This window comes from Solibacillus sp. FSL K6-1554 (assembly GCF_038005185.1).
GTDB lineage: Bacteria > Bacillota > Bacilli > Bacillales_A > Planococcaceae > Solibacillus > Solibacillus silvestris.
Window position 1 is genome coordinate 295172 of the sequence record NZ_JBBOSS010000001.1, and the last position, 57671, is coordinate 352842.

A 57671-nucleotide genomic window follows, 5' to 3' on the forward strand; every position below is an offset into this window, starting at 1 on the left:
GAAATAATGCCGATGCGATCGGAACAGATATTTCAACTGTAACACCTTATGTGAAGAGCGGTGACGTTCGAGTATTGGCAGTTACATCACCGGAAAAGATAGCACTTGAAGGTTTGGAAGAAATCCCGACATTATATGACTTAGGGATTGAGGCAGAGTTCACAATTTGGCGCGGTATTTTCGGACCTAAAGATATGTCTGATACTGCAAAGGATTATTGGATCGAAAAACTAACAGAGTTAAACGATAAAGAGGAATGGAAAACAGAATTAGAGCGTAACGGCTGGGCTCAAGATTTCCGTGTAGGTGATGATTTCGTGAAATTCCTTGAAGAACAAGAAGGAACGATTACTGAAATTTTAACAGCTTTAGGTATGCAAAAATAATGAAATCTTGATGTGGGCATATTTATTGCCCACATCTTCATTACAGGAGGTGTACAACGTTGAATTTAAAATTTGACCGTGTTGCTAGTGTTGTATTTTTAGTGCTAGGAATATTAATTATCGTCGAATCCCAAAAAATATCTACAAGTGCGTACGGCTCTCAAATAGGCCCGAGTACATTTCCGTTTGGATTAGGAATAGCTCTAATTATATTAAGTATTTTGCTATTTTTTGAAACGATTCGTCATCAGGCAATGTATAAAATTGCTGAAGATAAGGAAGGGGAGAGCTTCTCTAATTATAAGCGATTCCTGATTATTTTTGTTTCAGCGGTTGCTTATGCATTTTTGCTTGAAAAACTAGGTTATTTAGTTACGACCTTTGCATTTTTATTAATCTCATTTCAAACACTTGAACGAGGAAAGTGGGTTAGCTCCATCATAGTGGCAGCCGCATTTTCTGTAATTATTTACTTCGGCTTCGTCAACGTATTAGGCGGATCATTGCCTAAATTCCCACTCTAAATAGAAAGGAGGAATTTATTTGTCAACGATACAGTACTTACTAGATGGCTTTGCAATTGCTTTTCAATGGCATAATATTTTATTCGCATTATTAGGTGTAATTATTGGAACAGCTGTAGGCGTACTACCAGGAATTGGCCCAATGAGTGGGGTTGCATTATTAATTCCTGTTACGGCTACATTAACGTCAGGTTTACCAATAGAAATGGCTGCAACTAGTTCAATCATATTACTGGCGGGAGTATACTACGGTGCAATGTATGGTGGATCTACAACATCTATTTTATTAAATACACCAGGCGAATCTTCTTCAGTTGTTACGACGCTGGACGGATATCAAATGGCACGGCAAGGAAGAGCTGGAGCCGCCTTATCGATTGCGGCAATCGGATCTTTTGTCGCGGGTATTATTGCGTTAATCGGATTGGTTTTATTAGCCCGACCATTATCTAAAGTAGCGATAAATTTTGGTCCGGCAGAATATTTTTCACTAATGCTGTTAGGATTGGCAGCGGTAAGTGGTTTAGCGGGTAAATCGATTACGAAGGCATTAATTATGACGGTTCTGGGCCTATTATTAGGAACGATTGGAATAGATGCTGTTTCAGGAATTGCCCGATTTACATATGACCAACCGGTTTTATTTAGTGGAATTGAATTTTTAACAGTTGCAGTAGGTTTATTTGCATTAGGTGAAGTATTTAAAACGATTTTCGAGAAGGATGGCAACGATGAACCAATCGCGAAAATTAATCGCATTTTACCTACAAAACAGGATTTAAAAGACAGTGCGGCACCAATTACACGTGGCTCATTCCTTGGTTTCTTTTTAGGGGTGCTACCAGGTGCAGGAGCGACGCTTGCTTCATTCTTTGCTTATATTACAGAAAAGAAAATCAGCAAAAATCCGGATTCATTTGGTAAAGGAAACATTGCCGGGGTTGCTTCTCCGGAATCTGCAAATAATGCGGCGTCGGGTGGAGCGATGATTCCGCTTTTAACATTAGGAATCCCGGGATCAGGAACGACAGCTATTTTAATGGGTGCGTTCATTATGTACAATATTCAGCCAGGTCCATTACTATTTGAGGAACATCCGGATGTAGCATGGGGATTAATCGCGAGTATGTTCCTTGGAAACTTAATGCTGCTTGTATTAAACATGCCGCTAGTTCGAGTTTTCGCTAAAATCATCCAAACACCGAAAAGATTTTTACTGCCTATTATTATTGCCATTTCATTCTTTGGTGTATATGCAGTTCAGTATACGACGTTTGATTTATTCCTATTATTAGGATGCGGTATTGCAGGTTATTTCTTTGCGAAAAATGATTTCCCTGTGGCCCCATTAGTTTTAGCGCTTGTGTTAGGACCAATGATTGAGAACAACATGCGTCGCGCATTAACAATTTCCAATGGAGAATACAGTATTTTCGTAGCAAAACCACTTTCATTAGTCTTTTTAATTATTGCAGTTTTATGGATACTGATTCCAATTCTTATGAAATTACGTGGGAAAAATGTAATTATTAATGAAGAAGGATGAGTTAAGCTACTAAGTGTTGTTTAACGAAGAGTTGCCGTCCGAATCCGGGCGGCTATTTTATTTGAAATAAATAAAGGGGAGTGCGTGAAATGAAAAGTGTGCGTCAATACAAAGCAGGAACGGCAGATGTTTTAATTTTGGAGGATGTAGAAATACCTGCCATTCAACTGGGAGAAGTATTAATACAGGGGCTATATACGAGCGTAAATTATGCAGATATTAAAACGCGCATGGGGAGTAAAGGTCAGAGTACATTTCCGATTACATTAGGCTTAGATATTGTAGGGCACGTCATCGAAAGTAAAAGTTCTGCATTTCAGAAGGGAGATTATGTTTTCGCATTCCCTAATGGGGGTTCTTATCAGCAAGTAGTAGCCGCGAAGGAATCATTAACCTTTAAAATTCCCGAAACAATCGATCCATTACAAGCCGCAGCACTTCCAACCGTGACAATATTATCTGAGATATTACTTAAACAAATTGGAGATGTACAAAAGGAAGATACAATTGTCGTACATAGCGCTGCTGGTGGTGTGGGGACAATGCTTGTGAAGTTGGCAAAACATTATGGTGTGTCAAACATCATTGGAACTGTCGGTGATTTAAGGAAGAAAGATTATGTTCTGGGTATAGGTGCTGATGATGTGTTTACTTACGACAGCTTTGTAGATGGCGTTAAGCAACATACTAATGGTAAAGGGGCACAAGTGATTTTTGATTCGGTCGCTGGTGATGTTACAAAGGCAAGTCTTGAATGCTTAGCTAATTTTGGCACATTAGTGCAGTTTGGAAACAGTAGTGGAAAAGCTGGTGTAATATCAACAAGCGATGTGCACAATAGCTGCCGAAACATAAAAGGTTTCAGCTTAGGTACAACTCGTAAGGAGGCTCCTGCTCGCCTTGCTCCTGTTGTTGAGCGGATTATTCCATTGTTCGAAGGTGGACAATTAAGCGTTCCAATTGCGCGAGTCTATGATTTAGAGGAAGTTCAGGAGGCGCATCGCCTAATCGAAAGTAGAAAGCATCAAGGTAAGATTTTAATTCGCCTTATAAAAGATGAAAATTAAAAGATACAAACATTATGAACAATTTTAGTCATATATGAAAAATACATGTTTTAACCGGTTGTTGTATTGTTGAGATTCCCTATCGAAGGCGCGAAAATGGGATTAGAAGGGGATGAAACAATGGCAACAACGACTACAGTATTGCATGAACGAATAGAATTCCTAACTTTATATAAAAAAGAAACAAAGCAGTCAGAAGAGTGGCTGAAAGAACGGAAGAAAGAGGCGCATCTTCCTGATTTCACCTTAACGACAGATGAGCTTACGCACGGTGCACGGGTTGCATGGCGCAACAGCAATAAATGTATCGGACGCCTGTTTTGGAATAGCTTAAATGTGTTTGATCAGCGCCATTTATTAAATGAGGTCGAAATTTATGAAGCGCTTCTATACCATATCGATTTTGCGACAAACAACGGAAAAATCAGACCGGCCATTACACTGTTTGACCCGAAACGTGTACGGGTGTGGAACCACCAGCTCATTCGCTATGCAGGCTATGAGACAGATGATGGGATTGTTGGAGATTCGGATTCGATTGAGTTTACGAAAATATGTGAAAATCTCGGTTGGCAAGGTGCACGTTCAAACTATGATGTTTTACCGCTTGTCATTCAAGTAGATAACCGGGAGCCAATGTTTTTTGAAATTCCTGAAAAGCATGTGCTGGAAGTGGCGATTACTCATCCGGATTATGATTTTTCAAAGTTAAATATGAAATGGTATGCAGTACCGATTATTTCGAGTATGCGTTTTAATATTGCGGGCGTTGATTTTCAGGCAGCGCCGTTTAACGGGTGGTATATGGGGACGGAAATCGGGGCGCGCAATTTGGCGGATACGTACCGCTATAATTTTCTGCCGAAAGTGGCGGAAGCAATGGGATTGGATACTGCAATGAATGCGTCGCTTTGGAAGGACCGGGCACTCGTAGAACTGAATGTTGCGGTGCTTCATTCGTATAAAAAAGCGGGCGTAAGTATTGTTGATCATCATACTGCTGCCCAGCAGTTTCAGCTGTTTCAAAAGCAGGAACATACAAGCGGCCGGGAAGTAACAGGGAACTGGGTATGGCTTGTCCCGCCATTATCCCCTGCAACGACCGACCTGTATCATGAACCGATTGCCAACACGATTAAAAAACCAAACTATTTTTATCAGCAGCAGTCCTACTAAAAATAAGGGTGGGACATAATCTAATTGATTTCCATTTCGGGACGTATTCCGCGGGCGTGAGTCCAACATGATGGTGAAGGTTTTAGCTTATGTTCCTTATAATCAGTGGGGATGAAGAACCCCCCCACTGATTGAAGTTTCACTTTATCAGCAACAGTCCTACTAAAAAGAGGTGTGCAGGAAGCGAAAGCCTCTGCACACCTATTTCTTACCTTTTATTTAACATAATTTGAATCAATTCATCTCGATCGATTAAATAAACGTCATTGATGTCGGCAAGTTTTTCGGCCTGGCGTGTAAAATGACTGTTTGTGACAACCCATGCCTCTGTTGCTTCATACATTTTTACTGCACCGATAATTTCCTGTACCGCTTTTACACCGACAGTACCGGAATAGCGTTTTGCCTGGACTGCAATAATATCTTTTCCGTCCTTTAAAATAAGGTCGGCACCGTAGTCACCGCTCGTAGCGGTATAGCTCACTTTAAATCCGCGGCGCTTAAATAATTCGCCTAAAAATCTTTCAAAATCTTCACCGGTCATTTTATCGACTTCGCGAATTCCGGACTTCCGCAATTTCCTCGTCTTCAGCGATTTCAGCCAAATTTTAAACGCGATATATAGAACGAAATAAGCGACAATTCCCATACCGATGCCTTCAGCTGTTTTCGTTACATAAAAACCAGCTGTACCAGCCGATGCGATGAAAAATAGCGGGATTACTGGCAGGCTTTTTTTATTCCGTCTTCTCTTTTTACGCAATAGTTCTGTACTCCTTTTATTTACTACGGTTATTATATCATAAAAGGGTACATATGTTTGGTTATATTGTACGATTGTCTGAGCTCATAAAGGAAGCCAAAAACAATAGAACAGAAATGAGAATGAACAGCACAATCGGGATTGTCCAGCTGTCCGTCAAATCATGTGCAAAGCCGAACAAAACTGGCCCGATTGCGGCAACAAAATAACCGATTGATTGTGCGAAGCCGGAAAGTTCAGCTGCATCATAGGCTGTCTTTGTGCGCAATGAAAATAACATCAGCACTAAACCAAACGAAGCCCCTCCTGCAAAGCCTAATAAAATCATCCATACGACAGCAAGACTTGTCCATTCCATTAAGACACCAGTAAAACCGACTAAGTAACAAATCGTAAAGAAAATGACGATCGGACGTTGAGAAGCGATTTTCCCTGCAAGAATCGGAATAATAAATGTCATCGGAATTTGTGCAAACTGCATAACGGATACCATCCACCCGGCCGCTGTAGCATCAAGGCCCTGGCTAATGAAGATTTCCGGCAACCATGCAGACGAGCAGTAAAATATGAACGACTGGAATCCCATTGCTCCAGCGACTGCCCAGGCAAGCGGCGACCTCCACATTTGCGTTTTCTTAGTCTGCGATGTCGGCATATTTAATGCAATTTTTTCCTGGCGCAAAATCGGCAGCCAGATTAGTAATGTAAGAATCCCTAAAATAATTGTAATACCTGCTGCGATTTGCCATCCTGCGTTTGCCGCTATAGGGTAACTGAAGCCTGCAGCAATTCCGGAAGAAATGTTCATTGAAACGGAATAGATCCCTGTTAATAATCCGATATGTAATGGGAATTTCCATTTGAAATAGCTAGGGATAAGAACATTCCCGAATGCAATTGCGACCCCAATTAATATTGTTCCTATAACGAGTAAAGACGTTGCCCCTAGCGAACGCAGTAAAATCCCTGCACAAAGTAAAATGACGGAATAAAATAATGTCCATTCAATCCCAAACTTACGGGCAATGCGTGGTGCAAATGGTGATACAACCGCAAAGGCAATTAAAGGAATAGTCGTTAAAAAGCCTGCAAGAAAGTTCGATATCCCAAGCCCTTCACGTATAAATGAAATAATCGGGCCGATCAATGTAATCGGTGTACGTAATGTGGTCGCAAATAAAAATACGGCTACCATAAAATAGATGAGCGGTCGGTTGGATAGTAGTTTTTTGCTATTTTGATTAACTTGTTGTGTGTCCATTTTCGATTCTCCTTTTGTATGTTGATATATATTAGAGTAGTGTGAATACTCATAAAAAACAGAATAAAGGTGAAGCCATTGCTATCAAAAAAATATTATGTTAGACTTTTAATCATTGATTCAATTAAATTAAATAAAACATTACCTCATGTAAATTATGAGGTAGAGGTCGCAATCATTAAGACTAGTATAGCTGAGATTAGGAAGAATCGGTGAAGCTTTATGAAAGGAATGGTTGCCGAAGTGTTATTTTTCTTCTTGAAAATAATGCTGGGGCTGTTTCCGATAAGGAACAGAACTGTCACATGTGTGAGCATGTGTTGAGCTATCTTTCAAGTTTGATGAGGTGTAACTATAACCATCACAAAAACTTGTGGTGGTTTTTCTTTTACACTTCACCAACAAAACAAAAAGGGAGTTTTATATTCATGAGTGAGATTAAAATAGATCAGCTCGGTAATAATAACGGGTTGAAAAAAAGTTTAAAAAGTCGCCATGTAACGATGATTTCGCTTGGCGGAACGATCGGTACAGGTTTATTCTTAGCATCAGGTGGTGCCATTGCACAGGCAGGTCCTGGTGGGGCATTGCTCGCATATGCACTGATCGGCGTGATGGTGTATTTCCTAATGACATCATTAGGGGAAATGGCTGCCTATATGCCAACATCCGGTTCGTTTAGTACGTATGCAACAAAATTTGTTGATCCTGCTTTAGGCTTTGCGCTTGGCTGGAACTATTGGTACAACTGGGCGATTACAATTGCAGCAGAAATTGCGGCCGTTTCGTTAATTATGAAATACTGGTTCCCGGACAGTTCTTCAATGTTATGGACCATTTTATTTATCGTAGTTGTTTTATCATTTAACTTAGCGTCTGTAAAAGCTTTCGGTGAAGCGGAATACTGGTTTGCGATGATTAAAGTCGCAACGGTAATTGTCTTCATCATTGTCAGCTTCTTAATGATTTTCGGAATTTTAGGCGGGAATGATCCGGTCGGTTTCACGAACTTCTTCAAAGATGATGCACCGTTTAATGGCGGTTTCCTGGCATTGTTCGGTATTTTCCTTGCAGCCGGTTTCTCATTCCAAGGTACAGAAATGCTTGGGGTAACGGCAGGGGAAACAGATGATCCAGGCAAAAACATTCCAAAAGCAGTTCGTTCTGTATTCTGGCGTATTTTGCTGTTTTACATTTTCGCGATTGGTGCAATTGGATTACTGATCCCGTATACGGATTCACGTCTTTTATCTGAAGATATTGCGACAAGTCCATTTACCTTAGTATTTGAAAACCTAGGTGTGGCGTTTGCGGCATCTGTTATGAATGCCATTATCTTAACGGCTATGTTATCTGCAGGGAACTCAGGATTATATGCAGCTAGTCGTATGCTTTATCAGTTAGCGGTAGATGGAAAAGCGCCGAAACTTTTCATGAAAGTAACATCGCGTGGGATTCCAATGTATGCACTTTTAGCTACATTAGCAGTCGGTTCGTTAGCATTCCTGGCATCGTTTTTCGGTGACGGTGTTGTCTACATTTGGCTGTTGAATGCTTCCGGTATGTCCGGCTTCATCGCATGGCTCGGCATTGCCATTAGTCATTACCGCTTCCGCCGTGCATATGTCGCACAAGGACATTCATTGAGCGATTTACCGTATGTATCTAAATTCTTCCCATTCGGACCGCTATTCGCGTTTGCCTTATGTATGATTGTCGTGCTAGGTCAAAACTATATGGCATTTACGGGCGGAACAATTGACTGGTACGGTGTCGTCGTTTCATATATCGGCTTACCATTGTTTGCCGCTTTATGGTTTGGCTACAAATTTAAACACAAAACGAAAGTCGTTCCTTTACAGGACTGCGATTTATCAAATAAATAATTAATTAATTTCTGAAACGCAATGTGAGCTTATAGGCTTTCATTGCGTTTTTTGTTGTATGAGGATTATTTGTCCTGGAGTGAGGAATATACAGAGGGAGTGAGGAATAAGTGAGAGTTATTGAGTATTATGCTAGACTGATTGAGGATAACCAGTATATAACTGAGGATTAAATTTCCCGAGTACGATTGCTGCAACAGTGGTATTATAAAAGAAATAAAAAACGAGTAACGCTGAAGAATAAGGAAGTGAAAACATGCCTATTTCAAAAGGTTTCTATAAAAAAGTCTATCCTTGGTTAACAGGGGAAGATAATAAAAAGGTGATGTATCGACCGTTTCTCACAAAAGGGAACCCGTACAAATCCCGTATTTTCCTAGTAAGCTCGCATGCGGTGCCGCTATTTAAAGTGGAAGACCGGAGTGAGCAGACTTTTGCAGAGTCATTAGTGAACAGAGATCTTTTCCAGGATCTATATTTAAGTGAAATTAAAGGGGCACCCCGTGAATTTAAAGGCTCATTGCAGTTTGAAAATTGGCTGGAAAATAATCATCACGAATCGCTCATTTATACGTCGCTGAATACATATCAGCTGGAATCAGCCGATGAAGCGAAAGTAGCGAAAAAAGAGGATACCGCTAATTTTGAGCGGGGAAATCTCATTTTTAAAGAAGTAATGGATGAGTTTCTGCCGGAAATTATTATTTTGCAAGGGACTGCCGCATACGAGCAATTTAAAGCGCGGTATGCTGACCGTTTAGTGATTTATAATGAAGATGTAACAAAAGTGCAATTACTCGAACAGACCGGACCGTTTGCGGAAATGGTTTATGAAGATGGCAAAAAGGTGTTGATTTTTGTTACGCGCAGCATGAGCTACTTCGGTACGGATGGTTCGAAGTTCGAACAATTCAAAGAAAATTTATCAAAAATTTTACAGAAAAATGCTTAAAACCGAACATTATCCCTAATAAAATTTACTTTTTAACTAAATTTCCGAAAAATAAGAATAATTTTATTATTTAAATGTTATTGCAAACTAGCATTTCCATGATTATAATTGGAACATTCATATTGTTAAATTAAATATTCGCCACTCATATAATAGCAAGGATAAGGCTTGCAAGTTTCTACCGGATTACCGTAAATAAACCGACTATGAGTGAAGCATGCTTAATGAATGTATTTGTCCAATTATTTTATATTTGCACAAAACATTTGTTATTACTTTTGAACTTACTCGGAAGTCTTGCTCCACTCATCGTAGGGAGCTTGCCTTTCGAGTTTTTTGTTTACATTCAAATGGGAAGGAGCTTTTATCATGAAGCTTTTAAAGGAAAAAATAGAAAAAGAGGGCCAAGTGCTTTCAGATACAGTGTTAAAGGTAGATTCGTTTTTAAATCATCAGATTGACCCGTTATTAATGAAAGAAATCGGCGACGAATTTGCGAAGCGTTACTCGGACCAAATCATTACGAAAGTATTGACGATCGAATCATCTGGTATCGCACCTTCAACTTTTTTAGGGTTAACACTAGGTGCACCTGTTGTCTTTGCGCGTAAACGCAAATCACTTACATTGACGGACAACCTGTATACATCAAAAGTACATTCATTCACGAAAAACGAGACGAACGAAATTTCGGTATCGAATAAGTTTATTACGGCGGATGATAATGTCGTAATCATTGATGACTTTTTAGCGAATGGCGAAGCGTTGAAAGGCTTAATCGACATTGCGAACCAGGCAGGTGCAACAATTGTCGGTGCCGGCATTGTAATCGAAAAAGGCTTCCAAGAGGGCGGGAAGATTTTACGCGAGCAAGGACTGCGCATCGAATCATTGGCAAATATTAAATCATTGGCAAACGGCAAAGTAGAATTTTACGATTAATTTAGCAGCTCACATTTTTAAAAGGTAATAAGTTCAGACGATGTAAATTGACTCAGCAAGAGTACACATATATTGGAGGAAAACTTTTTATGAATAACACGAAAGCAACAATGCTTGGAATTCAGCATCTGTTGGCAATGTATGCAGGAGCCATTTTAGTACCGTTAATTATTGGTGGGGCATTAGGATTCAGTTCAGCGCAAATGACGTATTTAGTAGCAATCGATATTTTCATGTGTGGGGTAGCAACACTATTCCAAGTATGGAAGGGTAAAGTAATCGGCATTGGGTTACCGGTTGTATTAGGCTGTACATTTACAGCGGTAAGTCCGATTATCGCAATCGGTTCTGGCGGCGGCTTAGGTGATGTTTACGGCGCGATTATCGCATCGGGTATTATCATCGTATTAATCGGTGGTCTTTTCGGGAAATTAATTAAATTCTTCCCGCCTGTTGTAACAGGTTCGGTTGTAACGATTATCGGAATCAGCTTAATTCCAGTAGCTATTAACAATATGGCAGGCGGACAAGGGGCAGCAGACTTTGCATCAGGTACAAATGTGGCGTTAGCGTTTATTACATTATTAATTATTTTAGTAATTTACCGCTTCACAGTTGGCTTCGTTCGTGCAATTGCTATTTTACTAGGTATGGTGTCAGGAACAGTAATCGGCATTTTCATGGGCAAGGTTGATTTTACGCCAGTTGCCGAAGCTTCTTGGCTGCACATTATGCAACCATTCTACTTAGCAACACCGACATTCAATGCTTCCGCTATTTTAACGATGACATTGGTGGCTATGGTATCACTAGTTGAATCAACAGGTGTGTACTATGCATTAAGTGATATTACAAAAAAAGATTTAACTTCAAAAGATTTATCTAAGGGGTACCGTGCAGAAGGACTAGCATCGATCATCGGTGGTATTTTCAACGCCTTCCCGTACACAACATTCTCACAAAACGTAGGACTGATCCAAATGTCAGGCGTACGCGACCGCAAAGTCATCTTCATTACAGGCGGTATGCTAGTAGCACTTGGATTCCTGCCAAAACTTGCAGCATTAACAACAATCATCCCAACACCAGTACTTGGTGCAGCAATGCTTGCAATGTTTGGTATGGTTATTACGCAGGGTGTAAAAATGCTTGCACCGGAAATCCAAAAATCAATGGAAAACGCAATGGTCGCAGCACTAGGCGTTGGTTTAGGAATCGGCGTTGCCACAGTACCAGGAATTTTCGAAAACCTTCCGTCATGGATGTCGATTTTAACATCGAACGGGATTGTGGCTGGGTCTGTAACGGCTATATTCTTGAACGTGTTGTTTAATATGGTTGGGACGAAGCGTGTTGATCCGATGCATGTCGGGGAAGCAAATTAAATAGAGGGTTTTAATGAGTACCCCACATTCTCGTTAGAATTAGAACGTAATCACCTACTTTGACTATTAATTTTGTCGAGGTGGGTGATTTTTTTGCGTAGAAAAGTTTATAAAACGTGATTTTGAAGAGGAATCAGAACTATCTAAGTTTACGTATGACCATTCGAATAGAGTATTTTTGAATGGAAAAAAGGCACTGAATGTTCGTAGAACGACAATAGTTTTACGAATGACCCCTATTTCGTCCCGTGATCAATGCTGCTTGCTATAAAATATCGTTCTCCAAACGCAGTTGCTGTAATTCTTTACGGAGACGCATTAACTAGATTTCTTCTTCAAAACGATTATCTACGGATTTTAACGAGCCTGTGTTCTGATGATTTTTTATCCATTGATCTAATGTTGAGGGTGTCAGGTCATATTCTCGAACGACGTCAGCTTGCTTATTTACATTTTCATACAGTTTTTCCGTTTCTAATTGGCGTGGAGGGTTTTGGTGATATATAATAATTAGTAATAATGCTTTTTTCATACCATTTATAATTCCTAAAGACTCAAATCACTTCTAACTTTAACGACTATATCACTAAAAATCTCTAGAATTTCACAATTAACTTTGAAAAGGTGATTTAATGAAAAAAACTATAGGTAATTTAATACATAACGAATCTGGAATTTCACTCATGGAAGTAATAGCTTCTATTATAATAATAACATTTATACTAATATCCTTTATCAAATTATTTCCACTAATGGGGTTAAAAAATAATCAAAATGAAGATAAACAATCCGCAGTTAATTTAGTAAAGAGTGAGCTAAATTATTGGAAAACTTTAATCGAAACAAGTAGTGATTTTAATGCTTTTTTACAAGACCCTAAAAATCCAACTTCATTTATTGATAGTTCAGATGTAGTTACACAAAGTACTAATAGTATTAAAATAGAAACTACTACTAAAACTAGAAGGTCCGACTTTAAATTAGAAATCATTATTTATGTTAATCCAGACATAAATACCAGTCCAAAAAAAGCATATCAAATACATACTAAACTATTAAATATTAAAAATACTCCTATTAGTGAAATTTATGGGTATATCTTTTATTAGGAGTGAAGATAGAATGGTTAAAAATCAACGGGGAATAACATTAGTGGAAGTTTTAGCAGCTATAATTTTAATCTCAATTATTTCATTTTTAGCATGGAATATATTTTTTCAAGGTAAAAATTATACTGAAAAATCTTTATCTAAAAGTCAAATGCAACAAGAGGCAAATATAATACTTTCAAGATTATCAAAAATTCATCAAAGTTCTGATAATTATGAAGTAAATATACAAACATGTAGTTTTACTATTAAATATTCTGTAAACGGTACTACAAAAAATGAGTCATTTAATAACAGTAAATTATGTATTAAACTTAGTAACATTCCTAACATTATAGATCCCAAAACAATAAATGCTATTGATTTCAATCTATATATCGAAGACATTAATAAACCAGATAATAATATATTAGTTAATTCATATTTATATAGATTAAAGGAGGCTCCATAGTGAAAAAAAACATACTTAGAAATGAAAGCGGATATACATTAGTAATTGTTTTACTTATAATCACACTATTTACAGTTTTCACTTTATCGTTTATGGGAATCTCTGCGAATACTACAAAACAAAATGAAGTAGTTGAAAGAAACATTCAGTCGGTTACATTAGCAGAAATGGGGATAACTTACTTTCAACAAGCTATTTCAAATTCTTTTGTAACACATAAATCAGGGGTTATTAATAATATTAAAAGTCAAAGAAATATAGATATAACAAATAATACACTAAAGACTGATGGGCACTATATTAATTTAGCTATTACGTTAATGAAAAATGAACTTGACAACACAATTAATTCCATATCCCATACAATCCAGATTAATTCGAAACCCTCAAGTCAGTTTACGATAACTCCCGCTATCAATTCTAACTTTTACATAAATAAAACTAATGGATTTGTCATTTCTTTTATTAGTATAGGAACTGAAAATGGAAAACAAGCATCAATAGAAGGGAAAATGGAATTTGACTTCTCTAAAGTCTTTTTACCATCACCACCTTCCTCTGAAGACAATACTTTTACCCCGATTTTACAAAACAATCTTATTGTAGACCCTGGACATTTACAAAATTGTCCAAATTTTAATAATAAATTTGAATTTTATGAGATTTCTTGTCAAACTACGGGTAGTATTACTTATCATCAAAATGATGGACTTTCTTTTGAAAAATCATTATATAAAGTAACTGGATCATTAACTACAGGTAATATGAATAAAGATATTATTAATTCTACACTTTATATTGTGGGGAGTATGACAGGTGGTAACATGAATAGTTTGAACTTCTCAAATATACATGTCGGTGGTTCATTAAGTGGGCTTAATTTTAATGGAAATGGATTTAATCATTCTAAGCTTCAAGTTTTGGGGGCTGCTAGTATAGGAAATTCTAAATTAAATAATTCACAAATTTATATTGGGGGATCTGCATCTTTTGGGAATATAAATGGGATTGAAGAATCTACCATTTTTATAAATTCAAGTGCAACGATCGGTGGCGTGGACTTCGGTAAAAACGCCACAATTTGTGTAAATGGACCATTAACAATCGGACATATAAACAATAACAGTAATGGAACTAGTAATATTTACGCAAAATCAAGCACTAACTCCAAGGTAATTACAGACACCTTGAAATTTAATAATGCATGTTCAAAGTCAAATCAACAATCAAATACTCAAGGGGGGGATATTAAATACAAGACTATTTTCAACTATATTTATTAAATTATTCTTGTTAAAAGAAATTTTTTCTACTGGTGTTACGAATAGTACTGTATCTTCAGACTCATTGATTTGCGTTGGAGGTAGTATTTCAGAAGGACTTGCTTACATGAAAATGGAGTGAACGCTATTTCTATGAAAAATTTCTCAAAAGTAAAGCGATAAATGTTTAGGAAGTAGTAAAACATCGCCATCATTAGGCCCTTTAAAGCAGCTAATTGCTAATATATTTGATTAAAAAATAACTGGGATAATCATCCAAATATTTTTCCGATCTACTTTATAGATAAATTTTAAATTTGATAAGTTCCCTAAGAAATAGATAGAGAAATTCTATTTATTAATTAGGGAATTTTTTGTTTAAAAAATTAAGGTCTTTTTAACTATTAAAGTTAACTCCCTTAAATGTATTACTTTTTTGTAAAAACAACAATATCAAAGTACTGAAAACAAAACAAAATAAAATAGGTAAAATGGAATGTTTGAGAATAAAATAAAAGAAATCATTGAAAATACATAGTCGTAAAGTAATCTATCGTGTATTATAATAGTAACATAAGTAGACATTTGGTAAATGGGATAAAAATTAGTACATAAATTGAAGTTTGTGAGATAATATATTGAATTTATTATAATATTTTCCATCAATTAAATATATAAAATAATATAAATCAAGTTTTTTCTTTATATATCATATTATAGAATTAATTTTTAGTTATAAAGTCCTTATTATAAATGATGAATTAAAGTGATTTGGTAGGTGAGTATATGAAAGTTATCTTTAGGACAATAATGCCAATAATTTTGCTCGTAGTCCTTTTATCAATCTGGATTCCTAACTTTATAGTAGGTTCGGTTGCATCCGCTGATAATAACGCAGTCGGTTCTACAATCGGCGGGGTAGAAACCGGTGATTTGAAGGGTGAGGAGTTAAAAACATTGCTGACGAATGCCGTTAACGACTGGTATACACAAAACCTGACTGTCACTGGCGAGGGGACCTCCGTTGAAGTGAGCTCATCCACATTCCAGTTTGATATTGAGAGTACAGTGGCTAACTATGAGAATCAGGTACATAAGTCATGGTTCGCCTTCTGGGAAGATACGCCGACAGTACATCTCCCACTAATTGTTTTTCCTAGTGAGATTGTGAAAAACGAGATTAGTAATGTTTCGTCATGGGATACGAATTTGACGTATAACAATGTAGAACTGAATGCCGCGTATTTAAAAACAGATCCTGTTGAAGCGGCCGTCATAGATGTGTCGGTACTGGAAACAGACCGGATTTCATTGTCGGTTGAACCAATGCCGGAAGGGGCAATAGGCATTAATGAACTGGTTCTTGCTTTACATGACACAGTAATAGAACCGCAGATGGCTTTTTCGATGATTCAAAAATTGGGCGATACGTTGAACTTGGCCAACCGTGGAGCCATTAATTTTGTTGCATCAAATCTATATAATGCAGCACTAAATATGAATGCGGAAGTAATGGAACGTCATTCGCAAAATGAAATCCCTTCCTATTTAAAACCTGGCTTGGAAGCAAAAGTGGATGCACTGGCAAATGAGGATCTCAAATTCGTAAATACTTCATCCAATCCAGTCGTTTTAAAGCTGATTATGGAAGAAGGAAACTTGAAGACCGAAGTATATACACCGGCAAAAGAAACGGAAGTAGATATGACAGTTTCGAAGGATGAGGAGATTCAGCCCCGTACAATCACACGTTACTCCTCGGATCTGGCAATTGGACAGACGGAACAAGTACAGGAAGGTGCAAAAGGTTTACGCGTCTCGGTCTATCGTACAGCTTTTGATGAGCAGAAGCTTGTAAGCCGTGATTATTACCCGCCTGTTGACCGAATTATTTTGAAGTCTTCCAAACAGCCGGAAGTGCAGACGTCATCAGAAAATGTGAACAATAATCCTGCCGATCAAGTGGATTTAGATGGAGACGGTTTCCCGGATGATGATACGACGAACGGAAATGGGTCAACTACACCAGTTAGTGGTTCCCAAAATAACAATTCGAATGCATCAAACAATAATCAAGGGGCTGCATCGAACAATTCTGCAAACGGCGATACTAAAGAGGAAAATCTCCCTCCTGGCAGCTATTACGATAAAGGTGGAAATTTAATTACTCCAAAATAAAGGAGGACGTAGATATGAAGGCGAAATCGAGAAAACGCTTAGGAGACTTGCTTTTAGAGTCGGGCGTTATTACCGAAGCACAGCTTACTTATGCACTGGCAAATAAAAGCCGCGACGAAAAACTCGGGGATTTTTTCATTAAAGAAAACATACTGACGGAACAGCAGCTAATTGAAGTGCTGGAGTTTCAGTTGGGTATTCCGCATATTACATTAAGTAAACATGTCATTGCGCCGGAGCTGTTGCAGCTTGTACCGAGAGAACTGGCGAAGCGTACGAATATTATGCCGGTGCGTCGGGATAAAAATAAGCTGCTTATTGCGATGGCAGACCCGATGGATTATTTTGCGATCGAAGAAGTCCGCATGGCGACAGGCTGTCAAATCGAAACAAGTATTGCGACGAAGGACGATCTGTACCGGACAATTACGAAATACTATGACCTGCAGGCTTCGATGGATGCAGCTTTAACTGAAATAGAAGTGAATACACCGGAAGTGCAGCAGGAAATTACCGATGAGGATTCGGCTATTGTCCGGCTCGTAAACCAGATCATCAACAATGGGGTCGCCCAGCGTGCATCCGATATTCACTTTGATCCGCATGAAACTGAATACAGAATTCGATATCGTGTCGACGGGGTGCTTCGTACAGAACGTTCTCTGCCAAAGCATATGCAAAATATGATGACAGCCCGTGTAAAAATTATGGGCGGACTGAATATTACAGAAAATCGTATTCCGCAGGATGGCCGGTTTAAAGTTAATATCGAATTCAAAAGTGTCGACATTCGTCTTTCTACATTACCGACTGTCTACGGCGAGAAAATTGTTATGCGTATATTGGATATAAGTAATGCTGCAACAGACATATCGCATCTAGGGTTTACAGAAAATAACGAAGCAATTTTCAGGAAGATGATCGAGAAACCGAATGGCATTGTGCTAATTACAGGTCCGACAGGTTCAGGGAAATCTTCCACGCTATATGCAGCACTTTCCAATTTAAATAATGAGGGTGTCAACATTATTACAGTTGAAGATCCAGTCGAATATCAATTAAATGGTGTAAACCAGATTCAAGTAAAAGAAGAAGTGGGATTAACATTCGCAGCGGGGTTACGTTCAATTTTACGTCAAGATCCTGACATTATAATGATCGGGGAAATCCGCGATCTGGAAACCGCACAAATTTCGATACGTGCATCGTTAACAGGGCATCTTGTATTAAGCACATTACATACAAACAGTGCGATTGAATCGATTTCAAGGCTGCAGGATATGGGAATTGAACCGTTTCTCATTTCTTCATCGCTTGTCGGTATTATGGCACAACGTCTTGTACGTCAAATTTGTCGGGACTGTACGATGGAGATAGAGCCTACGATCAGGGAAAAACAAATTTTTGCAAATAACGGATTAGAAGTGAATAAGATTCGAAAAGGTCGCGGCTGTGCGGCATGTGGAAACACAGGCTACCGTGGGCGACTTGCTATTCATGAGCTGTTGCCTGTTGATCGTGGATTGAAGGATTTGATTTTAAACAGGGCAAGCGGCTATGAAATTGGCGATTATATGCAAAACGCCGGACATAACACATTACTGCAGGATGGTTTGCTGAAAGTGTTGGCAGGTGTCACGACAACAGAAGAAGTACTGCGTGTAGCGACGATTGATTAAGGAGGAATGGACATGACATTGAACATACAAGATTTATTGCAGCGTGCGTATGACGAAAAAGCATCCGATCTGCATGTCACTACCGGCATCCCTCCTGTTTACCGTGTAAATGGTCAATTGAAGCAATATGGGAATGAAATTGTTACGGAAGAAATAGTAACCCGCATGCTACAGGATATTTTACCGAAGTATAAATTAGGGGAATTTGAGGATAAAGGTGAAACCGATTTTAACTATTCACTGGAAGATTTATGCCGATTCCGTGTAAATGCGTATCATCAGCGAAATGCAAGTGCGATTGCGGCGCGTTTGATATCCAGTAAAATTCCAACAATTGAATCGTTAAATTTGCCTAGAGTACTGTACGATTTAGCTGAAAAACCTCAAGGGCTCATTTTAGTAACAGGTCCAACTGGTTCAGGAAAGTCAACAACCCTTGCGGCGATGATCGATTATATTAATGAAAATAAATCAAAGCATATTATTACGCTGGAAGACCCGATTGAATATTTACATACACATAAAAAGTCGGTAGTAAATCAGCGGGAAGTAGGTATTGATACAGGCTCATTTGCAAATGGCTTGCGTGCATCGCTCCGTCAAGATCCGGATATTATACTCGTTGGGGAAATGCGAGACTTAGAGACAATTTCAACAGCGATTACAGCAGCGGAAACAGGCCATTTAGTATTCGCTACACTCCATACATCAAGTGCACCGACGACAATTGACCGGATTATCGATGTGTTCCCCCCGCATCAGCAAGGGCAGATTCGCATTCAGTTGGCAAACGTATTGCAAGGAATTATTTCACAGCGATTATTCATTCGAAAAGACAAAGTTGGCCGAGTTGCCGCGACTGAAGTTTTAGTAAGCGTTCCCGCTGTAACAAATTTGATCCGAAATGAAAAAATACATCAAATTCCAAGTGTTATGCAGACAAATCGGGCGTTAGGAATGCATACTTTAGAGACATCCATACAAGCGCTTGTTTCTTCCGGGAAAGTTGCGTTGGAGGAGGTACGGCCTTATTTGAATGTGGGTGATTACAGTTGACCGTATTTAAATATGTAGGACGAACAAAGATGGGGGCGACGCAAAAAGGGACGGTAGATGCAGCGAATAAAGCAGCCGCCATTTCAAAGCTTCGCGAAAAGGGCATCAATCCACGAGAAATCGAAGAATCAAAAAGTTTATTGCATATGGAAGTCAGCCTTGGCAGCAAAAAAGTAAAAACACAGGATTTTGTTATTTACTGCCGTCAGTTTGCGACGCTGATCCGCGCAGGTGTTTCACTCGTGGAAGCGACTGATATTTTAGCAAAACAGGCGACAAGCAAGCCACTGAAAAGAGCGCTTGAATCGGTAGAAGAAGATATTCGTTCAGGTATTCCATTTTCGGATGCAGTCAGGAAACATCCGAAAGCATTTCCCGAACTGTTCGTCAATATGATGCGTTCGGGTGAGGCTACAGGGAATATCGACGATACGCTTGAGCGTTTAGCGAATTCGTACGAAAAGTCTTTTCGCTTAATCAAAAAGGTGCAGTCTACATTGACATATCCTGCAATGCTATTAGTAATGATTGTAGTTGTCGTATTTTTCATGCTCATTTTTATTGTCCCAACATTTGTTGAATCGTTTGAATCGATGGATGCTGAACTCCCGACTTTAACGGTTTGGACGGTTGCTTTAGGGGAGTGGCTGAGACAATATTGGTGGCTGCCAATTGGTGCAGTAGCGATTGGCGGGTTTATATTCCAGTACTTGTACCGGAATAATGAACAGTTCAATTACACCGTCCATTATATGATGCTAAAGATGCCGATATTTGGTCCGCTTTTACAGAAAACAGCAATTGCGAGATTGACGCGTAATTTATCATCTTTATTTAGCAGTGCAGTGCCCATATTACAGGCATTGACGATTTCACAAAAAGTTTCCGGAAACCCGGTGGTAGGCAAAGTAGTGCTGGATGCACGGGCAAGTTTGGAAAGAGGAAGCTCACTGACAGAGCCGCTCGAGAAAAGCTGGATTTTCCCACCAATGGTAACGAGTATGACCAGAATTGGCGAGTCTACCGGATCGCTTGATTATATGCTTGAGAAGATTGCGGATTTTTATGAAGAAGAAGTCGACAGAAACGTCGATACTTTAAAATCTTTGATTGAGCCATTAATGATTGTATTGTTGGCGGGGGCAGTTGGTCTTATCGTTGCGGCAATTTTCTTGCCAATGTTTAGTCTTTACGAACAAATGTAAACGGAAAAATTAAAAGACGTTTTGCAAGGAGGCATCGAAGCGGTATAAAGCGTCAATGCAAAAACAAATTAATATTAAAATGAAGTGGAGGATTTGATATGTTTAACACATTAAAAAAACGTATTAAAAATGAGAAAGGTTTATCTTTAGTAGAACTACTAGCAGTAATTGTAATCTTAGCGATTGTTGCGGCAATTGCAATTCCAGCTATTGGAAATATTGTTGCGAATTCAAGAGCGAAAGCTGAAATCTCGGATGCCATTCAAGTTCTTAATGCAGCTAATATTTATTTTACTGATAACCCAACTGCTACAGTATTCACAAATACCGCTGGTGAGGGAACAACAGCAACTGCTGATTACCTAGATTATATTGAAATAAATGATGAAAGTGATACTTTTACTGTAGATAAAGCAAATAATCCATTAGAGGTGAACTATCAGGGTGATTATTTAAAAAGTTCATATACGCGTGCGGAATTAACAGCTTTAAAAGTTGAAGGTGGAGAAATTGTAGGTCAATCAACTGAAGGTGGAGAAAACTAATCATCACCCAAAGAACACCCAACAGCGTTTGGGTGTTCCATTGAGTGATGATTGCGCCATGTTGAAAAGGTGCTTCTCAAAACAGGCATTACATCAAAGGTTAAAGGGGAGGGTCCCTCTATGTTCAATATGAAAAGAAAATCGCATGTATCCATTGTCATCAATGACTATGTAATGCGTGCACTTGTACTAAAAGGAGCTACAGTGGATCAGCCCGTTATTTTTGAAACGCCCTTACCTAAAACTGCGGTCCAGGAAGGGTCCATTAGCGATGAGATGGCGATGTATGAATTAATAAAAGAGAATGTCCAAAACTGGGGCGGGAGAAAGCAAAACGTGCGCTTTCTTGTACCGGATACATCGATACTGTTAAAAACATTCGAACATCCTGCTGAGATCAATGGCAAAAACCTGAAAGAATTTGTGCAAATGGAGATTGGTCAGTCGATTCATCTGCCGTTTCAGGAACCGCTGATTGATGTACATGACCCGATCGAAGGGGACGGGAAAGCTGTATTGTTTGCTGCACCGCCGGATGAAGTAGGGAAGATGATAGGTCTGCTGCTGGACAACTATTTGAATCCGCAAACAGCTGATATTCGGGCGTTATGCAATTTACGCTTGCTTGAACATATCCAGTTTATCGATACGAACCGTACATATTTAGTGACAGACTGGTCAATCAATGAATTGTCAATTTGCATCTATTCAAACGGGGAAGTAGAGTTTCTGAGATTCCAGACGATTGATACTGATCCGGATAACTGGCAGCAAAATATTGCCGAAAATGACGAAGTCGAATTTAACTATACTGCTGATTTAGATGATTTCCGTGCAGCAACGACTGATCAGGTGCTGGAAATCGACCGTATGATGAACTTCTTTAAATTTTCGCTCCATAAAGGAGAAAGAGAAGTTGATGAAATCGTCGTTATGGGAGATCATCCGTTACTACATTCAATTGAGGCACTGCTGAATGAAAATCTGCCGACACCGGTAAGCATTGTCGATGATAAGGTAATCAACGAGTATTTTCCAAACTGCAAAGCAAAGCATGCGACTTTGCTGGGACTTGCTTTAAAGGAGGTTAACGAATGATTCCGGATATTAACCTTCTTCCCAAAATTGAAAAGGGTGCGACGAGTTTAAAGTTAGCCTTTATCTTAGTTGGAATTTTATCGGTATTGACTATAGGGTTATTGGCTATCACTTATTTCAGTGCGAGAAGCGAAATTTCAAGTGCCATTCCTGAACGTGATTCCTTAATACTGACAAGAGACGCATTAAATGCGGAATTAGCTTCAGCACAAACAGGGAGTCAAGGTTCATTGGAAGAATCGGTTGCATTTGTTGAACGTGTTTCATATCCCGTCTCGCCGATTATCATCGAGACGAGAAATTTATTGCCGACAGATACATATTTGCGTTCTTATGCCTTTTCTGAGAAAGGCGTACAAGTAGCAGTGGATTTCGAAACATTAAATGCTATTTCAGTATATGTAAGTCAGCTGGAAAAAAGTTCGTACTTTGATGATGTACAAGTAGGGACAATCCAAAACTTTGAACTCAACCCTACTGGTGAAGAGGTCAATGATACACAACAATTTACGGAAGTACCTCGATATAGCGTGGAGATTTTCCTCGTAATCGACCAATTGCATGTAGCTGCTGGAGGTGAAGAGTAATGAATTCTATCTCAAGTAGTAAAAACGGTACACTCCTCATTGTTATTGCATTGGCAATGGCTTTGCTCTTTGCAATGTATTACTATGTCGTCAAACCGAAACAGGATGAGGAACAGATGATTCGTTCTGAAATTAACAGTCTTCATACAGAAATCGCTGCAATTGAGGAAACAATTGCAACAAATCAGTCAGAGCAATCTCAAACGAATGTAAATGAATTTGTATTACGCAAAAAAGTGCCTGATAACCGGGAAATTGATGAGCTGATTTTATCGATAGAGGAAATGCAGTATCTAACAGATTCACGTATTCAAAGTATTGATTTCAACAACTATGATGCCCTCGTATCTAGTTCCGGGCTTCAAGACCCGCTTTCTACACCGGAGTCAGAAGAAGGGGGAGTAACTGAATCAACAGAGAGTACTGATCAAACGGAGGATACGGAGGCTTCAGAACAATTGCCTGTTTCCACAATCGCTGTAGAAACATTACCGCCTTCACTGAAGTTAGTTACATTTAACATCAATGTTGCTGCACAAAATGACGTAAACTTGCTGCATTTCATTGAAGAAATTGAAAAAAAAGAACGCGTGATGCGAATCGATATAATTGATTTCGCACTTCCGGGTGAAGAAGATAAAATTACCGAAGCAGCATCAGAAATCGTAACAGCCGATATTCAAATCACAACATTCTACTACGAATAAGAGATTTATTTAGATTTATAGCAGGTACAAGTAAGGAGCGTTATAAAATGGAGATTATGTATACAATATTTGCGGGGATTTTTGGATTGGTTTTCGGTTCGTTCTACAATGTAGTCGGGTTACGGGTTCCGAAAAAAGAGTCGATTGTGACACCGCCATCTCACTGTGTCCATTGCAATCGACGTTTAAGCGCTATTGAACTCGTGCCTGTTTTTTCGTACATATTTTTACGAGGGAAATGCCGGACTTGCGATGTGAAAGTGTCGCCGATTTACGCATTTACGGAACTAGTAACGGGACTCTTATTTGCGTTTGCTACATGGCAGCTCGGCATCACATGGGAATTGGCAGTAGCGCTTCTTTTCATTTCATTATTAGTCATCATTAATGTTTCGGATATTGCGTATATGCTTATTCCGGACAAAATCTTACTGTTTTTCCTGCCGCTATTGATTGTCGTAAGAATTCTTTCACCGCTTGATCCGTGGTGGGATAGTATAATCGGTGCTGCAATCGGATTTTCAATCTTATTATTAATCGCGGTCATTTCTAAAGGTGGAATGGGCGGCGGGGACATTAAGCTGTTTTTACTGATCGGATTAGTATTAGGAACGTTCAATACGTTACTAACATTATTTTTAGCTTCAGTAATCGGGATGATCGTCGGCATCATCATATTGAAGGCCCGTGGAAAAGGGCGAAAAACACCTGTACCATTCGGACCATCGATTGCCATTGCCGCCATCATCGTTTACTTTTACGGTGACCAGCTTATTGAGATGTATTTAAACTTACTATAACGATAAAAAGGGGTGTCCTGAATTCATTTTCAAGGCATCCCTTTTAATATGACTTAATAATCTAATATGATTTTCTCAAATGGATGATTGGTCAATAGTTCATATGTTGCCACTTCTACCGCTTTTTCCACGGTATCTGCTAAAACTAATATCCGGTAGTTGCCAAAATCATTATAATAGGCATCTGCTTCAACGTATTTAGTCGTTTCGCTCTGTATATTTCTGCGAATATTTACAACGATTTCATAACCATCCTTTACAAATTGAATTTTTTTCAATAAAAACAACCTCCTCAACATTAGTTTATTACTGATAAAAGTAATTGACTAAACTTGTTGGAAGGTTGTGTAGGATAGCTAAAAATTATTCGGCGTTTGGATAAATCATCGTTTTTGGATCAACATAACGGTCAAATTCATCTTCTGTTAAAAGCCCCGATGCAATAGCAGCTTCTTTTAATGTTGTGCCTTCTTTATGTGCTGTTTTCGCAATTTTCGCCGCATTTTCATAACCGATATACGGGTTTAACGCAGTAACAAGCATCAACGAATTTTTCAGGTTAGCGTCCAATACTTCCATATTCGGCTCGATCCCGACTGCGCAATTGTCGTTGAATGATTTCATCGAATCGGCAAGTAGTCGTGCTGATTGCAGGAAGTTGTAAATGATTACCGGTTTAAATACGTTCAGTTCGAAATTACCTTGTGATGCTGCGAAAGCGATTGTTGCGTCATTGCCGACAACCTGAGTTACGACCATTGTCATCGCTTCACTTTGTGTCGGGTTGACTTTGCCCGGCATAATAGATGAGCCTGGCTCGTTTTCAGGAATCGTAATCTCACCGATACCTGAGCGTGGACCACTTGCCAGCCAGCGTACATCATTGGCGATTTTCATTAAATCTGCAGCCAATGCCTTTAATGCACCGTGTGCTGTCACGACTTCATCATGACTTGTCAGTGCATGGAATTTATTTTCCGCAGATGTAAATTCAATGCCTGTTAGTTTACTGATTTCTGCAGCTGTGCGGGCACCGAATTCCGGATGGGCATTAATGCCTGTACCAACAGCAGTACCGCCAATTGCAAGCTCCTTCATGAACTGTGTGTTCACCATAATCATTTTTTCGCATTTTAACAGCATATGATGCCAGCCGCCAATTTCCTGTCCAAGTGTAAGTGGTGTTGCATCTTGTAAATGCGTACGGCCAATTTTAATAATATCGTTGAATGCCAGCGCTTTTTCTTTTAATGTCGCCTGTAACAGCTTTAAGCGCGGCATTAGATAGTTTTCTACGATTTCGACTGCAGCAATATGTAGCGCAGTAGGGAATGTATCATTCGAGCTTTGTGACTTGTTGACATCATCATTCGGGTGTACCTTTTCATCCGATCCGGCCGCCGCCAGCTTTTCATTGGCTAAGTGGGCAATTGTCTCGTTCACATTCATATTTGTCTGTGTACCACTGCCTGTTTGCCAGACGACAAGAGGGAAGTGCTCATCCCATTTACCCGCAAGAATTTCATCTGCTGCTTCCACAATCACATTTTTTTTCGTATCGGACAGTTTGCCTAACTTATTATTGGCGATTGCCGCTGCTTTTTTCAAAATGGTCATGGCACGAATAATTTCAATCGGCATTCTTTCTGTCCCAATTTGGAAATTTTCCTTGCTTCGCTGGGTTTGTGCACCCCAAATTTTGTCTGCTGGTACACGAATTTCACCTAAAGTGTCTTTTTCAATACGGAATTCCAACTAAATCATCTCCTTTAATATATGTATACCCAATTTTCCATTAAAAAATGGCAAATCGTGTGAGGGGATTTGCCATTCTTCCAGGAGAAAAGATCAATCCTTTTAATCTTTTCGAAATATGAGAAAAGTAATTAATGAGTTTCGAATCTGAACTGGGGGGAACAGTATCGAAAAGGTTTTACCAACCTTACAATGATAATGATAATCTTTATCAATTATAAAGTCAATAGTTTTATTAAACAAATTTTTAGAAAATTCAATTTGCTGAATCTCCCAATATGTAAAACAACGCCGAAAGCACCGAACCGATAGGGTACTTTAGACGTTGTTATTTTCGGTATTCACTTAGGAAGTCATCCCCTTAATTTTGTTAGACTATTTTTACATAAAAATCCCGGCCATTTGTCAGTTCAGGAATTTCTATATTTTTTTCGTTCTTATAATAGTCTGAAATAATATTAGCAAGCCCCGCATAGCCATTTAATAATGTTCCTTGTTTAATTTCTTTCGCGATATTATGGAACTCAAAATAATGAAGTGCATCATCGCTCAGCCCATATAAAATTCTTTCGATATCTGCAAGAGGAATGTTGATGCCTCTCGTATATCGGCACTCACGCTTATACGTATGGTGCGGTATATTGATTGGTGTTGTTTCATTAATCATCGTCAATTGGTTCATAATGTGGCCTCCTTTAATAGTAAAATATAATTTGTTTAATATATTATACCCCAAAACGAACAACTGTAGTCAGAATATTTACTAAATTTAGATATTTACATAATCTTTACCAATCATCTCCTTGCTGCATTTCCTCAGCTACCATTTGTAAATCATAAGCATTGATCATCAATAGCTCGTATTCCTCATACTGCTCCATATACTTTTGGATGAGGCGAAGCACATACTTTGGGGACCCTTCATTTTCTTCATCGTAGACGAGCAATGTCGCATCTGTATTATCGATAATGAATTTGTCCTTTTCGATAAATTGCCATGGTGCTTCATAAGGGCGCTTCGTCACGCTTGTCACAAAATCGGCCTTACTTACTATATGCATAAAGGTCTCTTGTTTATGCTCATTCCAATTTTTTTCCTGTTCCAAGAAGGGGGTGATAATGGAGTATTTGAGTTGAGGGTAGTCGTTTTTCAGTTCCAGTACAACTTGTGCTGCCCATGTTTCAACACCTTGCTGGCCGCTGATCACGACCCACTCAAGTCCGTCTTCTATGAGGATGCGCAACTGGTTTTCCAGCGCCTTTTTAATAACCGGGACACCGGGATGCTTGTCATTGAATATCCCGAGTTCATGTGGACGGTAGCCCGTAATATAAAGTGATTTCATCATAAGTCTCCTTTGCCTAACCATCAATAAAATAAGGGCACTATGCATAACACAGCGCCCTCTTACTATACACTCTATTCACTAAAAACCGCTTTAATCTGCTCGAGTGCCCAATCCAGATCTTCTTTTGAAATGATCAGCGGTGGGGCAAATCGGATTACTGTGTCATGTGTTTCCTTGCAAAGCAATTTGCGTTCAGACAATTTTTCACAGTAAGGGCGAGCTGATTCGTGAAGCTCAACGCCTATGAAAAGACCGCGCCCGCGCACTTCTTTAATCACCGGGTTCTCAATTGTCTGAAGCTGTGCTTTAAAGTAGTCGCCAAGCTCCAATGAACGCTCTGTCAGCTTTTCATCTAGTAATACATCAATCGCTGCAATCGATACGGCACAGGCAAGCGGGTTACCGCCGAAAGTCGAGCCATGTGATCCTGGATTGAACACGCCAAGAATATCATCATTCGCGACAACTGCTGAAATCGGATAAACTCCGCCTCCAAGCGCTTTACCTAAAATGTAGACGTCCGGTGTAACATCTTCCCATTCACAGGCAAACAGTTTTCCTGTTCGTGATAAACCTGTTTGGATTTCATCTGCAATAAACAGAACATTGTTTTCTTTACATAGTTCATACGCTGCTTTTAAGAAGCCTTCTGTCGGGATGATAATACCTGCTTCTCCCTGAATCGGCTCCACGATAAATGCCACTGTATTCGGTGTAATGGCTTCCTTTAATGCGTCAATATCACCGTAAGGAATTAATGTAAAGCCTTCAAGCATTGGGCCAAATCCGCGCTTATACTCCGCTTCCGAGGATAGCGACACAGCACCCATTGTACGTCCGTGGAAATTGCCGTTACAACCGATAATTTGCGCCTTGTTTGCTTCAATGCCTTTTACTTCATATCCCCAGCGACGGGCCGTTTTAATCGCCGTCTCCACAGCCTCAGCCCCTGTATTCATCGGCAGTACCATATTTTTGCCTGTTAGCTTACTGACCTTTTCATACCAAACACCTAATGTCGCACTATGGAATGCACGTGACGTAAGTGTCACCGCATCTGCCTGATCTTTTAACGCCTGAATAATTTTCGGATGGCGATGACCCTGGTTTAAAGCAGAATACGCCGAGAGCATATCTAAATAACGGTTGCCTTCAGGGTCTGTCACCCAGGAGCCTTCTGCTTTTTCGATTACGATCGGAAGTGGGTGATAATTGTGCGCCCCGAATTTTTCCGTAGTTGAAATAAGTTGTTCTGATTTTGATTTAGTTGTCATGATGAAATCCTCCTTAAGCAAATTTACTTGTAAAACAGATAAATCCATTGCAAAAGACAGAAAAAATTACATATACGATGCAGGTTTCTTCCAAATTAATGTTAACAGAATACCGAAGAAGATGACAACCGTTGCAAAGTAATATGGATAGTTAATATCTATATCGAATAACATCCCGCCTAAAATCGGCCCGAAAATATTCGCCAAACTTGTAAACATCGAGTTCATCCCGCCGACGAAACCTTGCTCATTGCCGGCAATTTTAGATAAATAGCTCGTAACGGCAGGACGGAATAAGTCAAAGCCGACAAATACGATACATGTTACGAGTAAAATAGCAAAATATGAACTGACAACGGTCATTAAAAATACTAGAACGCCCGATAATATTAAGCTGTAGCGAATAAGCTTAATTTCTCCCCATTTTTGCGCCAGCCTGTCAAACAGCGCAACTTGTGCAATTGCACCGACAATTGCTCCACCTGTAATAACGATTGCGATATCTGTTGGAGTGAAACTGAATTTATGATCGACAAACAGGCTAAAGAACGATTCGAATGCTGCGAGTCCAAATGATGCGACAAAAATTAAAATAAAGGCGATCAAGTACATTGGTTCTAAAATACGTTTAAATCCGGATGTTTGTACCGGTGCATTTTCTACATTTACCATATTGCGTTCTGGTTCACGCAGTAAAATAATAGATAAGATTGCTGCCGTTGTACCGAGCGCCCCTGCAAAGTAGAACGGCACACGTGTACCGAAATCAGCTAAAAATCCGCCGATGCCAGGCCCGATAATGAAACCGGTACTAATTGCCGCACTCATGTAGCCAAGCGCTTTTGGACGCGTTTCCATTGTTGTAATATCCGCGATAAACGCTGTTACAGCTGGCATGATAAACGCCGCACTGATTCCGCCTAAAACACGGGAGATAAAAAGAACTTCTATCGTTTTCCCTAAACCGAACAGAAATTCTGAAATACCGAAAATAAATAATCCGATGACGATCATAATTTTACGTCCATATTTATCAACTGCTTTACCAGCGAGTGGTGAAACAATCAGTTGTGCAATTGCGAATGCTGCTGTTAAATAGCCGACAACGGTGCCGCTTATTTGCAGTTCATTCATTAGAGTAGGAAGTACCGGGATGACTAAACCGATTCCTAGAAAGGCGATGAACAGGTTTAATAAGAGTAACCCTAATGTTATTTTATAGTCTTTCATTGTTATTGCTCCTTATTACGTTGTGAAAAATCGTTAATCCGCACTATCTAACATAAACCCTACAGTAGCTATAGAGTCAATAGAACTGTTTAAAGTATTTGTAAAAATTAGTTAGAGCAGCTTAACTTTTAATTCCACGATGAACTGGTCTTCTCCATTTGGAGAATAGTTTAGAGGCATAAAAATTTCATAGACGACCGGCAAAACTTGTAATTGATGTTCTTCTATATAATGATAAAGTTTTTGGTATTGTGTTAAATACGTGTCCGGTTCAAAAATGAACGCAATGCATACATAGCGTCCAGCAGGTATTGTTTTCACATCCATATCGGTTGTTAAATGCGTAATATACCGGTCTGTAATGAGCGGTGTAAAAACATGACTGTAATGCAGTTCATCCAGGCTGTCGTATTGCTGGTATGGAAAAATACACCCATACCGATTGCTCAGCAAGCTGTTTTCGACTTCCAGTGTTTTAATTAAGGAGCTGTAGTACGTGTTTGGAATATAGTACGGTGTCAGTTCATTTGTTTTAATTGATAAAATACGGACCGATTCTTCATTTTTGAAATAGACCGTATCCATTACATCGATTGCCAGCTGTTCTTCCATTTGCCTTTTTGTTTTATATAAAGACTGCTGAATTTCGTACATGCGATTCATTTGCTGTTCAATGACACTTTCCTGCTGCTTCAAAAAGGAGAGAAGTTCAGCAGGGGTAAACTGCTGCGCTGCTTTAATTTCCTCCAATGAGACACCGATATACTTCAATGATTTAATAATATCCAAATGATAAAATTGTGAGTCTTTATAGTAGCGGTAATTTGTTTTAGGATCGACATAGGAAGGTTTGAATAAGCCGATCTGATCGTAGTAGCGTAACGTTTGAATAGAGATATTCGTCAGTTTGGAAACCTCGCCAATTGAATAATGTTTTTCTTCCATAGGATGTCCTCCGAAGTACAATGTTATCGGTATCGTAACATTAATGGGGGATAGGGGTAAATTATTTTGGAAAACCGAAAAAATCACATCTCCATAATTTTATGAGATGTGATTGAGGTTCAATATTTTATATCCGCAGCTAAATGAACAGGGCTTTTCCTGCTGTAGAAATACCCGACGAGTAACAGTGCAAGCGCGAGTGTAACGGTACCTCCTGCAAACAGCAGGGGGGCTTTAAACGTGCGGAAGTGAGTTTCCAGACGGGACGCAATAACCGGTCCGATAATTTGTCCAATCGCATAAAACGTAGTCAGTATTGATACGATATAGTTGCTTTGCTTTGGAAACAGCTGCCTAGCATAAGCGGTCGACATCGTTACGAGTCCCACAAACGTAAAACCAAATGACATCGCCGACAATAGTACGCTCCATGCCGATTGCGATAGAACCGGAAGCAAAATGCCGATAATTTGCATTGAATAGGCAAGACTCATCATGGAAACTGTTGAAAAACGGGACATGCATTTCATCCAAATCGGTGCAGATGGAATGGCTGCTAAACCGGCTAGTACCCAACTATATCCGGCATAGGCTCGTAATGATTCGATATTATAAATGATGTCTACTAAAAAAGTGCCTGTAATAATATAGCCGAGTCCTTCCAATCCATATGCAATGATCAACCATGGCATAAACCCGCGCCAAATGTTGTTGTCTGCGGACTTTGGTTCCTTTATGTGATTCTTGACATTTAAATTTCGCCATAAAAATATCGTCGTCGCCAAAAATAAGACGGATAATGCGCCAAGTCCAAGCCAGGAACCTTGCCAGTTAAAGCTTGCTTCAAAGAATGGCACGAAAAGTCCTGATAACGCGATTCCAAATCCAACCCCGCTAAACAAGTAGCCGCTCCAGCGTGTTAATAAATTTGCCGCTAAATAATCCATTACAATACTTGATGTAAGTACAAATATAAAACCGCTCGTTAATCCGGCGATAAAGCGCAAAAGTATCCATATTAAATAGGACTCAATCAATCCCATCAAAAGTATTGAAAAGACATTTATGAATACGTTCAATAATAGAAAATTCTTTTTCGACCGATTAACAAACCCTGCCCCTAAAGCTCCGATGAAGTATCCGATATAATTGCTGGAAGCGAGCCAACCGCCTTGTGTAAAAGATAAATTTTCATCAACACGCATGAACGGTAAAATCGGCGTGAAGGCAAAGCGGCTAATCCCCATTGCAACCGCTAAAAATAAAATACCTCCTAAAATGATACTGAAATGTTGACGGTTCATGAACATCCCCCCTTGAAAAACATCCCTTACAGTAATTGTAACATTCTTAAATTCAAGAGTAATAGAGAAAATACCCGCAGAAATAAGAGAAAAAAGAAAAGAGATGAACCGAAAGTCGATACTTCCGTTTCATCTCTATAGAACCCCTTATGAATGAACAGGTTCTCCCTGTTTCCCTTTGTGTTTTGTACTTGCTTCTTCTTTTGCACGTTGTTTTTTCATTTTGTTGACATTCGAGCGCATTAATAAAGAAATTCCTAATGAAATTGCAATTAAGAAACTGAATAAGTAAAACAATGGTACATAGCTATTTGCAGCTTCATAAACAGTTGATGCGATTAGTGGACCGAAAATCCCACCAAGTGACCAAGTTGTTAATAAATATCCGTGGATAACACCAAGTTGTTTCGTACCGAATAAATCACTTGCAAATGCTGGTAAATTCGAGAAACCACCGCCATAACAACTAACTACTAAGAATATGAACAATTGTAATAGAATGGCGTTAGTAGTGAATGGTAGTGTAATAAAGGCAATTAATTGAATCGTGAAGAAAATAACGAATACGTTAGAACGTCCGATATAATCTGATCCAGCTGCCCAAAGTAAGCGGCCACCACCATTAAATAAGCCCATTAATCCAACCATTGCTGCAGCTGCAGCTACAGATAAACCTGCAATTTCCTGCGCCATTGGAGAAGCAACAGAAATCAACATTAAACCAGATGTAACATTAATTAAATGCATTGCCCAAAGCATCCAGAACTGCTTTGTACGAACAGCTTCACGAGCAGACATTTGTGCAATTTCAGTTGTTTTTGCTTTTCCTGATGCAACAGCTTCTTCTACTTCGCCCGGTTTAGGCGGAGCGATATAAAGTGCACCGATCATCATTAATACAAAATAGCTAATTCCTAAAATAAAGTAAGTGTTTGAAATACCGAAAGACTCCATTAAGTTTACAGCTACCGGCGCGGTAATTAATGCACCAGACCCGAATCCTAATACTGCCATACCTGTCGCCAGACCGCGACGATTCGGGAACCATTTAACAAGTGTAGATACTGGAGCGATATAACCAATACCCATCCCTAGACCACTTAACAGTCCGTAAGTCAACCAATATAAAACAACCGAATCCATAGCGATTGCAATCCCTGCGCCACCTTGACCTAAACCGAATAGTACCGCTGCAACCATCGCTGCTCTTTTCGGACCTAATTTTTCTACTGTACTACCAAATAGTGCGGCAGCAAAACCTGCTAACCCCATCATAATTGTAAACGCGATTGTAATTTGCGATGCATCCCACCCAAGCTCTTCAGCAATTGGATTTTTATACACGCTATATGCATAAGCTCCACCGATTGAAAGGTGAATAGCGATTGCTGATGCAGCAATTAACCAACGATTCTTTTTCAAAAAATTTCCCCCTCACACGAAAATAAATATCGGTTATACGACATTTCTCTACTTGAAGTAGTTATGTCTAAAGTATGAACGTCCATGTACATTAACTTAACATTAACTTATTATGTTGTGCAAGTAGAATTTCACAAAATATATTATCTCGAAAAAACATATATTTCTCTTTTGGGTAATAAAATTGTACTTAAGGCAATTATTTTTTGATGGTAAAAATGCGCTTTAACGTTGATAAATCAAGGTTTTGCCGGTGGTGAAGTATTAGTTTAATATAGCAATATGTTAAGGGTAGGATAACATTGTAAACTGTAATAAATTCTATTTAAATAACTAAAAATACTTAGTTGTGCAAATAATTTCTCTTAAACGTTCGAAATGGATTAATAGAAAATACTTTTGAACTCATAATATAACAGTTACTAATACACATAAAAGAACTCATAAATAGCTTTATGCACTGATAAATCAACGTTTTTGCTAAAGTTTTTAATCTAAATAGCCCTGTTTTTATACTTTCCTTATAGAATGGCGAAACTGTTTATAACAGTTAGTTGAATAGGAAATTTTTGAAGTTTCGCTGAAGAATTTTGATTGAAAAAGAAAAATATCTAGGAGGAGGTAGAGGGATTTTGTTTCTATAACCTTGAAAAAGCCTATTAAAACGGCCTTTAAATCACACAAAATATGGAACGAATTAAATATGTATAAAAGTATTTGTCCTAAATTAAAATGCAGAAAAACTATTTGACGTGTTGCAATCAGTTCTCTAAAGTCAAATTAGTGATAAGAAAAGAGGCGAGTTTTTATGAAGAAAATTGATCCAAAACAAATATCAGAACGTGAAAATTATAAATTTCTGATAGGTTCCATTATTCCAAGACCAATTGCCTTTGTTACATCGATATCTGAAGATGGGGTTGTAAACGCGGCGCCATTTAGTTTTTTCAATATCGTTTCTTCAAATCCTCCGATGATTTCGGTAAGTATCCAACGGAAAAAAGGGGAGCCAAAAGATACAGCAAGAAATATTCGTGCAAAAGAGCAATTTGTTGTCCATATTGTTGATACTGAAAATGTAGAACAAGTAAATAAAACAGCTGCAAACTTGCCACCGGATGAAAGTGAGATAGCAGTTGCAGGTCTGTCATTAGTAAAGAGTGAAAAAATCGATGTTCCGGGTGTAAAGGAAGCGAAAGTCCGACTGGAATGTGTCCTTGAAAAAGCGCTGGAACTTGGCGGCGATGATGAAAATGCAGGTTGTGACCTGATCGTCGGAAAAGTCGTTTACTATCATATAGAAGAAAGTCTGTACGAGGATGGTCGAATTGATCCAAAAGGTCTTGGTGCAATTAGCCGTCTTGCGGGAAATGACTATGCAAAAATCGGTGAGCAATTTACAATCGAGCGCCCGCTTTAAATAAAGTGAAACTTCGATCAGTGGGATTTTTCATCTCCACTGATTGGAAGGAATACAAGCTTAAACCGTCACGTCCTGTGACAACGCTTGTGTGACCAACATCATGTTGGCCCGAACCAATTGGGCTTTTACGGGTAGTTGATCTCCCGTCAAGATGTGGGAGTCTTGCCTCTGCCGCTACGCTAAGCTTTCGAGGCAGATAAATTACTATCCGTTAATGCGGGATAAAGGAGAAAAATCAAATGATACAAATTAAAACAATTGAATTATTTAATATCGAATTACCATTAATTGAACCATTTATCGTGAGCTACGGGACATATCCGAACATGCCGTCTATTATTGTAAAGATAACATCACAATGCGGTTTAGTCGGATGGGGCGAAGCAGTGCCGGACGAACATGTGACGGGTGAAACACTGGAAGGTACTTACGCTGTATTGAAACATACATTAGCACCGGCAATGATCGGGGAAAACCCGATGAACTTTGAAAAAATCCATGCCAAAATGGACGCGCTCATCTACAGTGCACCGGCTGCGAAAGCGGCAATTGATATCGCTTGCTTTGATTTGGCGGGGAAAAAACTTGGTGTACCTGCCTATCAATTGACTGGCGGTCGTTATTATGAAAAGTTCCCGATTACACATGTATTAAGCATCGGAACACCTGAAAAGATGGCAAATGAAGCGGCAGAACGTGTAGAAATGGGATACAACTCATTCAAAATGAAAGTCGGACGCGATGTAGCGAGTGATGTTGCCCGCATAAAAGCAGTGCGTGAACGTGTTGGAAAGGAAATTGCGATTCGTGTTGATGTCAACCAAGGCTGGGTAAACAGTTCAACAACGATGCAAGCAGTTCGTGAACTGGAACAATTGAATATCGACTGGCTGGAACAACCGGTACGTGCCGATGATATTGATGGCATGGTTGAAATTAAATCTAAAACATCAATTCCTGTCATGATTGATGAAGGTTTACGCGGTGTGCGTGAAATGCGCGAAATTATTGCAAAGCGTGCAGCGGACAAGGTAAATATTAAATTGATGAAATGCGGGGGAATGTATCCTGCAATGAAGCTAGCACATATGGCGGAAATGGCAGGGATTGAATGCCAAATCGGTTCAATGGTCGAGTCTTCGGTCGGTTCGGCGGCAGGTTTCCATGTTGCCTTTTCAAATAAAGTATTTACGAGTGTGGAATTAACTGGACCGTTAAAATTCTCAAAAGATATCGGAAACCTTCAATATAATGTCCCGTATATTCAGTTGAATGAACGTGCAGGTTTAGGTGTCGATGTTGACGAAGCGGTTTTAGCGGAATTAACACGTGACCATTGTGTGGTGCAGTAAATGATTGCGACAGGATTTTTAGGGAATGAACGATATGTCGTGCAGGTATTGAACGAAACACATATTCCGGAGTTAACCGTTTTGCAGCAGGAAGTGGTCGACGCGCTCCCGAACAAAGCAATATTGCAGCCACTCGATAATGAAGAATTGAGCTTTATTTTAAGTGGGAACGGACTTATGATCGGGGTGTTCGTTGAAGGGAAATTAATCGCTTTTCGAGCACTGCTGGAGCCAATGATTGATGAAGAACATTTAGGCTATGATATTGGTTTGAAAACTGAGAAGGAACTGCGAAAAGTGCTTTATCAGGAAATCTCCAATGTTCATCCGGATTATCGGGGTCATGGCCTGCAGCGTACAATGGCTGAAATCATTATGCAGCAAGTGGATGAATCGAAGTTTCATACCGTTTGTGCAACGGTTATGCCGGGCAATATTGCGAGCTTAAAGGATAAGTTTTCTCAACATATGCATATTGCAGCATTGAAACTGAAGTATGGCGGGAAATTGCGTTATGTATTTATGAAGTCACTTCCTTATAAAGAACATAAGTGGACTGAAGAGCAATTTGTCCCAATGGATAATACGGAGGCACAGCAGCAACTTCTAAAATCAGGCTTTATCGGTATATCGATGAGAGCGGATGGGCCGGACTGGCTTATTCAATATGTAAAATAATAAAGGATGTGGCGATAATCAGTTATTCGCCACATCCTTTATCGATTTAATCCCGTCCATGTCGTTTGAATACTCCTTTAAATATCATTATCGTCAAAGCAGTCTAGATCATAGCAATCACTGTTATCTTCGTATAGGTAAGATACGTCATTCTCGTCGGATGCAATGTAAGTATAGTTTGGCATGTGTATCAGCTCCTTTTCATAATTATAAAATATTCAGAAAATTAAGTAAAGTACTTTTTTAAGGCACATGACCTTAGAAAAATAGCGGTAAATACTGATAAATCTATATTTACAGGCATTGGTTTCGCTTTCATTTCTCTAAAATGACTATTTATTAACATGGTTTTCATACAGTTTTTCATACATAAATAGCTGAGTGGTTTACTCGTATATCTCATAGCGGTAACATTATTTGAAACTTTCTTTAATGACGAGTAGTACATATTAAAAGAGAGGAAGTGATTTTGATGGAGAAAAAACCGTTCAATGATGCCGATGAGCATTATCAAAAGCATGTGGGTACCCCTAGTTCTTATAATATGAAGCAAATGCCTAAACCTATTCGAATAATTGGCTATTTTTTCTTCGGTTTTATGGCAATCGCAGCTACTTTAATAATTGTATTAATTCTTTTGGACAAAATTCTCTAGTTTGGCATAGAGGATTTTTTCTTTTCTTAAATAGTGATAATATTCAACATGAATTATTAATATACTATATATTAGTCGTGTTTTATATAAATCCTGTATTTTAAAGAATAATTTTCTGCTTTATGATAATATATTTGTAAATTAATTCTAAATGGGGTGGAAAGCATGGAGCAACATATTTTTGTTTCGAAACTGATACCTCCAACACCAGTCAATAACTATTTAAGAAGAGCAAAATTAATGAAAAAGCTTTCGGATTGGCCGCATGCAAAGTGTACCATTTTACATAGTAGCGCAGGTTATGGGAAAACATCGCTTATGAGTCAATTTTTAAATGATCAAAAAACAAAATCCTCCTGGTATCAGATTACGCCGGATGATGACTCAATATTTCCGTTTTTGCGTCATTTTATCTATAGTATTCAACAGCATTTCCCATCGTTCGGCGATAAATTAAAAGGATGGGATGAGACGTTAAAGTTTCACAATATGGAAGAATTACTGCAGCTTTCAAAACAAATTGCAAATGAGCTGCACGATATAAAAGAGCCTTTCTTAATTGTGTTGGACGACTATCACCATGTGTCACATGTATTTCCGATCAACTACATTATGAATCAGCTGCTTCAATTTTTGCCTGCCAACCTTCATATCATTGTCGCCACGAGAAAAATGCCTGAGTGGAGCTGTTTGTTGACGCTTCGCATGAATAATCAGCTGATAGAATGTTTAGAACCAGAATTTACTTTTGCAGAAGAAGATGTTCAATATTTATTTGAAGCATTTTTTGACCGGCAACTAACGGATGAACAAAGCGAATTTATTATGCAAATGACGGAAGGCTGGGCAATGGCGATCATGCTGCTTGGCTATAAAGCGAAATATAGTCAGGAACAGCTCATCGATATAGCAGAAGGTTCGGTCGGGAATTTTTTTGCATATCTTTCCGCGGAAGTATTAGATAAGCTGGATAATCAACTGCGGCTTCAGCTTTTAAAGCTGGGCATCCATCAAGTGATTTCCCTTGATGTTATTACGGAACTATACGGAGTGGAATGGATCCAGCAAGTAAAGCCGAAGTTGGATGAGCTTGCGTTCATCACGCCATTGGCAGGAGGAACAAAATACCGGTTCCATGCACTGTTCCAACAGTTTCTACAGCAGCGGCTGAGCGAATACTATCCGGATCTGCATGAGGAATCTCATGAACAGGCAGCCCGGTATTATGCCAATCAAAATTTGGGTGTATTAGCTGTTACCCATGCAACCCAGCTGAAAAATAACCGGTACTATATCGAGTTACTGTTGCAATTTTCACCGCAGTTTATTGAGGCAGGGCAATTTGAATTTTTACTGGAACGGCTCAAAGACTTTGCGATGGAAGAGAAACCGTATCAGCTTCTGTATTTTGAAGGGGAATGCCAGCGTTACCGTGCACAATATGAACGGGCAAAAAATGCGTACAATGAATGCTTTATAAAAGCGCAGCTGCAGCAGGACCGGTTATTTTTAATGCGCTCACAGTTTGGGCTTGCTAATATTTATTTGGATACCCTCCAGCCTGTTTTTGCGGAACATCATCTGCAGCAGGCAATTAGTTTATTGAACGAAGTAGATGTGAGTGATACAGAACGTCATCTTATTAATAGTTTATATACCGAAAATCTAATTAATTTAGGGAAAGCGGGGGAGGCACTGCGCTGGAGCCAATCGCAAAACCTGGAGTTAAGCATTAATAATATTGATGCGCGTCTTTATTTGCGCCACGGTCAGCTGGAAAAAGCGAAAGAGCTGCTGAATGCGCGTGTGTCAAAACCGTTTCAATGGGAAGAAGCGCACCGCACGACCGATTTACTGCTCGTCTTGATCGATGTGTTAATGGGTGAGAATACGCAGGCATATAGCCGAATTATTGAGGGTGGAAAAGAAGCGCTCGTTGATATGCCGTATACACTTGCCCTGACAAAGCTACGTAAAGGGCTGGCGCTACTTAACATGGAGATGAAAGATTTTGAACGTGCAAAAGGCTGTTTTGATGAGACGCTTGATCTCCTCAATCTTATTCACGTAAAGCGTATTACTGCCGAGTGTTATATGGGACTAATTTTATATCACCGCGATAATGTGTATGAGGCGAAGCGCCATGCACAAATTGGACTGAGGGAAACGAATAAAGTTCAGGATTTCTGGATGTCGGCGTTACTGTTGACGGCGTTGACAAAAGTTCTGGCAGAAAACAGCCATTTTGAAGAAGCGGTCGATACTGCAAAACAGGCATTATCCTATTATGAGCGCAGTGAGGATACGTACGGTCAGATGATATGTTTCTTTTGGCTGACGTATTGTTTTGCTAATTTAAATAATCAGCAAGATGCGTTAACATATTATCGTCGTTTTTGGGATTTATGTGTGAATGATTATCCGTTTTTTATGGAGAAGAAAACCCTATTCGGACCGCGTTATTTAATTGTATTTGTTCAACTCGCGAAACAGCTGCAGCAGGAGATGCTCGTATTTAACCAGCTAAATATAAATGCCGCACCAAGTACGGAGCTATCATTGACGTTATTTGGTCCTGTACAAGTCTATCGTGAGCATGAAATGATTCAAGATAAAGAGTGGAAGCGTTTGAAAGCGAAGGAACTATTTTTCTATTTATATATTCATCGCGAGCAGTTTGTATCACGCCAGCAAATTTGCGACGCGATCTGGCAGCAGGATGAGGAAGCGATGCAACGGGATTTTAAAGTTGTTTTTAACGCGATGTTAAAAACGTTGGAGCCGAAAAGATCGGCACGTGAGGAAAGCAATTTTATTAAACGCCATCAGCATTTATATAAATTGGAAGACCGCTGGATTCATAGTGATGTTGCTTATTTTACGTATTATGTCCAGCGCGGACTTGAAGAAAAGACAGCAAAGCTTTCAAATGAATGGCTGAAGCTGGCGATGCGTCTTGTAGATGGACCATTTTGTTCTGACATGGAACGGGATTGGCTGGAACCTTTTCAGGCGCATTACAATGAAAAAATCTTGCTCATTTTGGAACGGGTCGCACAAAATTACATTCGGCTGCAGCAGTTTGAAAAGGTGATTCGGTGGGCAGACCGAATTATTGCTCTTGATGACGGTCATGAAGAAGGCTACCGGCTGTTGATGCTTGCCCATTACTATTTAGGGAACCGCCGGGAAGCGATCAAACATTATGAGCGCTGTGTAGATGTGCTGGATGACCAATATAAAATTACCCCGATGGAACCGACCGAGCGACTGTATGAGCTTGTATTGAAAATGTGAATAGATTGATTGAGCGCTATGTTGAAGATGTATTTCAGCATAGCTTTTTTTATTGGAGTACATTGAGGGCTGAAGAGCGTTTTTATTAGAACAAATGAGTGAGTTATTAGAGGAAGTTATTGCTTTATTAGAACAAATGGGGCGGATATTAGAAGTTGGTTGAAATTGAACTGAAAAGAGGAATGGATTGCCGGTAGTTGGGGTGGAAAAAAGTTTTGACGTAATTTTATTAGAACAATTGAACTGCTTATTAGAAGAAGTCGGTGTGATATTAGAAGATTAAGAACCTTTATTAGCTCAATGCGCAGTGATATTAGAACAACTGGTCTTCTGTCAATATTTCGGACACGCGTTAAGAGACTTTTTTGCTACCGCCCTTCGGTTGCTCTGTTTTTCATCCCTCCATGCCCAGACCTGAGCATGGAGGGATGAAAACCCTGTAAGAGAACTTTATGAGGCATTTTGACAAACTGACTCCTGTTGATTTCTCTCAAATTGGTTTGGTGATAAATAACCGATTGTTGAATGACGTCGTCGTTCATTGTAAAAGTTTACGATATATGACTCCACGCTCTTTCGTGCTTCTTTTTTGGATTCGAAACGGTGACGATAGATCCATTCTTTTTTGATTGTGGCGTGGAAGGATTCAATACACGCATTGTCATAGGGATCTCCTTTACGACTCATGCTAATTTTAATCCCATGTTCTTTTAAAGTTCTTGTATAGCTTGTGGCACAATATTGTGCGCCTCGATCTGAATGATGAACTAATCCCTTCTCGGGTTTTCGAACTGCTAATGCATGCTTCAAGGCTTGATCTACTAATGTTTCTTCCATATGATCTGCGATGGCCCAGCCGACGATTTTACGAGAATATAAATCCATGATGGACGCAAGATACACCCACCCCTCCAGTGTTCGAATATAAGTTATATCTGCGACCCATACTTTATTTTTCTCTTTTACTTGAAATTGACGTTTGACTAGATTCGGATAAATAAATTGATGGTGATTGGAATCCGTTGTTCGTTGAACAGTTTTCGGGATTACGGCACTTAACCCAAGGTTTCGCATCATATTCGCAATTTTCTTTTGCGAACAGACATAACCTAAACTCGCTAAGTCTTGCGCAATGCGAGGGCTACCGTATGTACCAAAACTCCTCGCATACGATCGATGAATCTGATAGGCAATTTCTGTATCACGTACTTCTTTTTCCGATAAGGGCTGTATCTGTTTTTTACGCCAATCATAATAACCGCTTTTTGAAACCATCAATACTTTACACATCATCGCAATGCCAAAGTCGTTTTTATGCTTTTCAATGAATGCATAAATCACTCGGGGTTTTTCGCGAAGATGTGCATAGCCTTTTTTAGAATTTCATTCTCTTCTTCCAAATCACGTAACTTCTTATCAAACGCTGCCTGCAACTTATCTACTTCGCTAGAAGTAAAGTATCGTGTGACATCCTGATTTTTCGATTCACGATAATCTTTAATCCATTTATGGATCGTTGAAGACCCAATTTCAAACTTAAATGCCAGATCTGAAACTTTTGCGCCATCTTCTAAAACAGACTTTAAAATGTATTCTTTTGTTTGTGCGTCTAATCGCTTACGAGTTTGTTTTTCTTTCATCGGTTCCACGTCCTTTTTTAGATATCTTAATCTTAAAGTGTCTCTTAAGACGTGTCCATTTTTTATACTAACCTCACAACCGCACGATATATTAGAAAATCGGCGTTTTATTAGAACAAATTTACTTTTATTAGCACAAAACAAATTTTATTAGAACTTTTTGCACGGTAATTCACACTGCATCAAATTCCCCTCATCCCCCCGAATGTAACTCATTTGTAACTTCGCGATGTTACATTACGAATAAGCAGATAGCTATGCTGAAAATTTCGCTAGGAGGGACATTGAATGAAAAAGCGTTTATGGTTAATTTTCGCGGTATTATCGATTTTCTTATTGGTTGCATGTAACAGTGATTCAACAGACGGCGATGATTCATCAACTACAAATTCAGCTGAGCAAGGTGAGAGCGGGACAACAGAAACAGCTGCATCCTCAACTCCGATTAAAGTCGGTGTACTTGCATCGTTAACGGGAGCTCTTGAATCCTACGGTAAGCAAACGAAAAACGGATTCGAGTTAGGTCTTGAATATGCGACGGACGGCACGATGGAAGTGGAAGGACGTAAAATCGAAGTCGTTTGGGAAGATACAGAAACGAAACCGGAAGTAGCCGTTCAAAAGGCAACAAAGCTATTAGAAGATGACGCGGTCGATTTTTTAGTTGGTTCATCAAGTTCAGGTGACACATTGGCAGTACTTCCACTAGCAGAAGAATACGAGAAAATTATGATTGTAGAACCAGCAGTAGCAGACAGTATTACAGGTTCAGAATTTAATCCGTACATTTTCAGAACGGCACGTAACTCTTCACAGGATGCTTATGCAGCGGCAGCCGCAATCGCTGGTGAAGGTGTAAAAATTGCAACGTTCGCACCGGACTATTCATTCGGTTGGGATGGTGTATCGGCATTTAAGGCAGCAGCTGAAGGATTAGGTGCTGAAATTGTGTTGGAAGAATATGCAGACCCGGCTGCAACAGACTTTACATCTAACTTGCAAAAAATTATTGATGCAAAACCGGACTTTTTATTCGTTGTATGGGCAGGGGCAAACTCTCCTTGGAACCAGATTGCGGATTTAAAACTGCAAGAAAAAGGCATTAAAATTTCAACTGGTGCACCGGACATTATTGCACTTCAATTTATGGAGCCGTTAGTAGGGATGGAAGGATTCTCTGTATACCACCATACACTACCGAAAAATGAAGTGAATGATTGGTTAGTAGAAGAACATAAAGCACGATTTAATGGTGAAGTGCCGGATCTATTTACACCGGGCGGATTTACAGCGGCCGTTGCGATTGTAGAAGCGCTGAAAAAATCAGGCGGGGATGCGGATGGAAATACGTTGATTCCATTAATGGAAGGTATGTCATTTGAAACACCGAAAGGAACGATGACATTCCGTGAAGAGGACCACCAGGCATTACAGGCGATGTACGCAATCCGCCTTGAAAAAGTAGCGGAATTTGATTATCCGGTACCAGTATTACTGCGTGAATTACTTCCGGAAGAAACAGAACCTCCTATTTTAAACTAGTAAATAAGTGAGGCTGTCTAAAAAGTGATGAACTTTCAAGACAGCCTTTTGTTATAAGGGTTTCCATGGAGTTTATACGAAATGGAATGATTTATGAAAACTGAGTTGATTGGAATGGAGGGGAGGCGGTTAAAACCTCCTTCATTTCCAAGTGGGTCGTTGCTTCTGCGGTGGTCGCAACTAAAGGGTAACGAATGCTAAAAACGTCACGTCCTGTGACAACGCATTCATGACCAGCATCGTGCTGGCCTCAATCCTCGGCGCAAAGAAACAAAGACAAACAAGTTTGACCTTGTTTCTTGCCTGTGGAAAGCGTCCGACCCGTAATGGAAATCAACTAAGAGAGGGTGAGATGATGGAACCGATTTTAAAAACGAACAATTTATCGATTAAATTCGGCGAGCATAAAGCAGTGGACAGCATTAATTTTGAAATGACAGCAAAGCAGTTTAAATCCATTATTGGGCCAAACGGTGCTGGAAAAACGACTTTCTTCAATTTAATTAGCGGCGAGCTGGAGCCTACTGAAGGAGATGTCTTTTTTAAAGGCCAATCACTTCGAAAAAAGTCATCTGTGGATCGGACACGATTAGGCATTGGAAGATCATTTCAAATAACAAATGTGTTCCCGAATTTAACCGTGTTGGAAAATGTGCGCCTTGCCGTGCAATCGAAACGAAAAGTGCGCTTTCATATGCTCAATCATTTTTTGAAATACAAAGAAATTACGAATGAAGCAATTGAAATTTTGGAACAAGTGCTATTAACCGAAAAGATGCATCAGGTGGCGAATCAGCTTTCCCATGGCGAAAAAAGAAAACTGGAAATCGGGATGTTACTGGCACTTGATACTGAAATTTTATTGTTGGATGAGCCGACAGCCGGCATGTCATTGGAGGAAGTACCTGCAATATTGGATGTTATTCGTTCGATTAAAGAGCGCGGAGATAAAACGATTTTATTGATCGAGCACAAAATGGATATGATTATCGATTTGTCCGATTCGATTATGGTGCTGTTCAATGGTGCGCTGTTAGCTGACGGGTCACCTGAGGAAATTATGAACAATGAAACGGTACAACAAGCGTATTTAGGAGGCCTTGCGTATGAATAATATTTTAACGCTGGAGCGTGTGGAGACGTTTATTTCACAATATCACATTTTGCAAGGTATCAATTTTGAAGCGAAAGCAGGAGAAGTGTCGGTTTTACTAGGGCGGAATGGCGCCGGGAAAACGACGACACTTCGCACGATTATGGGATTGACACCGGCATCGAAAGGAGCGATTTATTTCGACGGGAAAGATATTACGAAAATGACGCCTTATGATATTGCGAACAGTGGAATCGGCTATGTACCGGAAGATCAGGGGATTTTCGGCCAGCTGACGGTAGAGGAAAACATGAAAGTGGCAATTCGAAAAGAAACGAATGCGACAATGCAAAAGCAGGCTTACATTTTAGAGTTATTCCCGGATTTGAAAAAGTTCTGGAAAAAGCAAGGGGGCAATCTATCGGGCGGTCAAAAGCAAATGCTTGCGATGGCAAGGGCTTTCGTCAACGACAGCAAGCTGCTGTTAATCGATGAACCTTCGAAAGGGCTTGCGCCAATTGTGATTGAGAAAGTGATGGAAGCCATTACTGAAATGAAAAAGCATACATCGATCGTGCTTGTCGAACAGAACTTTATGATGGCGAGTAAAATCGGTGATACGTTCACATTGATTGATGACGGGCGAACAGTGCAATCAGGAGAAATGCAAGGTTTAATCGAAGACGAACAGCTGAAGCGTAAATATTTAGGAATCGGATAAGGAGGGGAAGCGAATGGAACTAATAATCAGTTTAGCGATAAATGGACTAGCGACAGGAATGCTTATTTTCTTACTGGCAGCCGGATTGACGCTTATATTCGGGTTAATGGATGTGCTGAATTTTGCGCACGGCGGACTGTTCGTATGGGGTGCCTATACAGGGGTATTCACGTATTTATGGAGCAACAGCTTTTTAGTCGGAATTGTTGTAGCGATTCTCACAGGCCTTGTTCTAGGATTTATTACGGAAAAACTTATTATTAAGCCGGTTTACGGAAATCACGTACAGCAGATTCTAATTACGCTCGGATTTATGCTCGTGCTGCAGGAAATGATTAAAGTTGTTTTTGGTCCAAATGGTGTACCTGTTAAAGTTCCTTCTTATTTGGCAGGCAGCTGGCAAATTGGCGATTTAACGATTATTAAATACCGGATTTTTATTATCATTGTAGGTTTTGCTTTATTTGGTGTTCTGTACTTTATATTAAATCGGACGAAAATCGGATTAGTCGTTCGGGCTGGGGTTATGAATCGGGAAATGACACAGGCCTTGGGTATCAACATTAAGCGCGTATTTTTAATTGTCTTTATGTGCGGCGCGGCATTGGCGGCATTAGGCGGAATGCTGATGGCTCCGTATTCAGGGGTTGTTTATGCGGAAATGGGAATGGAATATGCAATTTTAGGATTTATCGTTGTAGTCATCGGCGGAATGGGGAGTTTCCAAGGTTCATTGATGGCAGCAATTTTAGTAGGGCTTGCCGGAAGCTTTATGGCATATTATGTGCCGTTTTTATCCGTTGCGGTCAACATGATTTTAATGGCAAGTGTTCTGATTTTCCGTCCACAAGGCTTATTCACAGTTGCGAAGGGGTGATTCAATGTTAAAACAGCCATTAATTTTATCGAAAATGAATTTAGTATATGCAGTCGTAGTAGGAGTCATGGCCGTATTACCGTTTGTACTGGATTCTCGAACGATGACGATTTTGTTAACGCAGTTTTGTATCTTTGCAATACTGGCGATGAGTTACGATATTTTACTAGGTTACACAGGTATTATTTCATTCGGTCATGCGATGTTTTTTGGGATTGGTGCGTATACGACCGCGATTATGCTGAGCGATTATGGTCCGTCCATCGGTATTTTTGCTGCTTCGATTGTAGTCGGTATTGTGCTATCCGCCATTATTAGTGTAATAAGTGGTGCATTGACGCTTCGGTTGAAAAGTCACTTTTATGCAATGTTTACGTTAGCTATTTCAGGGTTGTTCTTAGTGTTGGCGGAAAAATGGCGTACGGTAACGAAAGGGAATGACGGGTTTACTTTCCGAGCACCGGAACTGTTCCGTGAGCGACTGTACTTTTACTTTTTAGTGCTCATCTGTCTAGTTGTCATTTTCATTTTACTGAAACGAATCGTTGCATCACCGTTCGGAAAAGTGCTTGTTGCGATTCGTGAAAATGAGCAGCGTACACGTTCCCTCGGGTTTAAAACGTTGGGGTACAAAATCATTGCTTCCGTTATTGCCGGTTCTGTTGCAAGTTTGGCAGGTTCGCTTTACGCCATATCGCTACGCTTTGTCAATACGAGTGTGCTGACGATGGATATTACGCTGGATGCACTGATGATGACGATCATCGGAGGAGTTGGAACATTAATCGGACCGATCATCGGTGCAGGCGTCATCGAATTTGCGCAACATTACTTATCAGGTCTTGCAAGAGACTATCCGATTTTTGAACGTTGGATTATTTTCTTCGGTATTTTGTACATTTTAGCGGTAATATTCTTCCCGCGAGGCATCGTAGGTACGGTATCAATGCGCTATCATGAGTGGAGGCTGAAAAAGGGGCAAAAAACAAAGGCATCCGTCAAGCTTCGTGAAAAGGAGATACAGCGATGATCGGGATAACTGGATTAGGAATGTATTTACCTGAAGGACGTATGACAGGTGCCCAAATTGCAGAAAAAGCAAATATTCCAACCTTTGTCGTTGAGACGAAAATGGGCATTATTGAAAAAGTAGTTGCCGGCCCAAATGACCATCCAGTTGAAATGAGTGTGAAAGCGGCAAAGGAAGCAATTTCCGAAGCGCAAGTGGATGCAAAAGATATTGATGTCGTCATTTATATCGGGGAAGAGCATAAAGAGTACCCGTTATGGACGGCTGCCATAAAAATTCAGGAAGAAATCGGGGCAGTGAATGCATGGGCATTTGATGTCCAGCTTCGATGCGGTACGGCCATTATGGCGATGAAAGTAGCAAAAAGTTTAATGCTTGCGGATGATTCCGTCAAGACGGTCCTGTTGGCTGGAGGGTACCGCAACCATGATTTTATCGATTATGAAAACGAACGTACACGCTTTATGTTTAATCTAGGTGCAGGTGCGGGTGCCATGATTTTACAGAAAAACGCGGGCGGGCACGAAGTACTGGAGGCCTCGCTCATTACAGACGGTTCATTTTCGGAAGATGTTGTTGTTCCGGTAGGTGGCACAAAGGAACCGTTAACGGTTGATCATCTTCAGGAAGGCCGCTATATATTGGATGTTCTCGATCCTGAAGGCATGAAGCTTCGTTTGGAGCAGAAATCATTAAGCAATTTTTTAAAGGTAATTCGCCAATCGCTGCAGAAAAGTGGTTATAGCGAAGCTAATTTACATTATGTTGCGATGCTTCATATGAAAAAGTCTGCACATGACTATGTATTACAAGAGCTGGGGCTTTCAGAGGGGAATTCGATTTATTTGTCGCATTACGGTCATATCGGGCAAATCGATCAAATTTTATCTCTTTGTCTTGCGCGAAAGGAAGGGAAACTGCAGGAAGGGCAAATTGTTTCGTTAGTGAGTGCAGGTATAGGCTATGCATGGGGTGCGATTACAGTAAAATGGGGGGCTTAAAATGAATAAGCTGGACGTTTTGGCAAATGTGGAATTATCAAATGGTGAAACTTTAACATATCGGAAGCGAGAAGGCGGCGATGAACTTGTGCTATTAGTTCATGGCAATATGACAAGTTCGAAACATTGGGATTTGCTGATGGAATCAATGGATGAACGATTCACAATTTATGCGGTAGATATGCGGGGCTTTGGCGAATCCACGTACAATAAACGGATTACATCGATTAAAGACTTCAGCGATGATATTAAGCTTTTCGTTGATGCGCTTGAGTTGAAGAACTTTACAATCATTGGCTGGTCGACAGGCGGTAATGTGGCGATGCAGTTTTGTGCAGATTACCCGGACTACAGTAAAAAGCTCGTATTATTTGCTTCGGGTTCAACACGGGGGTATCCGTTTTATAGTTCAAATGCGGACGGAACACCGGATCTTACAAAGCGTTTAGCGACAATTGAACAAATTGAGCAGGATCCTGTGAAAACGATTCCGATGCAGCAAATGTATGACACGAAAAACCGTGATGGCCTGAAGTTTGTATGGAACAGTGTGATCTATACACAGAACCAGCCGGACGAAGCGCGCTATGAACAATATGTGGATGACATGCTGACACAGCGTAACTTGGCGGATGTGTACCATGCATTAAATACATTCAATATAAGTGCAGTCGATAATGTAGTCGCAAGGGGAACGAATCAAGTGAAAGATATACACATTCCGACATTTGTTTTATACGGCGATCGCGACTTTGTAGTTACTGGGGCGATGACAACCGAAATTATCGAGGATTTTGCAGGCCAGGCACAAATAATGAAACTGGCAAACTGCGGACACTCGCCGCTAGTCGATTGTTTGGATGAAACGAAAGAGGCAATAGAGGAGTTTATCCTATCTTAAAAGGGGGCGGGGCTATATGCGTTTAGCAAATAAAGTAGCAATTATTACAGGTGGTGCAGGTGGTATTGGCCTTGCAGCGGTAAAGCGTTTTTTGGAAGAAGGCGCAAAAGTGGCCATTGTAGACTATGACAAACAACAAGGTGAAAAAATGGAAGCAGAGCTAGGGGAGAATGTCGCCTTCTTTGCTGTTGATGTATCCAAACTCGCTGACGTAAAGGAAATGGTTGAGCAAGTTGTTGACCGTTTCGGCAAAATCGATATTTTGATAAATAACGCAGGGATTACCCGTGATGCAACGCTTGTCAAAATGAGCGAAGAGGATTTTGAGAAGGTTATTCAAATTAATTTAAACGGTGTCTACTACTGCACACAAGCAGTAGCACCTCATATGATCGCGCAAGGGTCAGGGAAAATTATCAGCACTTCATCGGTAAGTGGTGTGTATGGTAATTTTGGTCAAACAAACTATGCGGCAACAAAAGCGGCAATTATCGGGATGACAAAAACTTGGGCAAAAGAGCTTGGTCGTAAAGGAATTAATGTAAATGCCGTGGCTCCCGGATTTACGGCAACGCCAATGGTCGAAAAAATGCCGGAAAAAGTGCTCCAGCAAATGGAGGGCATTACAAGTTTACAACGATTAGGGAAACCGGAAGATATCGCAAATGCTTATTTATTTTTAGCATCGGATGAAGCGAATTATATTACAGGTCATGTTCTGCAAGTTGATGGCGGCATTATGATGTAAAAGGTGGGATGGCTAATGCAACAGCTGGACTTTTGGATTGCGAAACGAGCGGGCCAAACACCGGATAAAACGGCTTTAATTCAAATAGAAACAGGTGAAACGTGGACATATAAAGAATTGATGCAGCACGCGAATGGGTGGAGCAGTACATTTTCCAAGCAGCAATTACAGCGGGGAGAACGAGTTGTGACGTTGATGGAAAATTCAATTGAAAGCTTTGCCATTTTAATTGCTTGTCGCTTGAACGAATTGATCTATGTTCCGCTAAATACAAAATTATCTATAGCCGAATTACAGGTTGTTTTATCCGATTGCACACCTGCTTTATTAATTACGGATGGTTCGCATTGTGAACGTGCGATGCAGCTTTCGCCAGCCAAGTTCTTAACATGCGGTAGCTCGGAATTAATTGAGCCTACTACATATAAGTGGCGTGATGAACCTCAGCTTCCATGGATGATGATTTATACAGGAGGGACGACCGGTAAACCAAAAGGTGTCGTCTTGTCGTATGAGGCTGTCACTACGAATGCGATAAATACCGTCATTAGCTGGGGGTTAAATGACAAGGACTGCACACTGAATTATATGCCCCTATTTCATACAGGAGGAATTAATGCACTTGCATTACCTATTCTTATGGCAGGCGGGACAGTAGTGATCGGCCAAAAGTTTGATCCGGAAAGAGCGGTTCGGGCAGTTGACGAATATAAAACGACCGTTTCATTGTTTGTACCGACGATGTACCAATCCATTATTGAAACAGACTATTTTAAGCAGTCCAGTTTTCCGACAGTGAAATTATTTTTATCGGGAGGGGCACCTTGTCCAAAGCCTGTTTATGAGTGTTTCCTAAAAAGAGGGCTTTTTTTTAAAGAAGGTTACGGTTTAACGGAAGCAGGTCCTAATAACTTTTATATCGATGCAGAAATAGCGATGAACAAAAAGGGTGCGATCGGAAAAAGTATGCTTTTCAACGAAGTGAAAATTATCAATAAAGAAGGTCAGCTATGTGCAGAAGGGGAAGTTGGGGAACTTTGCTTAAAAGGAAGCCATGTTTTTACGCACTACTGGAAGAATGAAGAGGCGACGAGCCAAACATTCGAGGGTGGCTGGTTAAAGACAGGTGACTTGGCAAAGTTTGATGAAGACGGTGATTATTATATTGTCGGACGGAAAAAGGAAATGATTATAACGGGCGGAGAAAATGTATATCCGCAAGAAGTCGAACAATGTTTAATCGCCCATGAAGCCGTGCAGGAAGTTTCGGTTATAGGTATTCCAAATGAAAAATGGGGCGAATGTGTTGTAGCGTTTGTAATTTCTGGAGATCCGTCCGAGCAACTTCAATCTGAGCTTTTAAAGTACTGTAAAGAACGCCTCGCCAATTATAAAGTGCCGAAGCAAATTTATTTTCTCCAGGAACTTCCGAAAACAGTTGTCGGTAAAATTGATAAAAAGCAGCTTATGAATTGTGTGTTTATAAAAGAATAAAGCGTATATACCGATGTTTAAAGGACCAAAATGTTGATAGGGACATTTTGGTCTTTTTTGAATCGATTTCCTAAGAAGTTTATATGAAGTTCATATAGCTCCTATATAATGCAGAAGTGTAAAAAAGGAGGATTTCGATGAACAAGTTATTAAATCCAATTACAGATTGGGTCTCAACAAAACGTGGGGCCTGGATTACGCTTATTGTATGGCTTGTGCTGATGATCGGGTTAAGTGCCGGTCCGATGCTGAGCGAATACAAAGTAACAAACTTCCAGTCACTGCCGGATGATGCGCAGTCAATTATCGCTGAAAATAAGTTGAGCGAGTATTTCCCGAACGATGAAGGTACACCAGGTATATTAGTTTTCCATAATGAAGATGGGGAAATTAATGTTGACAGTGTGAAAGAAATTTTAAATGCAATGATTGCGGAAGATATTGAAGGAATCGATCAGATTATCGATATTTCAACATTGCCTCCGCAAGCTTTAGAGGGCTTCAAGTCTGAAGACAAGACGACTATGATCGTGCCGATGACGCTGGAAAAAGGCCTTGGCAATTCAGAGTATGCGGAAATTAACGATTTTGCATCTGAAATTGGAAATGAAGCAGCTGAAAAAACAGGCGATACGAAGTTTTATATTACAGGTCCAGCAGGGATTGCCGGCGATACGGTTAAGCTGTTTGAACAAGCAGATTTACAATTGTTATTCGCGACAATCGGGATTATTTTAGTTTTACTAATTATTATTTACCGTTCTCCGCTATTAGCAATCATTCCATTGCTTGCAACGGTAATTGTTTATCAAGTAGTAAATCAGTCGGTTGCTTTAATGGGGGCAGCTGGTCTAGAAATTAATAATTCTACAACATCGATTATGAGTATCCTGTTATTTGCTGCAGTAATCGATTACTCGTTATTCGTATTCTCACGTTACCGTGAGGAATTAAACCATTACGAAAACAAATATGAAGCGATGAAATATGCGATGCGTGCAACTGGCGAGCCGGTATTCTTTGCTGGTGGTACAGTGCTTGCAGCAATGCTTGTTCTATTCTTCGCAGATTTCCGTGACTACCAAAACTTCGCGCCAATCTTTGGTACAGCGGTCTTTGTTATAATGCTAGGTTCCATCACATTAGTTCCCGCGTTATTCGCATTATTTGGCCGTAAAGCATTCTGGCCAAAAGTACCGAAATTCGGTGAATCAAAAGAAGTGAAACATGGGATTTGGGGAGCAATCGCCAAGTTTGTTGTGAACAAACCTTATTTATCAGGCGGATTAGTTCTGATTTTCATGATTATTACTTCATTAAATGTATTTAATTTAGAGTATGAATTTGACACGGTAAAATCATTCCCGGAAGAATTGCCATCCCGCGTCGGCTATGAAATCGTCGAGTCGCGCTTTGATAAAGGGGAACTTGCACCGACTTCCTTATTAGTTGAAAGTGAACAGGCCTTAACAGAAGAGCAAAAACAAGGTTTAATGGAAGCATTATTAGCCGAAGATGAAATAGCTTCGGTACGTTCATCGGCCGTTTCGGACGATGAAACAAAAATGAAATTATCAATGGCGTTTGATCTAAATCCATATGATCCGGAAGCAATCGATAAACTCGGAGAAATGCGTGACAACAGCGCGGATTATTTAGCGGCAGCCGGTATTAACGGTGAACTGCACTTTGCAGGAACAACGGCTAAATTGCTGGATGAGCGAAATGTAAACAACGCTGATATCATTAAAATTGTAGTTTTAGAAACGATTTTAATTTTAGTACTATTATTTGTCCTTACGAAGTCTTGGAAAATGCCGATTTACATGATGGCAACAATTTTAGTGTCGTATTTATCGGCATTGGGATTAGGGTTATTCCTTGTCGACGTATTATTTGGTTACGATGCAATCAGTACGCGTGTACCTGTCTATGCATTTATCTTCCTAGTTGCGTTAGGTATTGACTATAATATTATTTTAGTGTCCCGATTCCTTGAAGAACGCAAACGTGCCACAGTAAAACAGGCGCTGGAAATTGCCATTCGCAATACAGGCGGTGTCATTTCATCAGCGGGTGTTATTCTGGCAGCGACTTTCGCGGCTTTAATGACGATGCCAATTGCCGATTTATTCGTATTCGGCTTTATCGTCTCAGTAGGTATCCTTATTGATACATTCCTAGTGCGTGGTATGCTATTACCAATGTTGATATTAACATTTGAAAAAGACAAGAAGTAATGGTTAGATTGAGGGGCATCGAGTATTTCGATGTCTCTTTTTATGGATAGAATGAGGGTAAATTTATATGTAAAGGAACTTCAAATAAAAGGCGGTGATCCAATGCGGATATTAGTTGTAGATGACGATGCATTTATACGGAAATTAATCGGCATCCATTTGAAAAAAGAGGGATTCGAAGCACTGTTTGCAAGTGATGGTATGGAAGCGCTGAATTTATTGCAGCAGGAGCCGGTAGATTTGGCCATTGTCGATGTAATGATGCCGAAAATGGATGGTGTAACATTGACGAAAAACCTAGCCGAAATCGGTGTGCCCGTATTGATGCTAACTGCCAAAACAACGCTGGATGATAAGGAAAAAGGGTTTTTGGCAGGGGCAGATGACTATATGGTGAAGCCATTCGAGCCGAAAGAACTGCTTTTTAGAGTACGTGCAATTTTACGCCGCTTTCAAAAAACTGAACGCAGTCAAATAAAGATCGCCAATATGCTCATTGACCGGCAAACGTATGAAGTAAAGGTAGGAGAACAAGTATCGTTACTGCCTTTAAAAGAATTTGAGCTATTAAGCATCCTATGTTCAAGACCGGAAGTCGTATTTACGCGAGACCAGCTAATGGAACAAGTGTGGGGCTATGACTATGACGGGGATGATTTCACACTGACAACACATATTAAGCGTCTACGCAGCCGGTTGGAAGAAGTGAATGCACAAGTGAAAATTCAAACTGTACGAGGAATCGGCTATAAAATAGAGGAATTGAAATGAAAACATTATACAGGCAATATATTGTCGTGACATTGACTGTAATTATTATAAGCATTACGATGTCGATGCTGTTAATCGGTCAAATTTATAAATCGCAAATCAGACCTGATACAGATGCCAAAAATTATGGGGTAGCACAGGAAGTACAGCAAATTTTAAAATCAATGCCAAAAGAAAGCGCGGATGCCTACTTTCAATCCATTGCAAAGCTTGGCTATCAAATAGGGGTCATCTATCCCGATGGAAATTTAGTTTCATACGGAAGTGCGTTTAAAAAAACAAATCTCACGCCTGAAATGTTAAGTATTATCGGTAAGGATGAAGTGTATCACGGCATTCGTGATTATTATGGTTCTTCTTACTTTATGAATCATTTCGCGAACGATATTAAAAATACAATTGGTGTGTCGTTTCAACTAGATGATGAGAGCTATGCCTTTTTCATACGGCAGGAAAATGCCACACTCTTTTCTGAAATGCATTTATTGATCGTTAGTTTTATTATTATTACCGCTGTCGTAATTTTATTGACGATGATTTTGCTTGCCCGTCAGATGGTAAGACCATTGAAACAATTGCAGCAGGCAACAAAGCAAATTGCCCTTGAAAATTACGATATTCAATTAACGATTGATCGGAATGATGAGCTTGGGCAGCTTGCAACACAGTTTCAAAAGATGGCTAATCGTCTTGCTGAAAATGATCAGATCAAGAAAGACTTCATCAACAATGTATCGCATGACTTTCAATCGCCTTTGCTCAATATTCAAGGTTATGCGAATGTGCTGAAGGATGCGGAAAATACGGAAGAAGAACGTGTACAGTATTTGGAAATTATAGAACAGGAAACAAAGCGACTTTCCGCATTAACAAAGCAATTGCTATTACTAAGCTCGCTTGACCAGAAAAACTTACCTGTCCAAAAAAAGACTTATTCATTAGATAAACAGTTGAAGGAACGGCTATTTTCAAAGCGATGGAAACTGGATGATAAGCAGATGGAGTTAGTATATGAGCTGGAGCCAGTTGAAGTTTTTGCAGATGAGCAGTTAATGGAACAAGTATGGGACAATTTGCTGTCAAATGCCATTCGTTACAGTGAGGACAAAGGGAAAATTATCGTAACCTGCAGTAAAAAGGACAATCAGATTTTTGTGACGATAAAAGATAACGGCATTGGTATTCCAGAACAAGCACTTGAAAAGGTAAAGGAACGATTTTACCGGGTAGACCCTTCGCGCTCGAGTCAAAGCAGCGGATTAGGCTTGGCGATAGTAACAGAAATTGTTAACCGGCATGCGGGACAGTTTGTTATTGAAAGTGAGCTTGGGAAGGGAACTAAGGTGACAGTTGTTTTAAATGTACAATAAATAGAAGGAGGGCGTGTTAAAGGGGAAGTGAGACTTTTAACACGCCCTTTTTTATTATTGAAGTTCTTTTAATGAAGAGAGGGATTCGATTGCACCTACTTTTTCGCATACTTTTGATGCAGCACGGTTGGCGAATTCGATCACGGTTACCCATTCATTAAACGAGAGATTTGTGTCTTCATATTTACTTAACTGATATAAAACTGCACCGACAAACGCATCACCTGCACCGGTTGTATCAACGGAATTTACGGGAAATGCCGGAACGGTTGTAATTTGCCCATTTTGAATAAGCATTGTACCGGAAGCGCCTTGTGTAATGGCAATTGTTTTATCGTTTAACTGTGTCAGCCATTCAATTGCCTGTTCGAAGTTATCTGTTCTTGCGAATAATAACAGTTCTTCATCACTCATCTTAATGAAATTTGCAGCTTCAATAAAAGGTTCGCATTTTCGAATAAATTGTTCAGTATCATGCTTCCACAAGTCAGCCCGGTAATTCGGATCAAAAGAAATAAAATAATCTTGCATTAACATTGTTTGCATTAATTGCTCGTACGTCTTACTGAAAGGTTCGCTTAAAAGGGCAGTGGCTGAGCCAAAGTGAAACATATCGGATATCATTAGCTGCTGTAAATTCAAATCTTCGATACATAACGACTCATCGGCACCGCGATTGAAAATAAAATCCCGCTCCCCATCTTTCTGTCTTGAAACAAAGGCCAAAGTAGTAGGTGCAGACGGATCCATTATAAGCTGATCTGTATGAACACCTGCTTGCTCCAACGTTTGTTTCAAAAAGTGGCCAAATGCATCGTTGCCCACTTTTCCGCAAAAATAAGCCTGTCCTCCAAGCATCGCGATGGTTGCTGCTACATTTGCGGGAGCACCACCAGCCTGTTTTTCAAATGTTTTCGCTTCTATAATGGATACTTCCGTATGCGTTGTAAAAAAATCGATGAGCAATTCGCCAATACAAAGAATTTTTTTCATA

53 protein-coding genes and 2 riboswitches (1 of these 55 cut by a window edge) are annotated in these 57671 nt (G+C 39.7%); of the genes, 38 read left to right on the forward strand and 15 right to left on the reverse strand.

Features of this window, described 5'->3' with window-relative positions:
* The 5 genes from MHB58_RS01475 to MHB58_RS01495 all read left to right on the forward strand — a co-directional run.
* Positions 1-386: the end of a tripartite tricarboxylate transporter substrate binding protein gene (locus MHB58_RS01475; protein ID WP_340734534.1), read on the forward strand. 634 nt of this gene lie to the left of the window's left edge; the window shows 386 of its 1020 coding nt (coding positions 635-1020); its start codon lies off the left edge, out of view; the stop codon is at positions 384-386.
* A 59-nt stretch (positions 387-445) separates the two neighbouring features.
* Positions 446-910 (forward strand): tripartite tricarboxylate transporter TctB family protein, encoded by a 465-nt coding sequence (locus MHB58_RS01480; protein WP_014824948.1) that lies wholly within the window; start codon positions 446-448, stop codon positions 908-910.
* 19 nt (positions 911-929) lie between these two features.
* Positions 930-2456 carry a tripartite tricarboxylate transporter permease gene (locus MHB58_RS01485; protein WP_014824947.1) on the forward strand — a complete coding sequence of 509 codons (1527 nt, stop codon included), beginning with the start codon at positions 930-932 and terminating at the stop codon, positions 2454-2456.
* Positions 2457-2545: 89 nt separating this feature from the next.
* Positions 2546-3523 carry a quinone oxidoreductase family protein gene (locus MHB58_RS01490; protein WP_014824946.1) on the forward strand — a complete coding sequence of 326 codons (978 nt, stop codon included), beginning with the start codon at positions 2546-2548 and terminating at the stop codon, positions 3521-3523.
* 120 nt (positions 3524-3643) lie between these two features.
* Positions 3644-4699: a nitric oxide synthase oxygenase gene (locus MHB58_RS01495; protein ID WP_340734535.1), complete on the forward strand. Its 1056-nt coding sequence runs from the start codon at positions 3644-3646 to the stop codon at positions 4697-4699.
* 208 nt (positions 4700-4907) lie between these two features.
* Here MHB58_RS01495 and MHB58_RS01500 read toward each other — a convergent pair whose 3' ends face one another.
* Together MHB58_RS01500 and MHB58_RS01505 are read right to left on the reverse strand one after the other, a co-directional pair.
* Positions 4908-5462 (reverse strand): restriction endonuclease, encoded by a 555-nt coding sequence (locus tag MHB58_RS01500; protein ID WP_014824944.1) that lies wholly within the window; start codon positions 5460-5462, stop codon positions 4908-4910.
* A gap of 61 nt (positions 5463-5523) precedes the next feature.
* Positions 5524-6723 (reverse strand): CynX/NimT family MFS transporter, encoded by a 1200-nt coding sequence (locus MHB58_RS01505; protein WP_340734536.1) that lies wholly within the window; start codon positions 6721-6723, stop codon positions 5524-5526.
* A gap of 155 nt (positions 6724-6878) precedes the next feature.
* Positions 6879-7059, forward strand: a riboswitch (Lysine riboswitch).
* Positions 7060-7151: 92 nt separating this feature from the next.
* Between MHB58_RS01505 and MHB58_RS01510 the strand changes: the two genes are divergently transcribed.
* The 4 genes from MHB58_RS01510 (at position 7152) to MHB58_RS01525 (ending at position 11888) form a co-directional block, all read left to right on the forward strand.
* Complete coding sequence (locus MHB58_RS01510) at positions 7152-8609, forward strand: amino acid permease (protein WP_014824942.1); 1458 nt, start codon at positions 7152-7154, stop codon at positions 8607-8609.
* Positions 8610-8865: 256 nt separating this feature from the next.
* The gene (locus tag MHB58_RS01515) at positions 8866-9561 is read left to right on the forward strand and encodes an RNA 2'-phosphotransferase (RefSeq protein WP_340734537.1); all 696 of its coding nucleotides are present in this window, start codon (positions 8866-8868) and stop codon (positions 9559-9561) included.
* A gap of 125 nt (positions 9562-9686) precedes the next feature.
* A riboswitch (purine riboswitch) is annotated at positions 9687-9788 on the forward strand.
* Positions 9789-9930: 142 nt separating this feature from the next.
* Positions 9931-10503, forward strand: coding sequence for a xanthine phosphoribosyltransferase (locus MHB58_RS01520; RefSeq protein WP_008408004.1), 573 nt, complete (start codon positions 9931-9933; stop codon positions 10501-10503).
* Positions 10504-10592: 89 nt separating this feature from the next.
* Positions 10593-11888 (forward strand): nucleobase:cation symporter-2 family protein, encoded by a 1296-nt coding sequence (locus MHB58_RS01525; protein WP_340734538.1) that lies wholly within the window; start codon positions 10593-10595, stop codon positions 11886-11888.
* A 322-nt stretch (positions 11889-12210) separates the two neighbouring features.
* Here MHB58_RS01525 and MHB58_RS01530 read toward each other — a convergent pair whose 3' ends face one another.
* Positions 12211-12420, reverse strand: a complete 210-nt coding sequence (locus MHB58_RS01530) for a hypothetical protein (RefSeq protein ID WP_340734539.1) — start codon at positions 12418-12420, stop codon at positions 12211-12213.
* 100 nt (positions 12421-12520) lie between these two features.
* Between MHB58_RS01530 and MHB58_RS01535 the strand changes: the two genes are divergently transcribed.
* From MHB58_RS01535 to MHB58_RS01590, 12 genes are all read left to right on the forward strand, one after another.
* Positions 12521-12997, forward strand: coding sequence for a hypothetical protein (locus MHB58_RS01535; RefSeq protein WP_340734540.1), 477 nt, complete (start codon positions 12521-12523; stop codon positions 12995-12997).
* Positions 12998-13010: 13 nt separating this feature from the next.
* Positions 13011-13448, forward strand: coding sequence for a prepilin-type N-terminal cleavage/methylation domain-containing protein (locus MHB58_RS01540; protein WP_340734541.1), 438 nt, complete (start codon positions 13011-13013; stop codon positions 13446-13448).
* A complete protein-coding gene (locus MHB58_RS01545) occupies positions 13448-14731 on the forward strand; it encodes a hypothetical protein (RefSeq protein ID WP_340734542.1) in 1284 nt (427 codons plus the stop codon). Before MHB58_RS01540 ends, MHB58_RS01545 begins: the two co-directional genes overlap by 1 nt.
* Positions 14732-15496: 765 nt before the next feature.
* Positions 15497-16888, forward strand: coding sequence for a VanW family protein (locus MHB58_RS01550; RefSeq protein WP_340734543.1), 1392 nt, complete (start codon positions 15497-15499; stop codon positions 16886-16888).
* A 14-nt stretch (positions 16889-16902) separates the two neighbouring features.
* On the forward strand, positions 16903-18567 hold the full coding sequence (locus tag MHB58_RS01555) for a GspE/PulE family protein (protein ID WP_340734544.1): 1665 nt from the start codon (positions 16903-16905) through the stop codon (positions 18565-18567).
* A 12-nt stretch (positions 18568-18579) separates the two neighbouring features.
* The gene (locus tag MHB58_RS01560) at positions 18580-19623 is read left to right on the forward strand and encodes a type IV pilus twitching motility protein PilT (protein ID WP_340734545.1); all 1044 of its coding nucleotides are present in this window, start codon (positions 18580-18582) and stop codon (positions 19621-19623) included.
* Entirely contained in the window at positions 19620-20828 is a 1209-nt protein-coding gene (locus MHB58_RS01565) for a type II secretion system F family protein (protein ID WP_340734546.1), read from the forward strand. The genes MHB58_RS01560 and MHB58_RS01565 overlap by 4 nt, the downstream gene beginning before the upstream one ends.
* 98 nt (positions 20829-20926) lie before the next feature.
* Positions 20927-21373 carry a prepilin-type N-terminal cleavage/methylation domain-containing protein gene (locus MHB58_RS01570; RefSeq protein ID WP_340734547.1) on the forward strand — a complete coding sequence of 149 codons (447 nt, stop codon included), beginning with the start codon at positions 20927-20929 and terminating at the stop codon, positions 21371-21373.
* A gap of 120 nt (positions 21374-21493) precedes the next feature.
* On the forward strand, positions 21494-22471 hold the full coding sequence (pilM, locus tag MHB58_RS01575; protein ID WP_340734548.1) for a type IV pilus biogenesis protein PilM: 978 nt from the start codon (positions 21494-21496) through the stop codon (positions 22469-22471).
* Positions 22468-23058, forward strand: a complete 591-nt coding sequence (locus MHB58_RS01580) for a PilN domain-containing protein (RefSeq protein WP_340734549.1) — start codon at positions 22468-22470, stop codon at positions 23056-23058. The genes pilM and MHB58_RS01580 overlap by 4 nt, the downstream gene beginning before the upstream one ends.
* Positions 23058-23765 (forward strand): potassium transporter, encoded by a 708-nt coding sequence (locus tag MHB58_RS01585; protein ID WP_340734550.1) that lies wholly within the window; start codon positions 23058-23060, stop codon positions 23763-23765. The genes MHB58_RS01580 and MHB58_RS01585 overlap by 1 nt, the downstream gene beginning before the upstream one ends.
* 47 nt (positions 23766-23812) lie before the next feature.
* Entirely contained in the window at positions 23813-24565 is a 753-nt protein-coding gene (locus tag MHB58_RS01590; RefSeq protein ID WP_340734551.1) for a prepilin peptidase, read from the forward strand.
* A 53-nt stretch (positions 24566-24618) separates the two neighbouring features.
* Here MHB58_RS01590 and MHB58_RS01595 read toward each other — a convergent pair whose 3' ends face one another.
* From MHB58_RS01595 to MHB58_RS01635, 9 genes are all read right to left on the reverse strand, one after another.
* Positions 24619-24843, reverse strand: a complete 225-nt coding sequence (locus MHB58_RS01595; RefSeq protein ID WP_008406175.1) for a hypothetical protein — start codon at positions 24841-24843, stop codon at positions 24619-24621.
* Between the two features lie 85 nt (positions 24844-24928).
* Positions 24929-26320: a class II fumarate hydratase gene (gene fumC, locus MHB58_RS01600; RefSeq protein ID WP_008406176.1), complete on the reverse strand. Its 1392-nt coding sequence runs from the start codon at positions 26318-26320 to the stop codon at positions 24929-24931.
* Between the two features lie 370 nt (positions 26321-26690).
* A complete protein-coding gene (locus tag MHB58_RS01605; protein WP_008406178.1) occupies positions 26691-27002 on the reverse strand; it encodes a hypothetical protein in 312 nt (103 codons plus the stop codon).
* Positions 27003-27108: 106 nt separating this feature from the next.
* Positions 27109-27669, reverse strand: coding sequence for a DUF1273 domain-containing protein (locus MHB58_RS01610; protein ID WP_340734552.1), 561 nt, complete (start codon positions 27667-27669; stop codon positions 27109-27111).
* 71 nt (positions 27670-27740) lie between these two features.
* Entirely contained in the window at positions 27741-28943 is a 1203-nt protein-coding gene (locus MHB58_RS01615) for an ornithine--oxo-acid transaminase (RefSeq protein ID WP_340734553.1), read from the reverse strand.
* A gap of 66 nt (positions 28944-29009) precedes the next feature.
* Entirely contained in the window at positions 29010-30173 is a 1164-nt protein-coding gene (locus MHB58_RS01620; RefSeq protein ID WP_014824922.1) for an MFS transporter, read from the reverse strand.
* A gap of 111 nt (positions 30174-30284) precedes the next feature.
* Entirely contained in the window at positions 30285-31118 is an 834-nt protein-coding gene (locus tag MHB58_RS01625; protein ID WP_008406183.1) for a MerR family transcriptional regulator, read from the reverse strand.
* Positions 31119-31237: 119 nt separating this feature from the next.
* Positions 31238-32422: a YbfB/YjiJ family MFS transporter gene (locus tag MHB58_RS01630; protein WP_340734554.1), complete on the reverse strand. Its 1185-nt coding sequence runs from the start codon at positions 32420-32422 to the stop codon at positions 31238-31240.
* A gap of 147 nt (positions 32423-32569) precedes the next feature.
* On the reverse strand, positions 32570-33844 hold the full coding sequence (locus tag MHB58_RS01635; protein WP_008406185.1) for an L-lactate MFS transporter: 1275 nt from the start codon (positions 33842-33844) through the stop codon (positions 32570-32572).
* Between the two features lie 808 nt (positions 33845-34652).
* Here MHB58_RS01635 and MHB58_RS01640 point away from each other — a divergent pair.
* The 5 genes from MHB58_RS01640 to MHB58_RS01660 all read left to right on the forward strand — a co-directional run bounded on the left by MHB58_RS01640 (position 34653) and on the right by MHB58_RS01660 (position 41249).
* On the forward strand, positions 34653-35264 hold the full coding sequence (locus MHB58_RS01640) for a flavin reductase family protein (protein WP_008406186.1): 612 nt from the start codon (positions 34653-34655) through the stop codon (positions 35262-35264).
* Positions 35265-35509: 245 nt separating this feature from the next.
* Positions 35510-36619: a mandelate racemase/muconate lactonizing enzyme family protein gene (locus MHB58_RS01645; RefSeq protein WP_065217562.1), complete on the forward strand. Its 1110-nt coding sequence runs from the start codon at positions 35510-35512 to the stop codon at positions 36617-36619.
* Positions 36620-37297 carry a benzoate transporter gene (locus MHB58_RS01650; RefSeq protein ID WP_014824919.1) on the forward strand — a complete coding sequence of 226 codons (678 nt, stop codon included), beginning with the start codon at positions 36620-36622 and terminating at the stop codon, positions 37295-37297. It abuts the gene before it with no gap.
* A gap of 472 nt (positions 37298-37769) precedes the next feature.
* Positions 37770-37952, forward strand: a complete 183-nt coding sequence (locus MHB58_RS01655) for a hypothetical protein (protein ID WP_014824918.1) — start codon at positions 37770-37772, stop codon at positions 37950-37952.
* A gap of 165 nt (positions 37953-38117) precedes the next feature.
* Positions 38118-41249, forward strand: a complete 3132-nt coding sequence (locus MHB58_RS01660; RefSeq protein ID WP_340734555.1) for a BTAD domain-containing putative transcriptional regulator — start codon at positions 38118-38120, stop codon at positions 41247-41249.
* Positions 41250-41699: 450 nt separating this feature from the next.
* Here the strand turns inward: MHB58_RS01660 and MHB58_RS01665 are convergent, their stop codons facing one another.
* Positions 41700-42590: an IS3 family transposase gene (locus MHB58_RS01665; protein WP_081483418.1), complete on the reverse strand. Its 891-nt coding sequence runs from the start codon at positions 42588-42590 to the stop codon at positions 41700-41702.
* A complete protein-coding gene (locus tag MHB58_RS01670; protein WP_014822792.1) occupies positions 42587-42889 on the reverse strand; it encodes a transposase in 303 nt (100 codons plus the stop codon). Before MHB58_RS01670 ends, MHB58_RS01665 begins: the two co-directional genes overlap by 4 nt.
* 288 nt (positions 42890-43177) lie before the next feature.
* Between MHB58_RS01670 and MHB58_RS01675 the strand changes: the two genes are divergently transcribed.
* The 12 genes from MHB58_RS01675 (at position 43178) to MHB58_RS01730 (ending at position 56677) form a co-directional block, all read left to right on the forward strand.
* Positions 43178-44431, forward strand: a complete 1254-nt coding sequence (locus MHB58_RS01675) for a substrate-binding domain-containing protein (protein ID WP_065217504.1) — start codon at positions 43178-43180, stop codon at positions 44429-44431.
* 355 nt (positions 44432-44786) lie between these two features.
* A complete protein-coding gene (locus tag MHB58_RS01680; RefSeq protein ID WP_014824915.1) occupies positions 44787-45545 on the forward strand; it encodes an ABC transporter ATP-binding protein in 759 nt (252 codons plus the stop codon).
* On the forward strand, positions 45538-46245 hold the full coding sequence (locus tag MHB58_RS01685; RefSeq protein WP_340734556.1) for an ABC transporter ATP-binding protein: 708 nt from the start codon (positions 45538-45540) through the stop codon (positions 46243-46245). The genes MHB58_RS01680 and MHB58_RS01685 overlap by 8 nt, the downstream gene beginning before the upstream one ends.
* A gap of 13 nt (positions 46246-46258) precedes the next feature.
* Positions 46259-47122: a branched-chain amino acid ABC transporter permease gene (locus tag MHB58_RS01690; RefSeq protein ID WP_008406200.1), complete on the forward strand. Its 864-nt coding sequence runs from the start codon at positions 46259-46261 to the stop codon at positions 47120-47122.
* 4 nt (positions 47123-47126) lie between these two features.
* Positions 47127-48152: a branched-chain amino acid ABC transporter permease gene (locus MHB58_RS01695; RefSeq protein ID WP_340734557.1), complete on the forward strand. Its 1026-nt coding sequence runs from the start codon at positions 47127-47129 to the stop codon at positions 48150-48152.
* A complete protein-coding gene (locus MHB58_RS01700; RefSeq protein WP_340734558.1) occupies positions 48149-49153 on the forward strand; it encodes a 3-oxoacyl-ACP synthase in 1005 nt (334 codons plus the stop codon). The genes MHB58_RS01695 and MHB58_RS01700 overlap by 4 nt, the downstream gene beginning before the upstream one ends.
* A 1-nt stretch (position 49154) precedes the next feature.
* Positions 49155-50054 carry an intracellular short-chain-length polyhydroxyalkanoate depolymerase gene (phaZ, locus tag MHB58_RS01705; protein WP_340734559.1) on the forward strand — a complete coding sequence of 300 codons (900 nt, stop codon included), beginning with the start codon at positions 49155-49157 and terminating at the stop codon, positions 50052-50054.
* 16 nt (positions 50055-50070) lie between these two features.
* On the forward strand, positions 50071-50802 hold the full coding sequence (gene fabG / locus MHB58_RS01710) for a 3-oxoacyl-ACP reductase FabG (RefSeq protein ID WP_340734560.1): 732 nt from the start codon (positions 50071-50073) through the stop codon (positions 50800-50802).
* Positions 50803-50817: 15 nt separating this feature from the next.
* Positions 50818-52296 (forward strand): class I adenylate-forming enzyme family protein, encoded by a 1479-nt coding sequence (locus MHB58_RS01715; protein WP_340734561.1) that lies wholly within the window; start codon positions 50818-50820, stop codon positions 52294-52296.
* A gap of 137 nt (positions 52297-52433) precedes the next feature.
* Positions 52434-54536: an MMPL family transporter gene (locus MHB58_RS01720; RefSeq protein WP_340734562.1), complete on the forward strand. Its 2103-nt coding sequence runs from the start codon at positions 52434-52436 to the stop codon at positions 54534-54536.
* Between the two features lie 102 nt (positions 54537-54638).
* Positions 54639-55307, forward strand: a complete 669-nt coding sequence (locus tag MHB58_RS01725) for a response regulator transcription factor (RefSeq protein WP_039966977.1) — start codon at positions 54639-54641, stop codon at positions 55305-55307.
* Positions 55304-56677, forward strand: a complete 1374-nt coding sequence (locus tag MHB58_RS01730) for a sensor histidine kinase (RefSeq protein WP_014824906.1) — start codon at positions 55304-55306, stop codon at positions 56675-56677. Before MHB58_RS01725 ends, MHB58_RS01730 begins: the two co-directional genes overlap by 4 nt.
* Before the next feature lie 54 nt (positions 56678-56731).
* Here the strand turns inward: MHB58_RS01730 and MHB58_RS01735 are convergent, their stop codons facing one another.
* On the reverse strand, positions 56732-57670 hold the full coding sequence (locus tag MHB58_RS01735; RefSeq protein WP_014824905.1) for a carbohydrate kinase family protein: 939 nt from the start codon (positions 57668-57670) through the stop codon (positions 56732-56734).
* Position 57671 lies beyond the last annotated feature (1 nt).

Excerpts from the sequence above, each read along its gene's own strand:
- MHB58_RS01530 (WP_340734539.1), bottom strand. The coding sequence starts at position 12,420 with ATGAAAAAAGCATTATTACTAATTATTATATATCACCAAAACCCTCCA.
- MHB58_RS01525 (WP_340734538.1), top strand. The coding sequence starts at position 10,593 with ATGAATAACACGAAAGCAACAATGCTTGGAATTCAGCATCTGTTGGCA.
- MHB58_RS01695 (WP_340734557.1), top strand. The coding sequence starts at position 47,127 with ATGTTAAAACAGCCATTAATTTTATCGAAAATGAATTTAGTATATGCA.
- MHB58_RS01560 (WP_340734545.1), top strand. The coding sequence starts at position 18,580 with ATGACATTGAACATACAAGATTTATTGCAGCGTGCGTATGACGAAAAA.
- MHB58_RS01590 (WP_340734551.1), top strand. The coding sequence starts at position 23,813 with ATGGAGATTATGTATACAATATTTGCGGGGATTTTTGGATTGGTTTTC.
- MHB58_RS01730 (WP_014824906.1), top strand. The coding sequence starts at position 55,304 with ATGAAAACATTATACAGGCAATATATTGTCGTGACATTGACTGTAATT.
- MHB58_RS01700 (WP_340734558.1), top strand. The coding sequence starts at position 48,149 with ATGATCGGGATAACTGGATTAGGAATGTATTTACCTGAAGGACGTATG.
- MHB58_RS01495 (WP_340734535.1), top strand. The coding sequence starts at position 3,644 with ATGGCAACAACGACTACAGTATTGCATGAACGAATAGAATTCCTAACT.
- MHB58_RS01510 (WP_014824942.1), top strand. The coding sequence starts at position 7,152 with ATGAGTGAGATTAAAATAGATCAGCTCGGTAATAATAACGGGTTGAAA.
- MHB58_RS01675 (WP_065217504.1), top strand. The coding sequence starts at position 43,178 with ATGAAAAAGCGTTTATGGTTAATTTTCGCGGTATTATCGATTTTCTTA.
- phaZ (WP_340734559.1), top strand. The coding sequence starts at position 49,155 with ATGAATAAGCTGGACGTTTTGGCAAATGTGGAATTATCAAATGGTGAA.
- MHB58_RS01580 (WP_340734549.1), top strand. The coding sequence starts at position 22,468 with ATGATTCCGGATATTAACCTTCTTCCCAAAATTGAAAAGGGTGCGACG.
- MHB58_RS01660 (WP_340734555.1), top strand. The coding sequence starts at position 38,118 with ATGGAGCAACATATTTTTGTTTCGAAACTGATACCTCCAACACCAGTC.
- pilM (WP_340734548.1), top strand. The coding sequence starts at position 21,494 with ATGTTCAATATGAAAAGAAAATCGCATGTATCCATTGTCATCAATGAC.
- MHB58_RS01670 (WP_014822792.1), bottom strand. The coding sequence starts at position 42,889 with ATGAAAGAAAAACAAACTCGTAAGCGATTAGACGCACAAACAAAAGAA.
- MHB58_RS01520 (WP_008408004.1), top strand. The coding sequence starts at position 9,931 with ATGAAGCTTTTAAAGGAAAAAATAGAAAAAGAGGGCCAAGTGCTTTCA.
- MHB58_RS01690 (WP_008406200.1), top strand. The coding sequence starts at position 46,259 with ATGGAACTAATAATCAGTTTAGCGATAAATGGACTAGCGACAGGAATG.
- MHB58_RS01535 (WP_340734540.1), top strand. The coding sequence starts at position 12,521 with ATGAAAAAAACTATAGGTAATTTAATACATAACGAATCTGGAATTTCA.
- MHB58_RS01625 (WP_008406183.1), bottom strand. The coding sequence starts at position 31,118 with ATGGAAGAAAAACATTATTCAATTGGCGAGGTTTCCAAACTGACGAAT.
- MHB58_RS01630 (WP_340734554.1), bottom strand. The coding sequence starts at position 32,422 with ATGAACCGTCAACATTTCAGTATCATTTTAGGAGGTATTTTATTTTTA.
- MHB58_RS01610 (WP_340734552.1), bottom strand. The coding sequence starts at position 27,669 with ATGATGAAATCACTTTATATTACGGGCTACCGTCCACATGAACTCGGG.
- MHB58_RS01680 (WP_014824915.1), top strand. The coding sequence starts at position 44,787 with ATGGAACCGATTTTAAAAACGAACAATTTATCGATTAAATTCGGCGAG.
- MHB58_RS01505 (WP_340734536.1), bottom strand. The coding sequence starts at position 6,723 with ATGGACACACAACAAGTTAATCAAAATAGCAAAAAACTACTATCCAAC.
- MHB58_RS01555 (WP_340734544.1), top strand. The coding sequence starts at position 16,903 with ATGAAGGCGAAATCGAGAAAACGCTTAGGAGACTTGCTTTTAGAGTCG.
- MHB58_RS01715 (WP_340734561.1), top strand. The coding sequence starts at position 50,818 with ATGCAACAGCTGGACTTTTGGATTGCGAAACGAGCGGGCCAAACACCG.
- MHB58_RS01725 (WP_039966977.1), top strand. The coding sequence starts at position 54,639 with ATGCGGATATTAGTTGTAGATGACGATGCATTTATACGGAAATTAATC.
- MHB58_RS01490 (WP_014824946.1), top strand. The coding sequence starts at position 2,546 with ATGAAAAGTGTGCGTCAATACAAAGCAGGAACGGCAGATGTTTTAATT.
- MHB58_RS01685 (WP_340734556.1), top strand. The coding sequence starts at position 45,538 with ATGAATAATATTTTAACGCTGGAGCGTGTGGAGACGTTTATTTCACAA.
- MHB58_RS01720 (WP_340734562.1), top strand. The coding sequence starts at position 52,434 with ATGAACAAGTTATTAAATCCAATTACAGATTGGGTCTCAACAAAACGT.
- MHB58_RS01640 (WP_008406186.1), top strand. The coding sequence starts at position 34,653 with ATGAAGAAAATTGATCCAAAACAAATATCAGAACGTGAAAATTATAAA.
- MHB58_RS01515 (WP_340734537.1), top strand. The coding sequence starts at position 8,866 with ATGCCTATTTCAAAAGGTTTCTATAAAAAAGTCTATCCTTGGTTAACA.
- MHB58_RS01735 (WP_014824905.1), bottom strand. The coding sequence starts at position 57,670 with ATGAAAAAAATTCTTTGTATTGGCGAATTGCTCATCGATTTTTTTACA.
- MHB58_RS01585 (WP_340734550.1), top strand. The coding sequence starts at position 23,058 with ATGAATTCTATCTCAAGTAGTAAAAACGGTACACTCCTCATTGTTATT.
- MHB58_RS01570 (WP_340734547.1), top strand. The coding sequence starts at position 20,927 with ATGTTTAACACATTAAAAAAACGTATTAAAAATGAGAAAGGTTTATCT.
- fabG (WP_340734560.1), top strand. The coding sequence starts at position 50,071 with ATGCGTTTAGCAAATAAAGTAGCAATTATTACAGGTGGTGCAGGTGGT.
- MHB58_RS01620 (WP_014824922.1), bottom strand. The coding sequence starts at position 30,173 with ATGAAAGACTATAAAATAACATTAGGGTTACTCTTATTAAACCTGTTC.
- MHB58_RS01650 (WP_014824919.1), top strand. The coding sequence starts at position 36,620 with ATGATTGCGACAGGATTTTTAGGGAATGAACGATATGTCGTGCAGGTA.
- MHB58_RS01540 (WP_340734541.1), top strand. The coding sequence starts at position 13,011 with ATGGTTAAAAATCAACGGGGAATAACATTAGTGGAAGTTTTAGCAGCT.
- MHB58_RS01550 (WP_340734543.1), top strand. The coding sequence starts at position 15,497 with ATGAAAGTTATCTTTAGGACAATAATGCCAATAATTTTGCTCGTAGTC.
- MHB58_RS01615 (WP_340734553.1), bottom strand. The coding sequence starts at position 28,943 with ATGACAACTAAATCAAAATCAGAACAACTTATTTCAACTACGGAAAAA.
- MHB58_RS01655 (WP_014824918.1), top strand. The coding sequence starts at position 37,770 with ATGGAGAAAAAACCGTTCAATGATGCCGATGAGCATTATCAAAAGCAT.
- MHB58_RS01605 (WP_008406178.1), bottom strand. The coding sequence starts at position 27,002 with ATGAACCAATTGACGATGATTAATGAAACAACACCAATCAATATACCG.